At 70.5% G+C, this 53583-nt stretch carries 58 protein-coding genes and 2 pseudogenes (1 of these 60 cut by a window edge); 32 read left to right on the top strand and 28 right to left on the bottom strand.

Translation table 11 applies throughout. The annotated features are described in order from the left end of the window. Positions 1–633, bottom strand: the 5' portion of a protein-coding gene (locus ACZ4NT_RS07125) for an acyl-CoA carboxylase subunit beta (protein ID WP_467724177.1). It extends 921 nt beyond the left edge of the window; 633 of the gene's 1554 nt are visible here — the first part of the coding sequence; it begins with the start codon at positions 631–633; the stop codon falls past the left edge of the window. A 282-nt stretch (positions 634–915) separates the two neighbouring features. Continuing rightward, on the bottom strand, positions 916–1128 hold the full coding sequence (locus tag ACZ4NT_RS07120) for an acyl-CoA carboxylase subunit epsilon (RefSeq protein WP_121407929.1): 213 nt from the start codon (positions 1126–1128) through the stop codon (positions 916–918). A gap of 273 nt (positions 1129–1401) precedes the next feature. On the opposite strand from ACZ4NT_RS07120, the gene ACZ4NT_RS07115 reads away from it, so the two are divergent. Further along, on the top strand, positions 1402–2025 hold the full coding sequence (locus ACZ4NT_RS07115) for a DUF3885 domain-containing protein (RefSeq protein ID WP_467724016.1): 624 nt from the start codon (positions 1402–1404) through the stop codon (positions 2023–2025). A 284-nt stretch (positions 2026–2309) separates the two neighbouring features. Here the strand turns inward: ACZ4NT_RS07115 and ACZ4NT_RS07110 are convergent, their stop codons facing one another. Both ACZ4NT_RS07110 and ACZ4NT_RS07105 read right to left on the bottom strand, forming a co-directional pair. Beyond that, entirely contained in the window at positions 2310–2927 is a 618-nt protein-coding gene (locus ACZ4NT_RS07110; RefSeq protein WP_467724014.1) for a TOPRIM nucleotidyl transferase/hydrolase domain-containing protein, read from the bottom strand. Between the two features lie 185 nt (positions 2928–3112). Then, positions 3113–3661: a GNAT family N-acetyltransferase gene (locus tag ACZ4NT_RS07105; RefSeq protein WP_121407932.1), complete on the bottom strand. Its 549-nt coding sequence runs from the start codon at positions 3659–3661 to the stop codon at positions 3113–3115. Positions 3662–3869: 208 nt separating this feature from the next. Here ACZ4NT_RS07105 and ACZ4NT_RS07100 point away from each other — a divergent pair, with 208 nt between their 5' ends. Beyond that, positions 3870–4319, top strand: coding sequence for a DoxX family protein (locus tag ACZ4NT_RS07100; protein ID WP_121407933.1), 450 nt, complete (start codon positions 3870–3872; stop codon positions 4317–4319). A gap of 651 nt (positions 4320–4970) precedes the next feature. On the opposite strand, the gene ACZ4NT_RS07095 is transcribed toward ACZ4NT_RS07100, so the two are convergent. Further along, the gene (locus ACZ4NT_RS07095; protein WP_467724012.1) at positions 4971–5852 is read right to left on the bottom strand and encodes an NmrA family NAD(P)-binding protein; all 882 of its coding nucleotides are present in this window, start codon (positions 5850–5852) and stop codon (positions 4971–4973) included. 212 nt (positions 5853–6064) lie between these two features. Then, positions 6065–6991, bottom strand: coding sequence for a S41 family peptidase (locus ACZ4NT_RS07090; protein ID WP_121408642.1), 927 nt, complete (start codon positions 6989–6991; stop codon positions 6065–6067). Positions 6992–7354: 363 nt separating this feature from the next. On the opposite strand from ACZ4NT_RS07090, the gene ACZ4NT_RS07085 reads away from it, so the two are divergent. Continuing rightward, on the top strand, positions 7355–7786 hold the full coding sequence (locus ACZ4NT_RS07085; protein WP_467724175.1) for an NUDIX domain-containing protein: 432 nt from the start codon (positions 7355–7357) through the stop codon (positions 7784–7786). A gap of 69 nt (positions 7787–7855) precedes the next feature. On the opposite strand, the pseudogene ACZ4NT_RS07080 reads toward ACZ4NT_RS07085, so the two are convergent. Beyond that, positions 7856–8338, bottom strand: a pseudogene (locus tag ACZ4NT_RS07080) (DJ-1/PfpI family protein); the annotation flags it as partial. Positions 8339–8672: 334 nt separating this feature from the next. Here ACZ4NT_RS07080 and ACZ4NT_RS07075 point away from each other — a divergent pair. The 3 genes from ACZ4NT_RS07075 to ACZ4NT_RS07065 all read left to right on the top strand — a co-directional run bounded on the left by ACZ4NT_RS07075 (position 8673) and on the right by ACZ4NT_RS07065 (position 10486). Further along, positions 8673–8936, top strand: coding sequence for a hypothetical protein (locus ACZ4NT_RS07075; protein ID WP_121407936.1), 264 nt, complete (start codon positions 8673–8675; stop codon positions 8934–8936). A gap of 117 nt (positions 8937–9053) precedes the next feature. Beyond that, positions 9054–9653, top strand: a complete 600-nt coding sequence (locus tag ACZ4NT_RS07070) for a DUF2243 domain-containing protein (RefSeq protein WP_467724009.1) — start codon at positions 9054–9056, stop codon at positions 9651–9653. Further along, positions 9653–10486: a cytochrome c oxidase assembly protein gene (locus tag ACZ4NT_RS07065; RefSeq protein ID WP_467724007.1), complete on the top strand. Its 834-nt coding sequence runs from the start codon at positions 9653–9655 to the stop codon at positions 10484–10486. The genes ACZ4NT_RS07070 and ACZ4NT_RS07065 overlap by 1 nt, the downstream gene beginning before the upstream one ends. 184 nt (positions 10487–10670) lie before the next feature. Here the strand turns inward: ACZ4NT_RS07065 and ACZ4NT_RS07060 are convergent, their stop codons facing one another. The 3 genes from ACZ4NT_RS07060 to ACZ4NT_RS07050 form a co-directional block, all read right to left on the bottom strand. Beyond that, positions 10671–11273 carry a GNAT family N-acetyltransferase gene (locus ACZ4NT_RS07060; protein WP_121407938.1) on the bottom strand — a complete coding sequence of 201 codons (603 nt, stop codon included), beginning with the start codon at positions 11271–11273 and terminating at the stop codon, positions 10671–10673. Continuing rightward, positions 11270–12301, bottom strand: coding sequence for a ThiF family adenylyltransferase (locus ACZ4NT_RS07055; protein ID WP_467724005.1), 1032 nt, complete (start codon positions 12299–12301; stop codon positions 11270–11272). The genes ACZ4NT_RS07060 and ACZ4NT_RS07055 overlap by 4 nt, the downstream gene beginning before the upstream one ends. A 496-nt stretch (positions 12302–12797) precedes the next feature. Continuing rightward, positions 12798–13202 carry a type II toxin-antitoxin system PemK/MazF family toxin gene (locus ACZ4NT_RS07050; RefSeq protein WP_467724003.1) on the bottom strand — a complete coding sequence of 135 codons (405 nt, stop codon included), beginning with the start codon at positions 13200–13202 and terminating at the stop codon, positions 12798–12800. A 162-nt stretch (positions 13203–13364) separates the two neighbouring features. Here ACZ4NT_RS07050 and ACZ4NT_RS07045 point away from each other — a divergent pair. Beyond that, positions 13365–13520, top strand: a pseudogene (locus tag ACZ4NT_RS07045) (IS701 family transposase); the annotation flags it as partial. Between the two features lie 147 nt (positions 13521–13667). Here ACZ4NT_RS07045 and ACZ4NT_RS07040 read toward each other — a convergent pair. Both ACZ4NT_RS07040 and ACZ4NT_RS07035 read right to left on the bottom strand, forming a co-directional pair. Then, complete coding sequence (locus ACZ4NT_RS07040; protein ID WP_467724001.1) at positions 13668–14060, bottom strand: hypothetical protein; 393 nt, start codon at positions 14058–14060, stop codon at positions 13668–13670. Between the two features lie 286 nt (positions 14061–14346). Next, positions 14347–14925 carry a TetR/AcrR family transcriptional regulator gene (locus ACZ4NT_RS07035; RefSeq protein WP_467723999.1) on the bottom strand — a complete coding sequence of 193 codons (579 nt, stop codon included), beginning with the start codon at positions 14923–14925 and terminating at the stop codon, positions 14347–14349. A 118-nt stretch (positions 14926–15043) separates the two neighbouring features. Between ACZ4NT_RS07035 and ACZ4NT_RS07030 the strand changes: the two genes are divergently transcribed. The 4 genes from ACZ4NT_RS07030 to ACZ4NT_RS07015 all read left to right on the top strand — a co-directional run bounded on the left by ACZ4NT_RS07030 (position 15044) and on the right by ACZ4NT_RS07015 (position 19026). Beyond that, on the top strand, positions 15044–16612 hold the full coding sequence (locus ACZ4NT_RS07030; protein WP_467723997.1) for an FAD-dependent monooxygenase: 1569 nt from the start codon (positions 15044–15046) through the stop codon (positions 16610–16612). Between the two features lie 19 nt (positions 16613–16631). Then, positions 16632–17291, top strand: a complete 660-nt coding sequence (locus tag ACZ4NT_RS07025) for a CatB-related O-acetyltransferase (protein ID WP_467723995.1) — start codon at positions 16632–16634, stop codon at positions 17289–17291. 62 nt (positions 17292–17353) lie between these two features. Next, the gene (locus ACZ4NT_RS07020; protein ID WP_467723993.1) at positions 17354–18616 is read left to right on the top strand and encodes an erythromycin esterase family protein; all 1263 of its coding nucleotides are present in this window, start codon (positions 17354–17356) and stop codon (positions 18614–18616) included. Continuing rightward, positions 18613–19026 (top strand): VOC family protein, encoded by a 414-nt coding sequence (locus tag ACZ4NT_RS07015; RefSeq protein ID WP_467723991.1) that lies wholly within the window; start codon positions 18613–18615, stop codon positions 19024–19026. The genes ACZ4NT_RS07020 and ACZ4NT_RS07015 overlap by 4 nt, the downstream gene beginning before the upstream one ends. A 593-nt stretch (positions 19027–19619) precedes the next feature. Here the strand turns inward: ACZ4NT_RS07015 and ACZ4NT_RS07010 are convergent. Beyond that, positions 19620–20180, bottom strand: a complete 561-nt coding sequence (locus ACZ4NT_RS07010; RefSeq protein WP_467723990.1) for an SUKH-4 family immunity protein — start codon at positions 20178–20180, stop codon at positions 19620–19622. An 85-nt stretch (positions 20181–20265) separates the two neighbouring features. Beyond that, positions 20266–21222 (bottom strand): LLM class flavin-dependent oxidoreductase, encoded by a 957-nt coding sequence (locus ACZ4NT_RS07005; protein ID WP_467723988.1) that lies wholly within the window; start codon positions 21220–21222, stop codon positions 20266–20268. Positions 21223–21309: 87 nt separating this feature from the next. Between ACZ4NT_RS07005 and ACZ4NT_RS07000 the strand changes: the two genes are divergently transcribed. Both ACZ4NT_RS07000 and ACZ4NT_RS06995 read left to right on the top strand, forming a co-directional pair. Then, on the top strand, positions 21310–22089 hold the full coding sequence (locus ACZ4NT_RS07000; RefSeq protein WP_467723987.1) for an MmyB family transcriptional regulator: 780 nt from the start codon (positions 21310–21312) through the stop codon (positions 22087–22089). A 175-nt stretch (positions 22090–22264) separates the two neighbouring features. Further along, a complete protein-coding gene (locus ACZ4NT_RS06995; protein WP_467723985.1) occupies positions 22265–23776 on the top strand; it encodes a hypothetical protein in 1512 nt (503 codons plus the stop codon). A gap of 88 nt (positions 23777–23864) precedes the next feature. On the opposite strand, the gene ACZ4NT_RS06990 is transcribed toward ACZ4NT_RS06995, so the two are convergent. Continuing rightward, positions 23865–24773 carry an SMP-30/gluconolactonase/LRE family protein gene (locus ACZ4NT_RS06990; RefSeq protein WP_121407944.1) on the bottom strand — a complete coding sequence of 303 codons (909 nt, stop codon included), beginning with the start codon at positions 24771–24773 and terminating at the stop codon, positions 23865–23867. An 84-nt stretch (positions 24774–24857) separates the two neighbouring features. Here ACZ4NT_RS06990 and ACZ4NT_RS06985 point away from each other — a divergent pair, with 84 nt between their 5' ends. From ACZ4NT_RS06985 to ACZ4NT_RS06975, 3 genes are all read left to right on the top strand, one after another. Continuing rightward, entirely contained in the window at positions 24858–25295 is a 438-nt protein-coding gene (locus ACZ4NT_RS06985; RefSeq protein ID WP_121407945.1) for an Lrp/AsnC family transcriptional regulator, read from the top strand. A gap of 128 nt (positions 25296–25423) precedes the next feature. Continuing rightward, positions 25424–26614 (top strand): MFS transporter, encoded by a 1191-nt coding sequence (locus ACZ4NT_RS06980; RefSeq protein WP_467723983.1) that lies wholly within the window; start codon positions 25424–25426, stop codon positions 26612–26614. A 319-nt stretch (positions 26615–26933) separates the two neighbouring features. After that, entirely contained in the window at positions 26934–27716 is a 783-nt protein-coding gene (locus ACZ4NT_RS06975; protein ID WP_467723981.1) for a tetratricopeptide repeat protein, read from the top strand. 344 nt (positions 27717–28060) lie between these two features. Here ACZ4NT_RS06975 and ACZ4NT_RS06970 read toward each other — a convergent pair whose 3' ends face one another. Continuing rightward, positions 28061–28339, bottom strand: coding sequence for a GlsB/YeaQ/YmgE family stress response membrane protein (locus tag ACZ4NT_RS06970; protein WP_121407947.1), 279 nt, complete (start codon positions 28337–28339; stop codon positions 28061–28063). Positions 28340–28953: 614 nt separating this feature from the next. On the opposite strand from ACZ4NT_RS06970, the gene ACZ4NT_RS06965 reads away from it, so the two are divergent. The 3 genes from ACZ4NT_RS06965 to ACZ4NT_RS06955 all read left to right on the top strand — a co-directional run bounded on the left by ACZ4NT_RS06965 (position 28954) and on the right by ACZ4NT_RS06955 (position 31789). Further along, positions 28954–29526, top strand: coding sequence for an ATP-binding protein (locus ACZ4NT_RS06965; RefSeq protein ID WP_467723979.1), 573 nt, complete (start codon positions 28954–28956; stop codon positions 29524–29526). 291 nt (positions 29527–29817) lie between these two features. Next, the gene (locus tag ACZ4NT_RS06960; protein ID WP_467723977.1) at positions 29818–30261 is read left to right on the top strand and encodes a VOC family protein; all 444 of its coding nucleotides are present in this window, start codon (positions 29818–29820) and stop codon (positions 30259–30261) included. A gap of 52 nt (positions 30262–30313) precedes the next feature. Next, positions 30314–31789: a dihydrolipoyl dehydrogenase family protein gene (locus tag ACZ4NT_RS06955; RefSeq protein ID WP_467723975.1), complete on the top strand. Its 1476-nt coding sequence runs from the start codon at positions 30314–30316 to the stop codon at positions 31787–31789. Between the two features lie 109 nt (positions 31790–31898). Here ACZ4NT_RS06955 and ACZ4NT_RS06950 read toward each other — a convergent pair whose 3' ends face one another. After that, positions 31899–32324 (bottom strand): Ohr family peroxiredoxin, encoded by a 426-nt coding sequence (locus ACZ4NT_RS06950; protein ID WP_467723973.1) that lies wholly within the window; start codon positions 32322–32324, stop codon positions 31899–31901. A gap of 261 nt (positions 32325–32585) precedes the next feature. Here ACZ4NT_RS06950 and ACZ4NT_RS06945 point away from each other — a divergent pair, with 261 nt between their 5' ends. Together ACZ4NT_RS06945 and ACZ4NT_RS06940 are read left to right on the top strand one after the other, a co-directional pair. Next, positions 32586–32780: a hypothetical protein gene (locus ACZ4NT_RS06945; RefSeq protein ID WP_121407952.1), complete on the top strand. Its 195-nt coding sequence runs from the start codon at positions 32586–32588 to the stop codon at positions 32778–32780. A gap of 200 nt (positions 32781–32980) precedes the next feature. Continuing rightward, complete coding sequence (locus ACZ4NT_RS06940; protein WP_467723971.1) at positions 32981–33544, top strand: CGNR zinc finger domain-containing protein; 564 nt, start codon at positions 32981–32983, stop codon at positions 33542–33544. A 51-nt stretch (positions 33545–33595) separates the two neighbouring features. Here ACZ4NT_RS06940 and ACZ4NT_RS06935 read toward each other — a convergent pair whose 3' ends face one another. The 3 genes from ACZ4NT_RS06935 to ACZ4NT_RS06925 form a co-directional block, all read right to left on the bottom strand. Next, positions 33596–33967 (bottom strand): SgcJ/EcaC family oxidoreductase, encoded by a 372-nt coding sequence (locus tag ACZ4NT_RS06935; RefSeq protein ID WP_121407954.1) that lies wholly within the window; start codon positions 33965–33967, stop codon positions 33596–33598. A 316-nt stretch (positions 33968–34283) separates the two neighbouring features. After that, entirely contained in the window at positions 34284–35348 is a 1065-nt protein-coding gene (locus ACZ4NT_RS06930) for an LLM class flavin-dependent oxidoreductase (RefSeq protein WP_121407955.1), read from the bottom strand. Positions 35349–35572: 224 nt separating this feature from the next. Further along, positions 35573–36133, bottom strand: a complete 561-nt coding sequence (locus ACZ4NT_RS06925) for an NADPH-dependent FMN reductase (protein WP_467723968.1) — start codon at positions 36131–36133, stop codon at positions 35573–35575. Positions 36134–36301: 168 nt separating this feature from the next. On the opposite strand from ACZ4NT_RS06925, the gene ACZ4NT_RS06920 reads away from it, so the two are divergent. Next, positions 36302–36766 carry a MarR family winged helix-turn-helix transcriptional regulator gene (locus ACZ4NT_RS06920; protein WP_467723966.1) on the top strand — a complete coding sequence of 155 codons (465 nt, stop codon included), beginning with the start codon at positions 36302–36304 and terminating at the stop codon, positions 36764–36766. Positions 36767–36935: 169 nt separating this feature from the next. Here ACZ4NT_RS06920 and ACZ4NT_RS06915 read toward each other — a convergent pair whose 3' ends face one another. Continuing rightward, entirely contained in the window at positions 36936–37193 is a 258-nt protein-coding gene (locus ACZ4NT_RS06915) for a DUF5133 domain-containing protein (RefSeq protein WP_467724173.1), read from the bottom strand. A 392-nt stretch (positions 37194–37585) separates the two neighbouring features. Between ACZ4NT_RS06915 and ACZ4NT_RS06910 the strand changes: the two genes are divergently transcribed. Then, entirely contained in the window at positions 37586–38155 is a 570-nt protein-coding gene (locus ACZ4NT_RS06910) for a GNAT family N-acetyltransferase (protein ID WP_121407958.1), read from the top strand. A 28-nt stretch (positions 38156–38183) separates the two neighbouring features. On the opposite strand, the gene ACZ4NT_RS06905 is transcribed toward ACZ4NT_RS06910, so the two are convergent. Continuing rightward, complete coding sequence (locus tag ACZ4NT_RS06905) at positions 38184–39746, bottom strand: sodium/solute symporter (RefSeq protein ID WP_467724171.1); 1563 nt, start codon at positions 39744–39746, stop codon at positions 38184–38186. A gap of 523 nt (positions 39747–40269) precedes the next feature. Between ACZ4NT_RS06905 and ACZ4NT_RS06900 the strand changes: the two genes are divergently transcribed. Both ACZ4NT_RS06900 and ACZ4NT_RS06895 read left to right on the top strand, forming a co-directional pair. Beyond that, positions 40270–40599 carry an antibiotic biosynthesis monooxygenase family protein gene (locus tag ACZ4NT_RS06900; protein WP_121407959.1) on the top strand — a complete coding sequence of 110 codons (330 nt, stop codon included), beginning with the start codon at positions 40270–40272 and terminating at the stop codon, positions 40597–40599. A 120-nt stretch (positions 40600–40719) separates the two neighbouring features. Then, complete coding sequence (locus ACZ4NT_RS06895; protein ID WP_121407960.1) at positions 40720–41193, top strand: carboxymuconolactone decarboxylase family protein; 474 nt, start codon at positions 40720–40722, stop codon at positions 41191–41193. An 89-nt stretch (positions 41194–41282) separates the two neighbouring features. On the opposite strand, the gene ACZ4NT_RS06890 is transcribed toward ACZ4NT_RS06895, so the two are convergent. Continuing rightward, the gene (locus ACZ4NT_RS06890) at positions 41283–41684 is read right to left on the bottom strand and encodes a hypothetical protein (RefSeq protein ID WP_121407961.1); all 402 of its coding nucleotides are present in this window, start codon (positions 41682–41684) and stop codon (positions 41283–41285) included. Positions 41685–41870: 186 nt separating this feature from the next. Then, positions 41871–42434, bottom strand: a complete 564-nt coding sequence (locus ACZ4NT_RS06885; protein WP_121407962.1) for an AMIN-like domain-containing (lipo)protein — start codon at positions 42432–42434, stop codon at positions 41871–41873. Positions 42435–42819: 385 nt separating this feature from the next. Here ACZ4NT_RS06885 and ACZ4NT_RS06880 point away from each other — a divergent pair, with 385 nt between their 5' ends. From ACZ4NT_RS06880 to ACZ4NT_RS06860, 5 genes are all read left to right on the top strand, one after another. Continuing rightward, positions 42820–43242, top strand: a complete 423-nt coding sequence (locus ACZ4NT_RS06880; RefSeq protein ID WP_121407963.1) for a DUF6003 family protein — start codon at positions 42820–42822, stop codon at positions 43240–43242. Positions 43243–43340: 98 nt separating this feature from the next. Then, positions 43341–43928 (top strand): DinB family protein, encoded by a 588-nt coding sequence (locus tag ACZ4NT_RS06875; RefSeq protein WP_121407964.1) that lies wholly within the window; start codon positions 43341–43343, stop codon positions 43926–43928. Positions 43929–44065: 137 nt separating this feature from the next. Continuing rightward, a complete protein-coding gene (locus tag ACZ4NT_RS06870; protein WP_121407965.1) occupies positions 44066–45187 on the top strand; it encodes a peptidoglycan bridge formation glycyltransferase FemA/FemB family protein in 1122 nt (373 codons plus the stop codon). Positions 45188–45504: 317 nt separating this feature from the next. Further along, entirely contained in the window at positions 45505–45837 is a 333-nt protein-coding gene (locus ACZ4NT_RS06865) for a putative quinol monooxygenase (protein ID WP_121407966.1), read from the top strand. Between the two features lie 108 nt (positions 45838–45945). Continuing rightward, the gene (locus ACZ4NT_RS06860) at positions 45946–46089 is read left to right on the top strand and encodes a hypothetical protein (protein ID WP_183117154.1); all 144 of its coding nucleotides are present in this window, start codon (positions 45946–45948) and stop codon (positions 46087–46089) included. A 32-nt stretch (positions 46090–46121) separates the two neighbouring features. Here the strand turns inward: ACZ4NT_RS06860 and ACZ4NT_RS06855 are convergent, their stop codons facing one another. The 3 genes from ACZ4NT_RS06855 to ACZ4NT_RS06845 all read right to left on the bottom strand — a co-directional run bounded on the left by ACZ4NT_RS06855 (position 46122) and on the right by ACZ4NT_RS06845 (position 50255). Beyond that, a complete protein-coding gene (locus ACZ4NT_RS06855; protein WP_467723961.1) occupies positions 46122–47486 on the bottom strand; it encodes a vWA domain-containing protein in 1365 nt (454 codons plus the stop codon). Next, positions 47483–48340: an AAA family ATPase gene (locus ACZ4NT_RS06850; RefSeq protein WP_121408648.1), complete on the bottom strand. Its 858-nt coding sequence runs from the start codon at positions 48338–48340 to the stop codon at positions 47483–47485. Before ACZ4NT_RS06850 ends, ACZ4NT_RS06855 begins: the two co-directional genes overlap by 4 nt. 220 nt (positions 48341–48560) lie before the next feature. Next, entirely contained in the window at positions 48561–50255 is a 1695-nt protein-coding gene (locus ACZ4NT_RS06845; protein WP_467723959.1) for an NAD-dependent malic enzyme, read from the bottom strand. 166 nt (positions 50256–50421) lie between these two features. Between ACZ4NT_RS06845 and ACZ4NT_RS06840 the strand changes: the two genes are divergently transcribed. Next, a complete protein-coding gene (locus ACZ4NT_RS06840; RefSeq protein ID WP_467723957.1) occupies positions 50422–50595 on the top strand; it encodes a hypothetical protein in 174 nt (57 codons plus the stop codon). A 573-nt stretch (positions 50596–51168) separates the two neighbouring features. Here the strand turns inward: ACZ4NT_RS06840 and ACZ4NT_RS06835 are convergent. Beyond that, positions 51169–52197, bottom strand: a complete 1029-nt coding sequence (locus ACZ4NT_RS06835) for a helix-turn-helix domain-containing protein (protein WP_121407969.1) — start codon at positions 52195–52197, stop codon at positions 51169–51171. Between the two features lie 503 nt (positions 52198–52700). Here ACZ4NT_RS06835 and ACZ4NT_RS06830 point away from each other — a divergent pair. After that, positions 52701–53354 (top strand): hypothetical protein, encoded by a 654-nt coding sequence (locus tag ACZ4NT_RS06830; RefSeq protein WP_467723955.1) that lies wholly within the window; start codon positions 52701–52703, stop codon positions 53352–53354. Positions 53355–53583: the final 229 nt, after the last annotated feature.

Here is a 53583-nt window from a genome sequence, read left to right as displayed (position 1 = left end):
CTGCGTGATCTCCTCGCCGGTGACCGCCTTCACCACGTCCGGACCGGTGATGAACATCTGGGACGTCTCCCGCACCATGAACACGAAGTCCGTCAACGCGGGGCTGTAGGCCGCACCCCCGGCGCACGGGCCCAGCATCACCGAGATCTGCGGGATCACCCCGGAGGCCGCCGCGTTGCGCCGGAAGATTCCTCCGTAACCGGCGAGCGCACTGACACCTTCCTGGATACGGGCGCCCGCACCGTCGTTCAGGGAGACCAGCGGTGCCCCTGCCGCCAGGGCCATGTCCATGATCTTGTGGATCTTCGCGGCGTGGGCCTCTCCGAGTGCCCCACCGAAGATACGGAAGTCGTGGGCATACACGAACACCGGGCGTCCCTCGACGGTCCCCCAGCCGGTCACGACACCGTCCGTGTGCGGCCGCTTGGCCTCCAGACCGAAGCCGGTGGCCCGGTGCCGCCGCAGCAGCCCCACCTCCTCGAACGACCCCGGATCCAGCAACAGGTCCAGCCGCTCCCGAACCGTCAGCTTTCCCTTCGCGTGCTGCGCCGCCGACGCCCGCTCCCCCGGGCCGGCCAAAGCCCGCCCCCGCAACGCCCGGAACTCCTCCAGAGCGCCTGCGCCGTCCCTCATGGCACCCGGACCGACACCCGCCTCCGAGCCCTCTGCCGCGTCGGCAACTGCGCTGTCGTTCACCACGGTCACGATGTTCTTCCCTCCCTCGAACGGTGCAGCCCGACGGGTGTCCCGCCCCAACACGAGCCGTACGCGGCGATGTTGGAACACGAATCCCGGCACACACCCGAACCAGCCAACGAACGGATCACGTACCAGACAACGAACCGGTCACCTACTGCGGCCGCGCACGACAGACGCTCATCGGCGGCCGCGCCCAGCCCAGGGGCCCTCGGCGGGCTACTGCCAGCAGTGCGGAGCCCGGTAGGCGCTCCGCCCGCCCGCCGGGCGCCACCGTGCCGCGCGGTGCTCCGCCTCGCCCGAGTCGGCGTCCGCGTCACCGCGCCCCGACAACAGCGCGGTCAACACCACGGCGACGACGGCCAGTTCCTCCTCGCACGGCGCACCCCGCACCACCCGCAACGCGGGTCCGACAACGTCCACCTCAGCCACGAAGACCTCCCCGCGTCACCACACGCCACGACAGGACCTCACCCTCCGGCACCCCCCTCAAAAGGCGGTCTCATCCCGCTCGAGAACCCCTCGACGACCGGGACGCGGCGAACGCGGCATTCGGACGGTGACGGGTGGGGCCGGGTCGCGCGGGTGGTGTCGGCGGGCACGGGATCGCCGGTGGCGTCGGCCCAGGGCCGCGGGGTCGTGGCCGCACCGAGCCGGGGTCGGGGCCGGCGTCGGGGCCGTGGTGAAATTCGTTTCTCCTGGCGGATGGGCGCCCGACATGATGACCGCCGGAAATGCGCGAGAGGACGGCTGCGGCGGGTGTCTGGAGGCGGACAGGTGGATCTGACGGATCTGTGGCAGCGGCGTTGGCCCGGCTGCCCTCCGTTGGGGTACCAGCTTCGGGGCCCCCACCGGAATGTCTGGGTGCGCTTTCACAGCCTGCCGGAGTCGAAGCGGTACGCCGAGGACGAGAGCGAGTACACCGTCGTCCTGGAGCGCTACAACACCATCCTTGACGAGCTGTTCGCTGGTACGGACGTGTACGTGATCACCTCGGTCTGGACAGGCGAAGCCCGGGTTCCGTCACTCCAGCCCGACTCAGGCTATTGGCAGAGTCTGCTCGTCGAGGACGACCCTGACCCTGAATTCCGCACGTACTGCCACCTCTTCGCCGCCCGCCGGCCCTGGCGGCGAGGCTGCATCGACGAGTTGCTCCGAGACGTCGCCGACGACAACACGGCGGGCGTCCTCGTCACCGACGTCCGAATGCAGCGTGTCCACCATCCCTACGACGGTGGCGCCGACGTCTTCCTGGCCACGTCGGAGGAACGGGACCGGATGCGCGACCGGCACGCCGACTGGCTCTCCAGCCAGCCGTCAGGCCTCTGACCATTCCGGATCACGATGCGTCGGGTGGTCAGGCGCCGTAACCCGAGGAACGCTGCCGCAATGCCCGCGACGGTGAGGACGGGTGCTCGGCCTTGCGCTCGCGGGGGCGGTGGAGCCGACGGCAGCCGGCCCATCAGAACACCGTCCTCCCCGCCACCGGCTTTTGTCCGCGTGCCGTTTCGCCGGATCCGTCATGCACCGCTCACGGAACGATGACGCCATGGGAAGCGGTGATCAAGGGCGCCCCCGGGGCGATCCGAGCACGTGAGAACGTCCGGAAGCCGTCAGAGGATCGCGAGCAGCTCGCCCAGCGGGGCGGGGACGCGGTCGACGTCGAGGGCCTCGACGAGGACCCGGCCGTAATGGATCTTGCGTCCTTTCTTGGTGCCGAAGAAGCGCCGGAACTGCTGCTGTGCGGTGCGGCCCTGCTGGGCGGGCTGGCGCAGGAAGGTCTGCAGTGCGCGGAGATCGCCCTCCTCGCGTACGAGTTCCTCCACTCGTGCCACACCCAGCGCGCGGATGAGCTCGTCCTCCAGGTCCGCGGAGCAGACGAAGAACTGCGGCTGCACCCCGCCGGCCGGCTCCAGGGCGCGCGCGTAGTAGCGGCGCTCACCCTCGTCGCACAGTCCGGTGAGTCGCAGTCCCAGTCCGGTCGGGCCGAGGAAGCGGGCGAAGCGGCCTACGTTCATGGCACCGCCGATCGTCAGGACGCCGACCCCTTCGTCCGACAGGTTGCGGCCGCGGTGTCCGGCGAGGGCGTTGACCGCTGCGACGTCGCTGGGTCCTTCGAGGAGGACGGCGGTTCGGACGGGCAGCCGCTCGGCCAGCTCGCGTACCGGGTCGCCGGAACCACCGGCCGCCCATGCGGTGACCGCTTCCTGGAACGACTCCATGTCAGCCATGGCATGAGTCTCCGCCCTGCCGGGCGATCACGGAAAAGGTTTTCTCCCGCCGCAGCGGCCGACTCCGGAACTGGGACTGGGCTGGCTCTGTCCGGATCGGCCGACGGATCGTAGGCACCGGGTCGGAGCGGGGCCGGGTGCGTGATCTGCCTCGCGCGGGCTCGCGGGACCCTTCGCGGCAGTGCCTAGACCTCGGGGAGGGACGGGTCGGGCGTCCAGGGAGACGGTGCGGTGATGGACCAGCGTTCGTGGTCGCGCCAGGCTCCGTCGATGTAGAGATAGGCGGGTGACAGGCCCTCGTAGCGAAAACCCAGTCGCTGGACCAGCGCCAGGGACGCCTTGTTCGCCGGCTGGATGTTCGCCTCCAGCCGGTGGAGCCGCAGCTCCTCGAAAGCGTGCCGCAGGGTGATGGTGAGCCCTTCGGCCATGTAACCCCGCCCGGCAGACGGGGCGAAGGCCGCATATCCGAGGGACGCGCCCTGATAGCGGCCCCGGATGATCGAGTTGATGTTGACCGTGCCGGCGGCCGCACCGGTCTCCCGAACGCGGATCAGGTAGCCCCGGTTCATGCCGTCGCTGAAGCGACTCATCCACGCCTGGAAGTCCGGTGCGGTCGCGGGCAGTTGCATCCACGGCTCATGGAGCTCGGCGCTGGCCCTCACGAGCGAGCAGAACTCGTCCTGGTCGGCGACAGTGAGCGGGCACAGTTCGACCCGTGGCGGCGTAGGGGGCATGACCCCATGCTAGGGCCCCGGGAACGGCGCCGCGGCGGGCGGCCCGCACCCACCTGCCGCCCTCGCTGCAGAAATAGCCGAGACCGGTTGAACGCTGCATGCTGCGCGTACGTAGAGAGGCCGGGAGACTCTCTCCTCCAGGGCTCAGGCTCAACGAACCGCCGAACCCGCGCCACGCCGAGACCCAGTGACACCACCAGGAGTACCGATGACCTCTTCACGCCTCGGCCAGTGGCTGACGACGCGCCAGCCACTCGTGCTGGGCCTGTTCCGTATGGTTCTGGGCCTGCTGTTCGCCAGCGAGGGTGCGGCCACGCTCTTCGGTGTGCTGGACCGGAAGGCCAGCCCGGTGGGCGACTGGCCGTTCTGGTACGCGGGTGTCATCGAGCTCGTGTGCGGCGTCCTCGTTCTTCTCGGGATCGCGACACGCGGCGCGGCCTTCCTCAGCTCGGGCGCCATGGCGTTCGCCTACTTCACCGAGCACCAGCAGGACGGCGTCTTCCCCCTGCAGAACGGCGGACTTGCCCCGGTGCTCTTCTGCTGGGGGTTCCTGCTCCTGGTCTTCTTCGGCCCGGGTGCCCTGTCCCTGGCCGGCCTCTTCGGCCGCGAGAACAGGGCACAGCCCACCGCTCGTCCGGTGACCGACCCGACGCCGTGACCTCGGCCCGGCTCAGCCTGCCGGCCGCCGCGCCCGATACCGCGTCCGCCTCAGCAGGAGCTACCGCACGACGAACTGCTCCCGCAGGACGAGGAGCTGCTCCCGCAGGACGACGAACTGCTGCCGCACGAGGACGAACTGCTGCCGCACGAGGATGAACCACTGCTGCCGGACGACGAGTTGCCGTCACAGGACGACGAGCCGCTACCGCAGGAGGAAACGCTTCCCGAACCGTCGTACGCAGCACCCATGACGTACCAGGACGCGGACGAGTCGCCGACGGAACCACCGGCGGCAGTCGTCCTCCATCCCCCGTGCGCCGATCGGCCGACCCGCCCCGCGGCAGCCGACGGACCGTACACCGAACCGCGCCGGGACGCCTGCCTGTTGAGGTCGTCCCACGCCCGCCGCGAGGCACGGCGCGCCATCCACGTGCAGAACGCGACGAGCCCCGCGACGACCACACCCACCAGTACGAACAACATCAGCATGCTCTCCCCCGATCGCCGCGCCTGTGCATCGACTGACCCCAGCCTGCCCCGCACGACATCCCCACCAAGCCACCTTTGAGCAAGCCCAGAGGTTTCGCCGGGGTCCACGAACGGATGCTGAGCGGGGCAACCTCGGAGGACGCCCCCACGCACCACCCGCTCACCCCACCTCGGCGATCCGGTGCCGGAGGTGTTCGTACGCCCAGGCGGACAGGGTCGTCGGGGTGGTGGTCCGGAGGCTGCGGGGCTGTTCGGGTACGAAGTTCTCGCGGAGGCCGGTCGACATGCCGAGTACCGCCTCGACCAGTTTGTCTGTCATTCCGGCCCGCTTGAGCTGAGCGCGCATCGCGTCGTCGCTGATCCGCTCGACGTCGATCCGGCGACCGGTGGCGCCGGAGAGGATCGCGCCGACCTCTCGCCAGCTGAGGTCGGCGGGCCCGTGCACCGCCTGCACGCACCGCCCCGACCAGGTCGGCGACAGCAGGCGGGCGACGGCGACCTCGGCGATGTCGCGCGGTGCCACCCAGGGCATGGGCTGGTCGAGCGGGAGGACGACCTGGAGGGTTCCGCCCCGCAGGGCGTCCAGTTGGAGTTCGAGGTTGGTGAAGAAGTACCCGCAGCGGAGGTGGGTGACGTCGACGCCGAGAGCGTCCAGCGCGGTCTCGGTGCGGGCCAGCCCGTCGATCTCCCCCGCGCCCCGACGCTTCTCGGCGCCCACGCTGCTCTGGAACACGACACGGCCGATGCCGTTCTCGGTGACGGTGCGGATCAGACTGCTGGTGGCGCGGGCGTAGTCACCCAGCGGGTCCTCGCTGCCGGTGGTGGGGTCGACCCAGAACAGCGCGTCCACACCACCGCAGGCGGCCGCGACCGTACCGGGATCGAACTGGTCCACCTGGACGGCCTCCACCTCCCGTCGCACGTCGGACGCCAGCCGTCCGGGGTCGCGCAGCAGAACGCGAGGCCGGACGCCGGCGCGGATGAGCATGGCGACGACGTGGCGGCCGACGTTGCCCCTGGGAGTGGTGACGGCGATCTGCACGGCTGCTTCCTCTCATCGGTGGCACTCATCAGCAGAGTAGGAAGTGGGGCGGTCTGAATCCGTCCTATATCGCCCTCGCTGTCACCGCAGCTTCCGCGCCCGGGGCTGCCTGGCGCACGGCGGGTGGCATGGGCTCCCACCTACCCCACGTCAACACCCCCGGTCCGCCGACACCGTGCTCACGCGCGCTGGGTCCACGCACGCGGCGACCTTCACCCCCGTCGGCAGGCAGCCCGCTTGCGCAGCCACTTCTGCGCTGCCTGGAGGACCTCGTCCCGGTCGCGGGCGACAGGCCTCGGGTCCTTGACGATCTCCTCGTCCGGCGGAATCGGCGCGTCGTATGTCTGGCCCGTCCGGTCCGCGTCCCTCACCTCGGTGACGATCAGCATGGCTCCGTCGGACAGGCGGTGGGCCTTGTTCCCCGTGGGGACACCCGCGGTCCGCTCGCCGAAGGACCGGGTGTCCTGGCGTCCTCGGAAAGCCACCGCCACCGCTTCACCGGCGCTGGCCGTCCGCCGGCCGGTCAACACCGCGACCGGCGGCGCACTCGCGGCCACCGCACTACCTCCGCTCCAGCCCATCGACCTGCCGTCCACATAGGGACTGCCACGCCGGATCGACCAGAGGGCCCGCTCGCCGTCCGCGCCCACGAACATGCCGGCCTTGCCCTCGCCCAGGACCGGGCCCACGACGGCGAGCATCGGCCACATGTTCCCCCCTCTGTCCGAGCGCAGATCGACGACCCAGCCACAGGCACGCCCGCGATCCGCCTTCGCGACGGCAGCGCGTCCCTTCCGCACGTAGGCGTCGTACGTCGCCTGAGAGCCCTGCACCGCCGGGAGCGAGACGTAGCCGAGGCCGCCTTCCAGCGAGCGGCCCCGCACATCTTCGAGCGCGTCCGAACGGGACCCGAGCTGCTCCTTCGCCTCGGCCGGTTCCCAGAAGACGCTGTGTCCATCGCCGAGGGAGCGGACGGCCACCCTTATCGCCCCGTAGGTGTCCGCAGGCTCCTGCGCCCCGCCGGCCTGCGAGAACGCGGTGCTGCGCACCTTCCCCCAGTCGACCCGGTCACGCAGGAGGGAGTGCTCCTCCATGATCCCCAGCGCCTTCGACAGGTAGGTCCGCGCCCTGGGTGACATGTCGGCGCCCTGCGCATCCTGAGATCGGTTCGTGCAGCCCGCCGCAGCGACCAGGACCCCGGCCAGTGCCACGCATGCCCCCAGGCGCAGTGAACGTCCCCGCCCCATCCATCCCCCTGCCCTCGGTGTCCGACGACCATAGACCTCCGGGCGCCCCCGGTCGCACGGGTGGTCGCAGAGCCGGAACGAACGCCCCTCGGTTCCCGTCGGCTCGGGTGACAGGCCCTCCGTCCGCCGACGGCGGTCCGGCTGTCAGTGGGGCGTCGTACGCTCCGGCGAGTGACCCGATCTCCGACACGGCCTCGTACCGTCGAGGCCGCCAGGCACGATGCCCGCCACGCCCTCCTCGATCCCGACAGCGCGCTGGATTGGCTGTCTCGCCCGGAAACGTCTCTGACGAGCCCGCTGGGGGCCGACGTCTGGGTGTTCGACGGCACTCTGACCCGCATCCTGCTGGTGAAGCACCGCTGGCGCGGGTGGGTGCCACCCGGCGGCGCGGTGGACCCCGGAGAGACGCCACGGGAGGCGGCGCGCAGGGAGTTGTACGAGGAGACGGGCGTCCGCGCCGAACTTCACGAGCGGCCCGCCGCCGTCGCCGTTCGGGCCTACCACCCGCAATGGGCGGCCACGCTGGGCGTCTCGTTCATGGCTGTCGCCGATCGGCAGACGGCGCTGACGCCGGAGCAGGGACAGCCCGCAGCCTGGCTGCCGCTCGACGAGCCGTGGCAGGGCTGGTTCCCCGAGGACCGCCTACGGATGGAGCAGTGCGCCGCATGGCTCCGTGGACCGGGTTAGAGCGGGGTGCCCACGGCGGTCGCCACCCGGCACCCGGTGCCCGGCACCCTCTTCGGCGCGGTCACCGAACTATTGGAGAACCGACCGGCGGTTGGCGCGGAAGCGCTCGACGAGCACGGCGGGAGCCTTCTGCGGCGATCCCGCGTAGTACGGCGGCTGCGGATCGTACTCGGTTGCCAGCTGGACGGCCTGCGCGTGCTCGTCCCCGGCGATCCTGCCGACCAGGGTGAGCCCCATGTCGATCCCGGAGGACACCCCGGCCGCCGTGATGAACTTGCCGTCCGTGACAACGCGTTCGCCGGTAGGGCGGGCGCCCCATGCGGCGAGGCGGTCGAGGGCCAGCCAGTGCGACGTGGCACGCCGGCCTTCGAGGAGCCCGGCCGCCGCGAGCAGGAGCGATCCCGTGCACACGGAGGTCGTCCATGTGCTGGCCGCGTCGGCGGTGCGCAGCCAGTCGAGCAGGGCGCTGTTGTCCATCTGCGCCGCCTGCCCGGGACCACCGGGCACCACGACGATGTCAGGGGCAGGCACGTCGGCGAACCCCCTGTCCGCGACGTCGAACACGGTCGGGTCGTGGTCTCGCTCGCGGCATTCTTCCGAGGTTGCGGTCACAAGCGGCCAAGCCGTCGTCACCTACGGACGAGGGATGGAGTCCGACGCTCCCGGGCGGTGCACGCCCGGGCCGCCGACACCGAACGGCGATCCTCGGCCAGTCAGCCCCGGACGGTCTGCCCGCCGAGCCCAGGGACCGTCCACCGCCGTCCACGGTCCAGTGAGGGCGCCCCTCCCCCGGACTCACCAACTCGGCCCAGCGGTCGGCCCCCTTTGTCACCTGAACTCGCCCACCCGACGTGCACAGCACCGCAACCCGACGGAGGGTGAACCCATGGAGATCATCGCGGTCCAGGAACCCGACACCCAGAGCCCCACGTCCACGCAGCCGGACGGCACTCCCGTGGCCCCGACCGTCCACGCCGCGCCCGCCGATCCTCCGGGCTCGGGGCAACCCGGCACCACCACGTTCTGCGGTACGCCCACGTCGGCCATGACGCGGCTCGCGTACCAGCCCGTCGGGCCGGACGCCTGGTGCCCACCGGATCAGGAGGACTCGATGTGCGTCAACTGCAACTCCGCCCTCAAGGCCACCTGACGGCTCCTTTTCGGTCGGTGCGTCGCCGGTACCACCGAATGAGGGATTGAGGTCGATCCAGAAGGCAACCGTGTCCGGAGGACGTGCGCGCACTGTCGACGGAACGGAGAACAGGTGATGGCGACCACGACAGACCCGGGGCGAGCGGCCGAGGCGGCGCCGAACAGCCTGCAGCTGCCCGGCATCGTTCTCGGCGTGGGGCTCGGCGGGTTCGTCGACGGCATTCTGCTGCACCAGCTCCTGCAGTGGCACCACATGCTTACCAGCACCAACCACGACCGCATCGGGGTGAAGTACTACAGCCCCGACACGGTGTCCGGCCTGGAGATGAACACGGTGTGGGACGGCATCTTCCACACCGTGTGCTGGGTCGCCGTCATCACGGGTCTGGGGATCCTGTACGCGCGGGTCACCCACAACCGCCGGGCGGTCTGGGCCTCCCGCGTGCTGTGGGGATGGATCCTGGCCGGCTGGGGACTGTTCAACCTGGTCGAAGGTGTGCTGGACCACCAGATCCTCGGCATCCACCACGTGCACGGCGGACCGCACCAGGCGTGGTGGGATGCCGGGTTCCTCATCCTGGGTGCGCTGCTGGTGGTCGGCGGATTCCTGCTTCAGCGCAGCGGACGCCCCATCGCCCCGGGAGCTCCCGACGGCGGACGCCCCTTCGCCCCCGGGGCTCCCGGCAGCGGAGGGCCGACGGGGGGCCGCTCCTGATGGCGGGCATGGAGCACCTGCATCACGACACCACCGGCACGATCCCGCTGGTAGCCGTGCTCTGCGGGACGGTCGTCGGCGCGGCCGCCGCGGGTTACCTGTACGCGGTGAGGCGGGCCCGTCGTCGCAACCCCGCTCTGGGCTGGAGCGGATGGCGGACGGCGTCCTTCCTCGCCGGGGCGGCCCTCCTCGGCGTAGCGCTTCTGCCGCCGCTCGGATCGGCGGCGCACACCGACTTCCGCGCACACATGGCGCAGCACATGCTCGTCGGCATGTACGCCCCGCTGGCCCTGGTTCTGGCCGCACCCCTCACGTTGCTGCTGCGCACCCTGCCCCCTGGTCGGGCCCGCCTGGTCTCCGCAGCGCTGCACACCCCGCCGGCGCGTTTCCTGGTGCATCCCCTGGTGGCTCTGACGCTCAGCGCCGGAACGCTGGGCCTGCTGTACTTCACGCCGTTGTACAACGCCGCGATGGGCAGCCCCGCGGGACACTGGCTCATGCTCGCGCACTTCCTGGCGTCGGGCTGGCTGTTCGCCCATGTCATCGCCGGACCCGACCCCGCGCCCGGTCGGCCGGGCGTACGGGCCCGGCTCGTCTGCCTGGGTGTCGCCGTCGCCGCGCACGCCCTGATCGCGCAGGCCATGTACGGTGGCTTCTTCGTCGACATCCACGCCCCCGTCGCCCAGGTCCAGCAGGGCGCGGAGATCATGTATTACGGCGGGGACATCGCCGAACTCCTTCTGGCGGCGGCGCTGGTGGCCACGTGGCGTCCGCAACGCCGCACCGCGTCGTCGGCCTCCGGCCGGCGGTGGGCGCCCCGGGCCACCGGCTGACCGGCTCCGGTGGCCGTGCCCGGGCGGGCGAGCGGCACGGGCATGCGGGGAGCCGGGGAGCTGTACCGTCCGCAACGGGTGTGGCCGGCCGCCGGGAGGGATCCGGGGGGCGTGAGGGATCCGGTCGGGGAACCGCCGTGGCGGCCGGCCGACTCAGGTGCCGGCCGCTCGCCCTGCTGGGCGATCAGGCGGGAAGCAGTGCGTCCCCGTCGAGGATGAGCCGTTCGGCCGCGCTGGCCTGCGGAATCCACTCGGGTGCCACCGCGGCGTACGTGGCGACGTCGTGCCAGACGCCCTGGGTGTTGAACAGTTGGCGCAGTGTGGCCTCGGGGTGCAGGCCCGCCGCGAGCATCACGTCACGCATCCGGGCGTGGTCCGCACGATGCCCCGCCCAGATGCGGTGCAGGCCCAGCCGACCGAACCCGTACGCCATCAATAGGCGGCCCGCCTCGTGGCCGTGGCCGCTGACCGGGGCCCCCGGCAGCAGCACCAGGCTGGTCAGCATGCCGTTGCGGCCGTACTCCTCGACGAGCAGTCCCATGGTGCCGACCATGGTGTCCTCGCCCGGAGCGCACACCGCCATGGTGTGCTTGCGGCGCGGCTGTACGTAGGGCTGCGCGAGGCACTGCGCGAAGGCGCGCTGGGCCTGCCGCGTGTCCATGCGGTCGATGCCGAGGAAGCGGGTCAGCAGGCGGTGGGTGTGGATGCGCTCGAAGGGGGCCAGGTCGGTGGCGCGCATCTCCCGCAGCCAGAGGTGGGCGCCGTGGAGTTCGGGAAGGTGGGTCACGAGTGGGCCCCCACGCCGACTAGGGGTGCGGTACCGATCAGCTCTTCGAGGTCGACGTAGTAGCGGCCGGACGCCACCGGGTGCTCCAGCAGGATGCGCCGTGCGGTGTCGGTGACCAGGGCGCCGCCGAGCATCACGCCACTGGCCAGTTGCGGCCAGCTGCACAGAGTGCGCCCGATCCGGCCGAGGGCATCGGTCATCGCCGGGCTCAGGCGGCTCTCGTCGCAGATCTGCAGCAGGTACGCCATGGCGCCGGCCGGGTCGAGGGCGCGCACGTCCCGCGCGGTCAGCTCACCGCCGCGGCCGTGGAAGAGGGGTCGGTCCGGTTCCTCGTCGAATCGCTCGACGTCGAGCAGACCGCGGTCGTTGGCGTCCATCAGGACGGGGACGCGGCGGGCTCGGGCGTGCTCGCGCGCGGCCACCTTGACCCAGGGGGTGTCGCACTCCTCGATCAGCAGGTCCAGCGGATGATCGGCATCACCGAAGAAATCCTCGATCGTCTCCTCGGTGATTCCCTCGCTCCACAGCTCGATGTCGAGGTAGGGGTCGATCTCGTACAACTGGCGGGCGCACAGGACGGTTTTGGGGATTCCGAGGTCGTGGACGCCGGACCGCAGCCGGTTCAGATTGCTCAGCCCGAGCGTGTCGAAGTCGGCGAGGCGGAACGATCCGCCGACGCCTTCCATGGCGCAGGTGAGCGCCGCGCTGTTGCCCACGGACAGGCCGATCACACCGATGCGTCGGCCGAGGAGCCGCCGTTGCTCGACGGCGGTGATCTTGTCGCAGTTGCGGTCGGTGCGCACGCGCCGGAACTCCGGCTCCGGCAGCAGGTGCACCAGTCGGCCCGACCAGGGATACCAGACCCAGGTTCCGTAGTGGCGCCGGTCGACCCCGCCGCACAACTCGTCGATACGGGCGTCGAGTTGCCCATCGGCGAGGGTGTCCCCGGGCGCCAGGCAGCGGGCCAGCTCCCGCAGCTGTTCGTCGATGAGGTCGTGGGTCGCGCGTACGTCACCGGACGCGAGCAACGCTGCGAGGCGTTCGCGGTCGGCGCTGTCGCTCGGACTGAAAAGAACAGGCCGGAAGGTGGCCTGGGTGGTTTGCAGCGCTGAATTCGGCTGCGTAGGAACGGGAACGGAAAGATCAAAATTGAGCACGAGCACGGAAGGTAGCAGTTCGCGATCTTGGAAAGCCTCTACTTCGCGGGCACGCCAGGTCGAATTCATGCGCGACCGTTCACCGCCACCGCGCCCCAGTTCGATAAAGGCGGCTCCGGTCGACGGCGCGGTGCGGGGCCTGGCGGTACGGCGGCAATCGGCCGACGTGCCCCGTCGAGTCCGGAGTTCGGTCGAGTCCCGAGCGACCGGAACTCGCACACCCGTTCCCGGGGTCCGCACGGTGAGCCAGCACTCCAGCCGTAGAACGTGATCTCGATGGTGAAGGGCGTCGAAGCGGCAGGTGTCCAGCGTGGATCATCCCGCCCGAGATCGCCCATGCCGTCGCGGGCGTCGGCTCCTTCTCCGTCTACCCGAGTTCACCGCGACGGAGGGCGTCCCTTGTCTCGCCGAGCTTCGCGGTCGTCGCCGGGGTCCGCTCCTGTGCTCGTTCAGCGAGTCGGAGGGCATCGTCGATCTCGCTGAGCTTCCTGGAGGACAGGACGGCCGCCCGCTCTATCAGGTCGTCCCGGGACACGGTGGTCAGCCACGTGCACGGGGTGAAGCCCGGACGCCGGAACGCGAGCCGCAGTACGCCTTCGAGCGGCAGCCCTTCACCGGCGCCGACCGTCACTTCGATGCCCAGACCGCTGATGTCGAGGCCCGCCGGAGCGACGACCTGCATCACCTGGAACCCGGACGCGTCGTCTCCTGACAGCAGGACGACCAACCTCCGCTCGTCGAACTGGACCCACCAGACTTCGCCACGTTGCACAAGCCCTCCGATACCCAGGACGGCAGGCGGACGCTGCGCCACCTGACGCGGTGTGGAGACGGGTACGGCCACCGTTGATCATCGGCGCGTGAAGACGAACGATCTTGCGGTGGCCGCAAGTCACAGCGTAGACCCTGCTGGCAGGAGGCGTTCGAGGGCCTGATGAGCCGGATGGCGGGACGCTTTACACGGGTCGAATCCCGACGCCGGGCCCGGACGTTGGTACTCGGCCCGTTGTCGGACCTGCCGCGCAAGAACTGCTGGACCATCGCCGAGCGGGCCGGGGCCAGGACCCCGGACGGCATGCGGCACCTGCTCGCTCACCTGGGGCGTTCCAGGGTGGGCAGACCAGCGAGGTCCAGGTGGCTGCCGACCGCGGATGCCGCCCGCCGGCATGCGTACCGACCACAGGGCAGGCTGCGGACAGCCCGCGCCTCGTCCCCGTGCTGAAGGATTCGATACGCCCTAGCCGTACGGGTTGAGCGCCCAGAAGCGGACGGTGTCGCTGCGACGGTCAAACCACAGGTTGGTGGAGGAGCGGCTACCGTCGCGGTCGAGCTCGTGCGACCGGATCCACTGGGGGTTCTCCGGCCCCTCGCCTTCGAGCGGCTTCTCGAACCACGAGGAGAAGTCATCGGCCGGCCCCTCGGAGACGAAGGCGTGGGCCGCCGTCAGCTCGGCGAGTTTCCCCGGTGTCAGCCGGGCGAAGCCCGAGATCACCAGCTCCGGCGACGGTAGGCACCGATCGTTGTCCCGGCTGCTCACCCACTTGGCGTCGGTGAGCGGGCCCAGCAGCGGGAACGCCTGCTCCAGCGGTGTGGTGTCGGTGTGCCAGTCCCCCTGAGACCCGTTCGCCACCTGACGCAAGGTCCACCAGGCGGGTAGGACCGCCAGCCCCGCCCCGATCCCGATCAGCTTCCGTCGCTCCAACGAGACCCCCGTGCCTGGCTTTTGGGTTCTGGCACAGATCTTAGGGAGCGGTCGCGGAGTGTCACTGGGACAACAGCAATGAGTTGGGTCAGCCCGTAGGGCGGTTTGCCGGGACAGTTGCCGGTAAGCCCGGATATCAGATGTTGCGGAATGGCAGGGGGAGGCGCCAAGGGGGCCAGCGAGTGGTGAATCAGCGCTGGCGAACTGGCTCATTTCACTGTCGTGGACCCATCCCGGCGAAGAGAGCGTCAAGAATGCGGTCGACGTAATCGTGAGTCAGCGGCTCCTGTGTGATCAACAGGCGGAAGTACAGCGGGCCGGACAGGACCGCCATCGCCAAGTCCAGGTCGAAGTCGGGCGACAGCTGGCCCTTCTCTCGTGCTGCCTTCAGGCGCGCAACGGTCTTGTTCGCCTGTGGAGCGATGAACCGCTCGTTGAGCGCACTGGCTACGCCGGGATCGTGCTGGGCCTCGCCAACCAAAGCCTGAAAGAGGGGGCTGAACGGCGCCCCGGCCAGGAGGTCGACGGCCTCGTAGATCTGCTTGCGCAGGTCTGCAATGACATCACCCGTGTCGGCGTAGTCCAGGACTGTCTCACCGAGCGAGAGCAGCGAGTCGAGCAGCAGGGCGCCCTTGGAGGGCCATCGGCGGTAGATGGTGTGTTTGCCGACGCCGGCCCGGGTGGCGATCGCTTCGATGCTGAGTTTGGTGTAACCGAGTTCCCGCCCCAGTTCCAGCGTGGTTCGCATGATGGCTTCGGTCAGGTCGGGGCCGCTGCGCCGGGCGTTGGTCATGCCTCCACAGTAGCGGCACGGCACGTGCCGTTCTTGACAGGGCTCCACGATCCCGGCACGCTGCTCCGCAACGGCACGGCACGGCACGTGCCGTGCCGTTGCGGGAAGGGGTGGGTGCGTGGACGCTGACGTGATCATTGTGGGCGCGGGGCCGACGGGCCTGATGCTGGCCAACGAACTGCGCACCGCCGGTGTGTGTTCCTTGCTGCTGGAGCGGCAGGAACGGCTGCGTGAGACTCCGCGGGCGAACGGCCTGGGCGGACAGATCCTGAAACTGCTGCGCTACCGGGGCATGCTGGCCGATCTTCGTGCGGCCAGTACCGACCCTCACCCTGCGCCTCGGTTCCCGTTCGGGAACGTGCACCTGGACTTCAGGTATCTGGCAGATCCGCCGATGCATTCGGTCCAGATACCGCAGCCGCGTCTGGAGCGTCTGCTGGAAGTACGCGCCGGAGGACTCGGGGCGCGAGTCCTCCGCGGTCACGAGGTGGTCGGAATCAGCCAGGATCGGAACGGCGTGTCCGCGGAAGTCCGGTGTGCGGACGGCCCGTACCAGGTGAGCGCCCGGTATCTGGTGGGGTGCGACGGCTCGCGCAGCGGTGTGCGGGACATGGCGGGCATCCCGTTTCCGGGAATTACCCATCCCGAGGTCAACCGGCTGGGTCACGTCACACTGGCCGAGGGAGTCGAACGGTGCGACAACGGCGACCTCCACGTGCCGGGTGTGGGCCGACTGCGTGCAGGGTTCACGCGGAGCGACCGCGGGGTATTCGGATTCGGTTGGCTCACCTCCGAGGTGCTGCTGATTTCCACCACCGAGGACGAGGACTGCGCGTACAAAGCCGACATGCCGATGCCCCTGGCCGAGTTCCAGGACAGCATTCGCCGCATTCTCGGCGTGGGTCTGCCTCTGGGGAAACCGCTCCGCCTGTCGCGCTACCAGTTCCAGGATCGGCAGGCCGATCGCTACCGCGAGGGACGCGTCCTGGTGGCAGGTGACGCGGCCCACCAGTTCCCTGCCACCGGGGTCGCGCTCAACGCCGGCATGCTCGACGCAGTCAACCTCGGGTGGAAGCTGGCCGCCCACATTCACCGCTGGGCGCCGCCCGGCCTGTTGGACACCTACCACAGCGAACGCCACGCTGCTGCGGCGCGAACGCTGCTGCACACCCGCGCCCAGGCAGCATTGCGGCGCGGGAACGACCCTGCCGCAGAAGCGCTCCGCGAGGTCCTTCAGGAACTGCTCGGCGACGAAGCGCCGCTGCGCCGCATCGGAGCCCTCGTCGCCGGATCCGACATCCGCTACCCGATGCCCGGTGGCAACGGGCATGCTCTGACCGGTGCCTTCGCACCCAACCTCACCCTGGACGCCGACCAGGGCACAACCAGCATCGCGGAACTCATGCACCCTGCGCGCCCGGTGTTCCTCGACCTCGCGGACCGTCCGGAACTCCGCGAACTCGCCGAAGGCTGGGCACACCGCGTCGACGTCCGTAGGGCAGCCACCAACGACCGTCCGGCCGACGCCCTCTTGGTCCGCCCGGACGCCCACGTGGCCTGGGCCGCGCCCGTCGGCGAATCCTCCGACGCCCTCCTACCCGCGCTGCGTCAGGCCCTCTCCTCCTGGTTCGGGGACCGCGAGCCGACGAGGGCCCGTACCACCAGCCCACCACCGACCGCGTACTGACCACCCGCACACGATGAGGATGTCCGACATGCCCGTACCCGCCGACCCCACAGTCCTGCACCCGATGCCCGACCAGCCACGGGTGGTGCTGCTCAAACCGCTGGTCACATCCCCACTGATCGAAGTCGGGGAGTACTCCTACTACGACGACCCTGACGACGCGACCGCCTTCGAGAGCCGCAATGTGCTGTACCACTACGGGCCGGAACGGCTCGTCATCGGCAAGTTCTGCGCGCTGGGCACGGGAGTGCGGTTCCTCATGAACGGCGCCAACCACCGCATGGACGGCCCCTCCACCTTCCCCTTCCCCACCATGGGCGGCTCCTGGGCCGACCACTTCGACCTGCTCACCGGCCTGCCCAACCGGGGGGACACCACCGTCGGCAACGACGTCTGGTTCGGCCACGGCACGACCGTCATGCCCGGCGTCCGCATCGGACACGGCGCGATCATCGCCAGCGGCTCCGTGGTCACCAAGGACGTCCCCGACTACGGCGTCGTCGGCGGCAACCCGGCCCATCTCCTGCGCACCCGCTACAGCGACGCGGACATTACCCGGCTGCTCGCACTGGCCTGGTGGGACTGGCCCGCAGAGCACATCAGCAAGCACGTACGGACCCTCATGTCCGGCAGTGTCGACCAGCTGCAGGATGTGGTACCCCCCGTCCCGCGCCCCTGATCCACCCGCGCCCACACGCTCGCCTTCAGCTCTCGGAAGGAAGCAGCCATATGCCCGCCGCCATGGACCGAACGCCCTTCGCCGACTGGCTCCACAGCCATGCCACCGCGCTCAGCCACCTCGATCCCGCGGCATCCCTGGACGACCTGGAACCGCTGCGCGACATCCTCGACGGTGCTCGTGTGGTCGCGCTGGGCGAGCACTCCCACTTCATCGGCGAGTTCGCCGCGATGCGCCGGCGCATCCTGCAGTTCCTCGTCGAACGCTGCGGCTTCACCGTCCTGGCCTTCGAGTACGGCTTCTGTGAAGCCATCCCTCTCGACGCCTGGGCCCACGGCCAGGGAGCGGACGACGAACTCTCCGCACTCCTGGCAACCGCGGTCCCCACCGGTATCCATGAGCCGGCGCGCTTCATTCGACGGCACAACCGCACCGCTGCGGAACCGGTCCGCGTCGTGGGAATCGACATCCCTGCGGCCGGCGGATCATTGCTCCCCGCTCTGGCCCAAGTCACCGACTATCTCAGTGACATCGACCCGGAAGCCCTGCCGACGGTCCACAGCGCGACCGCGATCGCCGCGGCCTTCGCAGGTGACTCCGCGGCCGTGGCCGCACCCGCGTGGGCGCGGCTGCCCAACGCTGACCAAGACGCACTCACCGCGGCCCTGGCGCGGCTGCTCATCCGATTCCGCTCCCTGAAACCGCTGTACCTCTCCCGCGGAGACAACCACAGCTACGACATCTCACTGCGCTGCCTGGAGGCCGCCTGCCACGGCGACCACACCTTCCGCGCCATGGCCGCCCTCTTCACCGGTAACGGTCTCACCGCCGACACCTCCGCCCGCGACTACTTCATGGCCCAATCACTTCTGTGGCATCTGGACCGGCTCAAACCCACAGCCCGCGTCCTACTGATGGCGCACAACGCCCACATCCAGAAGTCACCGATCGTCTTCGACGGCCACCTCGCAGGGTTCCCCATGGGCCAGTACCTGCATCACGCCCTCGGCGACACGTACTTCGCCCTCGGCCTGACCAGCATCACCGGCCACACCGCCGAAATGCATCGCGACGAGGCGGCCCCCTTTGGATTCACCGTTCATGACACCCCACTCGGGCCCCCCGTGCGGGGAAGCGTCGAAGCGGCCTACGCCGACAGCGGTCTCGGACTCGCCGTCGCCGATCTACGGCGGGCGCGGGCAGCCGGCCTCGTCGGGCCCGACCGCATCCGAATGCAGAGCATCTACCAGCGCACCCCGGTCGTCGACGCCTTCGACGGCATTCTCAGCAGCCCCACCTCCACCACCGACTGGAAGAAACCATGACCAGCAGATTCACTGAATTGGTTATCGACTGCCACAACCCCGAGCACCTCGCCGCCTTCTGGTGCGCAGTCCTGGACTTCACGGTCCTCGACCGCGGGGAAGGCATCATCGAGATCGGCTCTTGGGAGCCGACCGTCGAGGCCATTCGGGCCTGCCAGATGCCGCCGACGATCGTGTTCGTCCGGGTACCCGAGGGGAAGTCCGTGAAGAACCGGCTCCACCTCGACGTGAGTCCCATCGACGCCGACACCCAGACCGAGGCCGCCAGGCTGATCGGCCTCGGCGCCACCAAGGTCGACGTAGGCCAAGGACCTGACCGCAACTGGGTGGTCATGGCCGACCCGGAAGGCAACGAATTTGATGTCGTCCGCACTCTGGCACCCACCACCCACGTCATGCCCACCGCATAGCCGGGATCGAGAGATGCTCGGCCCGGCGCCGGCCATGACGAGACCGACAGCGGACCGTGCAAACACAGGGCCGCTTCAGTTGTTACAGCTGAAGCGGCGTCCGACGGCGAAACACCGGGTGCATTCGTGGCACTACTCCCGCCGTGCGCGTGCTGCATCGAGTACACGCTGGGGCTCGACAAGGCGGCGTGGAGGGCGCAACTGCAGATCGCGGCCTGTGCCTTGGTCTCGCATCCCGGTGTAGGGCCGCGCTTCTGACCGGCGGGGTCAGAAGGCGTTTCTGGCGAATCATCTGGGGTCGCGATCATCTTGCGGAGTAGTTCGAATCCGGCTCGGCCGTAGAGCTGCCGTTTGATCTTCTTGATGCGGTTGACGGCGCCCTCGATGCCGCCGGAGCTCCAGTCGAGAGTGAGCCCGGCTTTCACGGCGTCGAGGTCGCGGAGCAGGTGGAGTGCGAAGTCGGTGAGACCGGGTAGCTGGCGGGCGTCGACTGCGTCGATCCGGGTGGGGAGCCCACATGAAGATCATCCCAGTCGTGGGCCTGGCATCCCTGCACGGTCCAGACCTCCGGGCCCTGGATCTGTCGGCCGAGGTCAGTAGAGCCAACGGTCCAGGAGCCCTGGCCAGAGAAACCCCTCGTAGCCGTTGAAGGCCGCCGGGTCGATCTCCTTCAGCTCCTCGGCCAGCCGGCTCAGCTCGGCGAAGGCCCGCTCTTCCTCTTCTTCAGAGAGGTACTCCTCGGGGCCGTCCGGCTCGTTGAGGAGCTCGGAGGCTTTGACACGACTGCCATAACAGTGAAGGGCGTCGAGCCACACACCGACACCCGAGTTGGCGAAGCCTGCCTCCCCGTCCGGCATGACGAAGTAGACCGCTCCGGATTCCGGCTCGACGCCGAACGATGACCGCTCGGCCTGATCATCGGGGTCCGCCTGCTCGGTGAGACGGTAGAGCGGGCCCCGGGCGGTGAGGAGGGCTGGCTCAGCCTCGCTCTGCATCACGACTCGTTCGATGAGGCGCGGAGCGACCGGGATGCCCACCTCGACAAGCTGTGCCTTCATAAGGTCCGGGATCCGCCAGCCGGCCACAACGTCCCGTCCGGCTCGCACGACATGCCCCAGGCGGGCCCACTCGGTCAGCTGGTCGAACGTCGCCATCGAACGATCCTCTTCCGTCAGCTGTAGCACCTGACCCTATCGAGCGGCCTCAGGTCACGGCACAGCCGCACTTGCGGGACAGCCCTTAGCCCCCTGTCGCCAACGCCCTCACGGTCGGGAGCAGCTCCGCAAGCCGTTCGAGCTGGTCGTGATGGGCCCGCAGACCCAGAGCGCCGAGGCGGACGACGAGGTGCCGAGCTCCGGCGGTGACGTACCGACCCAGCCCTTCGACGACCTGGTCGGCGGTCCCGGTGACGACCGCCTGGACTGTCTCCAGCTCCTCCAGTGGCATGCCGTACGTGGCCCTCGCGTAGTCCTGCAGTGCACGGCGGCCACTGTCGACGTCCTGATCGATCCTCACCGACACGAACAGCGCGGCCGCCACGTCCTCGGCTGAACGCCCGGCACCCGTCGCCGCCCGGCGCACGTCGAGCAGGCCGGACGCGTAGTCTGCAGGATCGGGTGGATAGGGCAGCCAGCCGTCGTACAGCCGGCCGGCGCGTTCCAGCGCCGCCGGCGTGGCACCGCCGAGCCACATGGGCGGGCCGCCTGCGGCATATGGCCTGGTCGTGGGTGGCAGCGCGTCGAACCGCAGGATCTCGCCGTGGAAGGACCCGGCGCCGTCCCAGAGTGCCCGCCACAGGCCCACGGTCTCGTCGAGGCGGGCGAAACGCCGCTCCCATGGCAGCTCCGACAGCTCGTACAGGGGCTTACCGAAGCGGCCGGGGAAGCCCGCGCCCACCGCTACGGTCAGCCTGCCTCCGGACAGCAGGTCGATCGACGCCAGCGACTGCGCGGCCTGGACCGGGCGGCGCAGGAACGGCATCAGGGCGGCCGTGCCCAGCGTCACGGACTCGGTGGCAGGGGCGAGCGCGGCCAGCATGGTGAGGGCTTCGATACGGGGGCTGATCAGGGAGTCGTTGGCGAACAGCGAGGAGAAGCCCAGTCGTTCGGCGTGACGGCCGAGGCCGACCAGGTCACGAGGGTCGTCATACGCGCCCCATTGGGCGGTTCCGGTCGGAAGCAGTACACCGATGTCCATGACGGCGATGCTCGCGACGGCATGCGGAGGGTGGCAATTCCCTGCGGGGAATGGCCCGGAGGCACTTTCCGCGGTTAGAACTGGCCCGTGGACTTTCCTCGGGCACTGCGCGACCGCCGTACCCGTCGTCATCTCAGCCAGCTCGACCTGGCCCTGCGGGCCGGCACCACCCAACGTCACGTCAGTTTCATCGAGTCCGGCAGGTCCGTCCCCGGTCGGCACATGGTCGTACGCCTGGCCGAGTCGCTGGAACTGCCTCTGCGAGAGCGCAACGAACTCCTGCTGGCCGCCGGTTACGCCCCCGCCTACCCCGAGACTTCCCTCGGCGACCTGGAACTGGCCCCCGTACGGACGGCGATCGACAACATCCTGCGCGGCCACCTCCCCTACCCCGCGGTCGTGGTCGACCGGCGCGGCGATCTGATCGCGGTGAACACCGCGTTCGGCGTCATCACCGAGGGTGCCGCCCCCGAGCTGATGCGTCCGGGCGCGAACGCCTACCGCCTGGCGCTGCACCCGGACGGGCTGGCACCCCGCATTAGGAACCTCGCCGAATGGGGACGCCACGTCCTCGCCCGTCTCGGGCACCTCCCGGAGTTGCGTGCGGAACTCGCCGGCTACGTCCCCGAGCCGGAACCGTCGACCGGCCTGCTCGGCTTCGCGGTGCCGCTGCAACTGCGCTCCGCATGGGGCGAGTTGCGCCTGATCACCACCGTGACGACCTTCGCCACCGCTGTCGACGTGACCCTGGCCGAGCTGAAGCTGGAGGCGTTCCTGCCGGCCGACCCCGCGACCGCCGAGGCCCTTTCAGCGGCTGCCCCGGCGGGAAGCCGCGCCGTCGCGGACCAGGCGTCCTCGAACATGTAGCCCACCCCGATCCCCCGGTGAGGGGTGAGCACGTGCGGGGTCAGTGGCTGCCGATCGGGATGCGACGGCGAGTACTTCCCTGCCGGGCGGCCTGCGCCGAAAGGGCCGACACCGGGAGCGGCCCCGGCCTCGATATCGGCGTGAACTCCCCCACCGGATTCGGCAGGATGGCCGCATGAACCCCGTCCTGTGCGGCTTGGCCGAGAATCCCGCCCTGCCGTGCGACCTGCTCGACCGACTGATCGAGGTCGCGGACGCGGAGATCGCCGGGAGCCTTGCCCGTCGCGAGGATCTCGGCCGTGCTCGGGCCGTCGAACTCGCCGAACGCGTGGCAGAGAGCGCGGTGGAACTCGCCTATGAGGGCCACCTGACCGCCGCCGACATCGAACCCTCGACCCAGCCTCTCGCCGCTCTCGCCCTGCTCGACCAGGGCCGTGGCAGCCCCGCATGGGCGCGAGGGTTCGCGACGGCTGAGGCGGTCGAGCACCGGGAGAGACTTGCCGGTTGCCCTGCGCTCCCCACCGACGTGGTGAAGCTGCTGGCCGCGGATCCGGACGTACGCGTAGTCGCCGAACTTGCCCTGTGGACCACCCCGGAAGTCGCCGCCGGACTCGCTCGACACCCCCACGCCGCGGTGCGCCGCGCCGTGGCGCTCAACGAAGCCACGCCACCCGCCGTGCTCGCGGCGCTGCTCACCGGCGAAGGCCTGCCTCCTGCGCGGCACTGCCTGGTCTGCGACAGCAAGGAGACGCCGTTCGTCCACGACCGGCACTGCCCGGAGCCCGACTGCGATCTGCCACCAGGAGCCGCGTGCGACGGCACGCACGAGTCCACGGTCCACGACATGCAACAGGCCGCGCTCGCGAACCCGGCGACACCCCTCGCAGCCGTCCTGGGCTTCGCCGAGCACCCGTCCATGCTGCTGCGTCGGACACTCGCCTCCCGGCCCGACCTGCCCCCGCGGATCGGCGCACGGCTCGCCCTGGACCCCCTGCCCGGCGTCCGTGCCGACCTCGCCGAGAATCCCGCGATGGACGACGCCGTGATCCGCACACTGGCCCGCGACCGAGGGCACGACGTGCAACGCCGACTTGCGCACAACCCGAACGTGCCCTTCGACGTACTCGTCGAGTTGGCGAGAGCGACGAAGATCGGCGCCACGCTGCTACCCCGCATCGCCGCCGCATCCCCCGCCGAACTCGCGGAGCTCGCCCGGTCGCGGAACCCGGCGGCACGCATGCTCCTGGCGCAACGACGCGATCTGCCCACCGAGATCCGCGACGCACTCGCCGACGACTCCGACGCGAAGGTGGCCAAGTCCGTCGCTCCGCATCCAGGACTCAGCGAAGTGCAGTTGCGCGCCATGGTGGACCGGCACGGCGTCCAGGTCCTGGCCAGGATCGCGACCAACCCGGACGCCACTCCCGCCCTGTTGGCGGATGTGGCCCGGCACGAACCCCCGGCACGCAAGGCACTCCGCGAAGTCGCCCGCCATCCCCGCTCGCCGGCCTCGGCGCTCCTGCACTGCCTCACGGACGACCGGGCGAGACCCGTCACCGCCCGCCACGCGTCCCTCCCTCCCCACGTCGTCGCGGACCTCTTGGCCGACCCCGACCGGCAGGTGGCACAAGCCGCGGCGGCCAACCCGTCGTTGCCGGTTGCCGTGATGCGGGAACTGCTGCCGTAGGCGTGGCGGGCGACAGCGACGCCAACTCCCCTGCCTCGTGCGGGATTCACGCGTGAGCCCCAGAAGGGGACGTGCGCGGGGAGAGCGGTCAGATGCGTGGCGCTCCCGTGACCGACATCACCAGTGAGTACACCGAGGTACTGGCGGTGATGAACAGGCGGTTGTTCTTGGGGCCGCCGAACGCGATGTTGGAGACCGTCTCGGGTATGCGCAGGCGGCCGATCAGGGTGCCGTCGGGGTCGTAGCAGTGGACGCCGTCGTCGAGGGCGGCGGCCCAGAGGCGTCCCTCGTCGTCGAAGCGAATGTTGTCGAAGCGGACGGCACCCGGGCCCTCGGCGAAGACCTTGCCGTCGGAGAGCGTGGCGTCCGTACGGATCTCGAAGACGCGTATCTGCGCTGTCCGCGAATCCGAGACGTACAGGCGCTGCTGGTCGGGCGACAGGACGACGCCGTTGGGGCCCTCGAACCCGTCCGCGGCGAGGTGGACTCGGCCGGAACCCGGGTCGACCCGGTACACGTTGCACGCACCGATCTCGGACTCCGCGCGATGCCCCTCGTAGTCACTGGTGATCCCGAAGTCCGGGTCGGAGAACCAGATCGTGCCGTCGGAGCGGACGACCGAGTCGTTCGGGCTGTTGAGCCGCTTGCCGTCGTAGCGGTCGGCGATGACGGTCATCGTCCCGTCGGGTTCCGTGCGCGTGACGCGGCGGTTGCCCTGTTCACAGGTGACGAGACGGCCCTGGCGGTCGAGGGTGTTGCCGTTGCTGTGACCGGCCGGGGCTCGGAAGACACCGACGGTGCCCGTCGCCTCGTCCCAGCGCAGCATGCGGTCGTTCGGGATGTCGCTCCAGATGAGCTGGCGCCAGGCCGGGAGGTACAGGGGGCCCTCTGCCCAACGGCAGCCGTCGTGGAGGGTCTCGAGCCGGCTGTCGCCGTTGGCGCAGCGCCCGGTGCGGAAGCGGTCGTCCAGGATCTCGTACGGGCCGTCGACGGACATGGCGTCCCCTCATAGGAGTTGACCAGATGTGATTCAACGTAACACGCGCGTGACAGAACCAGATATGGTCTTTCCATGAAGCAAGTGGATGACATTGACCGCACGTTGATCGGGCTGCTGCAACGGGACGCCACCGAGTCGTACGCCGCATTGGGCAGGGCCGTCGGCCTGTCGGCCGGTGCCGCGCACGAGCGCGTACGCAAGCTGCGCGAACAGGGCGTCATCCGGGCCACGACCGTCGACGTCGCCCCCGCGGCAGTGGACCGCGGAGTGCTCGCCTTCGTCCTGGTCGACTCCACGGCCTGGATGGGCGACCGCGCCGAGGACTTCGCCGCCGTGCCGGAGATCCAGGAAGCACATGTCATCGCGGGCAGCGCGGCCGTTCTGGTCAAGGTGCGCACCTCGACGACCGAGCGCCTCCAGGACGTACTGCGCCGCCTGTACGCCATCGAAGGAGTCAGCGGCACACAGGCGACGGTCGTCCTGGAGACCTTCTTCGAGCGGCCGCTCGACGCCGGCTAGGCCATCACCCTTGACTCCTGCACGCCGCCGCGCCGCACCGCCGGCGCCCCCACCGGGCAGCCGCCCGCGGACGTCCTGGCGGCATGCCGCTCCCTGTCCGGGAGGCGAGCGGGGTTACGGTCGGCGGCGTGGACAGTGATCGCCGGGGCTGGCTCCCGTGTCTGCTCAGCGGGGCGGTGTTCGCCGTATGCATGGCCGGCACCACGCTGCCGACCCCCCTGTACGGCCTCTACCAGGAGAAGTTCGGCTTCTCCGAGTTGACCGTCACCGTCGTGTACGCCGTCTACGCGTTCGGCGTCATTGCCGTACTGCTGCTGGCGGGCAACGCCTCCGACGCGGTGGGCAGGCGGCCCGTCCTCCTGTGGGGTCTGGGGTTCGCGGCAGCCAGCGCCGTCAGCTTCCTGTGCGCCACAGGACTGGGCTGGCTCTACCTGGGCCGGCTGCTCTCAGGCCTGTCCGCCGGCCTCTTCACCGGAGCCGCGACCGCGTATGTGATGGATCTGGCGCCGCGGGGCGCGGCCTCCCGAGCCACCTTCGTGGCCACGGCGGCCAACATGGGCGGGCTGGGCTGCGGCCCGCTGCTCGCGGGAGTACTCGCCCAGTACGCCGACTGGCCTCTCTACCTGCCCTTCGCCGTGCACCTCGCTCTGGTCGCCTGCTCGGCGGCCGTCGTGCTGCGGCTGCCGGAGACCGTGCGCGAGCGGCGGCCACTCAACACCGTGCGGCCGCAACGACCCGGCCTTCCCAGCCAGGTGCGGACGGTGTTCGGGCCGGCGGCCACCGCGTCGTTCGTGGGGTTCGCCCTATTCGGCGTCTTCACCTCGGTCAGTCCCGCGTTCCTCGCGCAGTCCCTGGACGTGCACAACCACGCCGTCAGCGGACTGGTGGTCGCGCTGGCCTTCTTCGCCTCGACCGGCGGGCAGTCGGCCGTCGGCCGGGTGGGTGTGGGACGGTCGCTGCCGCTGGGCTGCGCAGGTCTTTTCGCGGGGTTGGCGCTGCTCGCCGGTGCATTGCGGTGGGATCTGCTCGCCCTGGTGGTGCTGAGCGCGATCGTCGGCGGGGCCGGACAGGGGCTGGCGTTCCGTGGAGCGCTGTCCGCGGTGGCTGCGGCGTCTCCTCCCGAGCAACGCGCCGCGGTCATCTCGACGTTGTTCGTCGTCGCCTACGCGGGCATCTCCGTGCCGGTCATCGGCGTGGGCCTGCTCTCCAGCCCGATGGGGCTCGAAGGGGCGGGGCTCGTCTTCATCGCCTGCATGGCCGTGCTGGTCACGACCGCCGCCGTCTATCTGCTGCGGCGGCCGGTACCGGCGAAGACGTGAGCACGAGCAGTTGCCGCCGTCTCCCTCACGATCACGGCGTCTCGCGCACCACCCGGTAGCGGCGCCTCGCGTACCGCCCCCGCCGACGACCGGTTGATGCGCCTGTGTCTCGGGCCGCGCCGCCGCCTCCTGGGCGGCGCGAAGAGGCGGCACGGAGCCTCGCCGGGCACGGCGGCACCCGAGTCGGCGGTTTGCCGCCCCGAGATCACCTTGTCGGTCCCTGCCTGTACCGTCGCCGCTCGTGAAGTTCATACGTGTGGAACGTGGTCGCCTGCGGTTCGGGCGGGACATCCGAAGGCTTTCCCGGGCTCAATCGGCGGTGTTCAAGGACCTTCTGGCCCTCATGGCGGCGGACGAGTACGAGGAGGCCGCCGCCCGAGCCGAGGCCATGCTGCCTCCCGCACGGCGCACCGTCGAGCCCCCCTCCGCGGACGTATGGCTGGCGAGGACCTTCGCCACCTCCGCCGCCGTACTGCACGGGCGCAGGGACGGCGTGCTTCCCGAACTCGACTCGTACATCGCGGAGTTGACTCAGACGGACGGTGTCGACCGAACTGTGCTGCTGGTCTTGCGCATCAACCGCGCCACCGTCCTCACCGACCAGGAGAGGTTTGCGGAGGCCGAGGCGGAGGCGCTGGGCATCCTGCGCGAGGTGACCCGTCTGGCCCATCTCACCCAGGTCGGGGACATCGAGCTCTCGGCCGTGGCCTGCCTGGCGGACTCCCTGTGCGGGCAGGCCAGGCACGAGGAGGCGGAGGCCGTCGCGCGCGGGAACCTGCCCCGCGCGACGGGCAACCGGGCCGCCTCGCTGCGACGCCTGCTGGTCCGGAGTCTGAACGGTCAGGGCCGGTACGAGGAGGCGCTGAACGAAGCAGGTCGGCCCACCCCCGCGGCGTCCCGCGCCGGGGCGGGGCAACTCGGGATGGCCACGGCACGGGCACTCCAGGGGCTGGGCCGCGGCGGTGAGGCCGAGGCCGCCGCTCGCCAGGCACGGGACGATTGCGAGCGTTCCCTGCACCCCACGCATCCCCGGATCGCCCAAGCCCGCCGACTGCTCGCCGAGATCACCGACGAAGAGCCCCCGGCGGAGGACTCAGCCTGACCCGGCGACCGGCACAGCCCGGCCCCGCCGGTCCGGCGTGCCGCACAGCTCGACAGGACCGACTCGGCGGCCTGCGCAGCCCGCAGGGCGGCATGGGCGTGCCGGGTCTCGCACGCCTCCGTCACGGCAGGGTCCCGGCCGGGGTGCCGGGTCTGCCATGCCTCCGCCACGGCAGGGTCCCGGCCGGCCAGGCCCTGACAGCACGATGCGGGCTGCGGACACATGGTCCGCAGCCCGCATCGGTACACCGGTCACGCCGCTTCGGGATGACCCAGCGCTCGAACCGAAAGCCCCGGCTGTTCTCGTCTCAGCCGGCTGCGCTGCGCCGGCTGGGACGGAGTACGTCAGGCGTGTCGGTGGGAGCGTCGGTTGCCCGTGACGAGTCGGTAGAGCACGAGCAGGATGAGCGAACCGACGATTGCGGCCACCCAGGTCGACAGCTCGAAGAAGCCGTCGACCGAGTCGACGTCGAAGAGCACCTTCCCCAGCCAGCCTCCCAGGAGGCCGCCCGCGATACCGATCAGCATGGTGACGATGATTCCGCCCGGGTCCTTACCGGGCAGCAGCAGCTTGGCGATGGCACCGGCCAGAAGGCCGATCAGAATCCAGGCGATAATGCCCACGACTCCTCCTCAGACAATCGGAACTTCGTTCTCCCTCCGACTGCACCCGAAAGGCGAAGATAAACATTCCATAAGCTGACTGCTTCCCGGGAATCTCCGCCGCCCGCGACCCACAGCACGCACCGGCACCCCGAAAGCATCACGCCCACCGGCGCCGACAGCCCCGAGAGTCCGGGGGCGTCGTCCACGGGGGCGACTCGGAAACCGCCCGGTCCCGACGCCCCGCCCACCCGGCGGGACCGGAACGGGCGGCGCCCTTCGTCGCGTGGGCACCTCTCCTGCCGGAACTCTGCGTCTCGACGACATGCTGCGTCACATGGGCGACGATCATCCACACCGCTTTCGCCGCGCCCCGGAGCGGACTCCGCTCCCCGCCGCGCTCGGCACGGGAGCGCCCCCGCGGTGGAGCCGCGAGCCGCCCCCGCCTTCCCGGCGGCCGCCGGGGACGGCGCTTGCGCGCTGGGGCCTGGCCTCCTCGGCGGGTCCTCGGACGTCCCAGAAGTCCGTCGCGTTCTTGTCCGAGCCTTTAAATTCGATGACGTGGGGTATGTGGGCTGTCGTGCCGACGAGCACGACAGTGACAAGACAGCACAGATCGACAGGGCGTGTTACCCATGGTCATCCCGCTTAGGAAGCAGGCGTCGGATGAGCCAGGGCCGAACTGGGACGCAGCGCTGAACTGGGACATCTCCTGGACCGGTGGTGCGATGACAAGTGCGCGAGCTCGACATGCGGCGAGCGCATTCCTTGAGCGGGCCCGGCAATCCGGCAAGATTTCTCCCACCCCACGCGATATTGAGAACGTGCAACTCGTGATCAGTGAACTGGTCACCAATGTATTGCGTCACACTGCCGGTACCGGCAGCCTGCGTATCGACCTCGCGCCGACGGGCGACAGCGCCCGGATCAGCATCGAGGATTCGTCCCCCCACTCCCCCCGGGTGCTGGAGAAGGACCCGGCCCGCCTCGGCGGACACGGCCTGGAGATCGTCAAGGCGGTCGGCCGGAGCCTCACCGTGGAACCCCTGCCGGACGGCTCGGGCAAGGTGATCGTCGTCGAGGTCGCCCTCTCGCACGTGGAGCCGGCCAACTGGTCGTCGAAGCAGCAGCGGGTCACCGGCGCCGGACGGCAGGCGCGACGGCCCTCCCGGGAAGGCCTCAAGGAAGACGGTCTGCGGGAGGTCTGAGGCCGGGACCGTGGTGTCGGCGAGTGCCGGCCGGACCGTCCGGGGCGCCCGCCGGCCCGGTTCACCCCCCGTCCGGTGTGCGCTGCTCAGCCCCTACTGAGCCTGTCCTGTGCCGCGTTGGGAAAAGTGGCGCGGTTGCGGTCAAGCGATATCGTGGAGTGGTCTTCGCGCTGTTGCGCGCATCTGCACCACTCCTCACCTGATGTCTCCCGGGCCCCTCTGCGCGCAGGAGCGCGGCGCCCCCGGCGACCGGTGAGCGCACAACTGCCAGTCGGGCAGGAGGACTCCACCGTGGACATGAGACTCGAAGTCGTGGTGATCCCGGTCGCCGACGTCGACCGGTCGCGGGATTTCTACAAGACACTGGGGTGGCGGCTGGACGCCGACTTCGCCACCGACGACGGCTTCCGCGTAGTGCAGCTGACCCCGCCGGGCTCGGCCTGCTCCGTGATCTTCGGCGACGGGGTCAGCTCGGCCCCGCCCGGATCCGCCGAAGGGCTGCATCTCGTGGTCTCGGACATCGAGGCGGCACGGGCGGAACTGGCCGCCAGCGGGATCGACGTGAGCGAGGTCTTCCACGACGCGGGCGGAGTGTTCCACCGCGCCGGCACCGAGGGCCGCGTGGCGGGTCCGGATCCCGAGCGGCGCAGCTACTCCTCCTTCGCCTCCTTCACCGACCCCGACGGCAACGGCTGGACGCTGCAGGAGATCACGGAGCGACTTCCGGGCCGGTGACGGCCGCCCACCCGTCCCGTACGTGCGCACCGAGCAGCGAGGGGAGAGACACATGACCGCGACTGTCGGTCCGGACCGCTCGGAGTGGGATGTGATCGTCCTGGGCGGGGCCGCCGCCGGCGAGAACGCCGCGCAGTACGCCTCCCAGTTCTCCGGCCTGTCATCGGTGCTCGTGGAGGACGAGCTGCTCGGCGGCGAGTGCTCGTACTGGGCCTGCATGCCCAGCAAGGCGCTGCTACGGCCCGTCGAGGTGGTGGACGCGGCCACGCATCTGCCCGGGACGTCGGCCACCCTGGACGCCTCCGAGGTCCTGGCCCGGCGTGACCGTGTCATCAATCAGCTGGACGACGGCTCACAGGTCTCCTGGGCTCTTTCCACCGGCATCGACGTCGTACGCGGATACGGGCGACTGGCGGGCGAGCGCACGCTGGTGGTGAGCCGCGCGGACGGTTCCACCAGGACGCTGACCGCTCGCCACGCCGTGGTCGTCGACACCGGCTCACGCCCGACCGTGCCGGACATCCCCGGGCTGCGCGCCGCTCTCCCGTGGACCTCGCGCGACGTGACCACCATGCGTGAGGTGCCCCGTCGGGTGGTCGTGCTGGGCGGCGGTGTGGTCGCCTGCGAGGCGGCCACCTGGTTGCGCGGACTGGGAGCGAGCGAGGTGTCGGTCGTCCACCGCGGCGACCGGCTGCTGACACGACAGGAGCCCTTCGCCGGCACACTCGTCGCGGAGGCCCTGCGGGACGGCGGCGTACGGCTGTACGCGGGACGCAGCCTGTCCCTGGTCGAGCGGACCGGCCCCCGCGACACCGGCCACGGCAGCCTCCACGGCGGGGACGTCACCGTCACGCTCGACGACGGAACGACCCTCGTCGCCGATGAGATCGTCGTGGCCACGGGGCGCACCCCCAACACCGAGGACATCGGGCTGGAAACGGTCGGCCTCACCCCCGGCGGATATCTTCAGGTCGACGACCACCAGTGCGTACGGGAGGCCGACGGCACCTGGTTGTACGCCATCGGAGACGTATGCGGGCGGGCGCTGCTGACGCACATGGGCAAGTACCAGGCCCGTATCGCCGGAGAGGTGATCGCGGCACGCGCACAGGGCTCCGCCGAACTGCCCTCGTCGGCCGCCGGACACGTCGGGCTGCCCCAAGTGGTGTTCACCAGCCCCGAGGTCGGCAGCGCCGGGATGACCGAGCAGCAGGCCCGGGACGCCGGAGTGGACGTCGAGGTCGTCGAGTACGACTTGGCCGCTCTCGCCGGAACCTACGTCATGCGCGCGGACTACCGGGGCACCGCCAAACTCGTCGTCGACCGAGCCGAGGACGTGCTGGTGGGGGCGACCTTCGTCGGCGCGGGCATCGCCGAACTGGTGCACTCGGCCACGACGGCGGTCGTGGCGCGTGTTCCCCTCTCCACCCTGTGGCACGTCGTCCCCAGCTACCCGACGGCGAGCGAGATCTGGCTCCGCCTCCTGGAGACCCTGCGCACCGAGCGGCGTACACGCGACGCCAGCTGAGGTCTCCCGGCACGGGCAACGAGGCGGGCAAGTACCGCCCCGCTCCGCCCGGTTGACCCGGGTGGAGCGGGGCGGGTACCCGGTTCCGGGAGACGGTGGTGCGGCGGCCTCAGACGGCGGTGGCGTTGACGGTGACCGGGATGGTGCCGCGCGTGGCCTTGGAGTAGGGACAGATCCGGTGGGCCGCCGCGGCCAGTTCGGTGGCGGTCTGCTGGTCCACGCCACCGAGTTCGAGGCCGAGGACGGCGGCCAGGCCGAACTCGCCGTCGTCGCCGTGATGGAGGGTGATCTCGGCGGTGATGTCGGTGCCGGTCAGCCGTATGCCGCGCTCGGAGGCGGCTCGGCGTACGGCACCGAGGAAGCAGGCGCCCCAGCCGGCGGCGAACAGCTGCTCGGGGTTGGTCGCGCCGCCGGCGCCGCCGAGTTCCTTCGGGATGGCCAGCGTCGTTGTCAGGAGCCCGTCGCCGGACTCGACACGACCCCCGTTGCGGCCTTCCCCGTTCACGTTGACGACGGCGGTGTAGCTGACAGCCATGACGTTCCCCATCTCCTGCGTCGGAAGCCGTGACCGGCTGGCTTGGATGCGTCACCGGTTCAAGCGGTGACTGAATAGTGAACTGCTCCCCGTCACCAGTCAAGCCAGTGATGGTATGCACCGAAAGAGCGCATGCCGTCGCAATACGGGCGGGAAATCGGGAGTGTCGTCACCATCTTGACCGGTGACGCTTCGCGTGGAATTCTGGCACCCGCAGAGCCAGGGAGGCCCTGCTCGCCACCGATCCAGCGGAGGGTGACCATGGAGACCCAGAGCACCGTCGACAGCGCCGCGGCAGCGCGGCACGCGCGATTCGGCAAGCTGCCCGAGCGCATCCGATACGAGGACACCGTCGAGGAGAAGGCGGCCACGCCCCACGACGCGGCCAGGACCGCCTACAACCCCGAAGGCTCCTGGACGTCCTTCTCCTGCCTGGCCGCCGACCTGGGGCTGTGAAACGGGGCCTGTGCTCGCCAGGCGACCTTCTCGGCCTGCCGCCCACAGGCGCCCCCGAGCAGACAGGCCACAGCGCCCGAGCCCGCCGCCGGAGGCGCGGCACCGACGCCTCCGGCGAGGTTTCCCCGCCGGGTACGGATGCCGCGGGACCGGCCGGCGGCTCCTTGGCCGACGCCGCAGTCACCTGTCAGACTAGTGATGTGAACCCAGACCACGTCTTCGTGTGCGGGCATCCGGCCCTCGACTTCGCCGCGACGCTCCGGGCGCGGCGCTCCACACGCTTCGAGATGTTCGCGTCGCCGGACAGACTGGACGCCTGGTACGTGGAGTCGGGGATCGTCGACGCGGTCTCCCCCGGCCAGGAAGCCGACGTCGCACAGGCGACGGACGTCCGCGAGGCCGTCTACCGGTTGGTCACGGCCCGCCGGCTCGGCGAGGAGTACCCCAGGGGAGCCCTCGCCGAGCTGAACAGCGCCGCACGCAGAACACCGGCCGTGCCCCAGTTGACGCCGTCCGGACGCTGGACGGCGGCAACCCCGCAGGAGTCGCTCTCGACGGTGGCACGCCTCGCCATCGAACTCCTCAACGGGCCGGACGTGCCGCTGCTCAAGGAGTGCGGCAACCCCGAATGCACCCGCGTCTACATCGACCGCTCCCGAGGCATGCGCCGACAGTGGTGCGGCATGGAGTCCTGTGGCAACAAGGTCAAGGCAGCCGCGTATCGCGCCCGGAAGAAGACCGCCCAGGCGGCAGCCAGCCACTGACCTTCCGGCACCCCTGAGCCGATCAAGACCCCGGCATGTCCGGCGACACCCCTAGCTCAGGCGTGAGACCTGGTAGTGGGCGATGCGCCAGCCCTCGTCCGTCCGCCGCACCAGCAGGCTCAGGCTGACGGAGATGGAGGGGCGGTCGGTGAACGAGAAGTCCACACCCAGATAGCCGAGGACGAGGTCGTCGGCGAGACGCCGGTTTTCGAGAATGCGGTAGTCGGCCGTGAGCCCCAGGGGCTGCGAATCGTAGTAGTCCGCGACAGCCTGACGCCCCACTCCGTAGGGGTGCAGCCCCTGGAAGATCGCGTCATCGGTGAACAGGGACGCGACCTGGTCCGGCGCGTGCCGGTCGACGGCGGCTTTCCACTGGTCGACGACATCGCGGAGGACCTCTTCGGTGTCCGTCGTACTGCGCATCGGGGTTCTCCTGTCGATAGGGCCGTCACTGAGGGCGTCCCGCCGCCAGTCGACCGGACGAAAGTCCGCTCGCTCATTAGGCGACCGGTCTACTAATTCAAGGTAATCGGGCGCAGGGGCAGAGTCAAAGGCCCACGGCACGGCGGCAGGAGCGCGTTCGTGCCAGATCCGTCGGGTCCCTTCCCATGAGGTGCATGCCTTTCGACGTGATGTCGTGGGGTCTCCGGATGGCCGATCCGGTCGGTCGACGGGCACAGGGCGATCCGGCGCGCCCGTGGTCGGAACGGCGGCCGCGCGAGTCCTGCTCGCCATCCGCTCAGGTGGCGGTCATGTCGCGTACCAGTGGGGCGACTTGGGTGCCGAAGAGTTCGATGTTCGTCATCAGCGACGCGTGCGGCATCCCGTGCATGCCGTACTTGAGGTCGAACCGGGTCGCACCCAGCGTTCGAAGGGTCGCGGCGATCTTCCGGGCCACGGTTGCCGGAGCCCCCACGTACAGGGAGCCCTCGGGGCCGACGTCGCGCATGAACTGCTCGAAGGACGGTGCGCGGAATCCCCGCTGCCGGGCCATCGTGCGGATCGCGCTCTCGTAGTACGGCCAGAACTCCCGCACGGCCTGCTCGTCCGTCTCCGCCACATGCCCCGGAGAGTGCACACCCACCGGCCGCTCCGGTTGCCCGAACTTGTCCAGCGCCTGCCGGAAGAGTTCGGAGAAGGGAGCGAAGCGGGCCGTCGGTCCGCCGATGATCGCGAGCATCAGCGAGAATCCGTGGCGTGCCGTGCGTACGACGGACTCGGGGCTGCCGCCCACGCCGATCCACGTCGGGATCGGCCCGGACTCGGTGCGCGGAACCACGGACACGCCGTCCAGGCCCGGCCTCGTGCTGCCGGACCAGGTGACGGGCTTCTCCTCCAGGAGCCGGGCGAAAAGGTCGGCCTTCTCCTCGAACAGCCGGTCGTAGTCGCCGAGGTCGTAGCCGAACAGGGGGAACGACTCGGTGCTGGAGCCCCGGCCGAGAATGACCTCCGCCCTCCCGTGGGAGACCGCGTCGAGGGTGGCGTAGCGCTGGTAGACGCGTACGGGGTCGTCCGAGCTGATGACGGTGACGCCCGAGCCGAGGCGGATGCGGGAGGTCCGTGCGGCGATCGCGGCGAGGACGACATCGGCCGCCGAGAGCGGCATCCGGTCGGTGTGGTGCTCCCCGATGGCGAAGTGGTCCAGCCCCACCTCGTCGGCGCGGACCCCTTCGTCGACGAGATTGCGGATGGTCTGGCCGTGGGACAGCGGGCGGCCCCGGGAATCGTTGGTCACATCGCCGAAGGTGTCCAGGCCGAGGGTGATCCGGTGCGTGTCCGACGGGAGTGCGGAGCGGTTCGTCATGACAGGGTTCCTTGCTTCGAACAGGGCCGCCGCGGATGTGCGCGGGCCGGCCGCGCGCGTAGGCCGCCGCGGATGCGCGCGGGGCGACCGTGGGCGAGCAGGGCCGCGCCTTGATGTGCGCGCGTCCGGCGGCGCGCAGGCGTACGGGGCGACCGTGGGCGACCGGGGCTGCCGCCCGAGCGCCGTCTCGGCGCCCGGCCGGCGGCCGCGGTTCCGGGGCGCGGTCAGTTGGCGCGCAGGGGGGCGAGCGCGTTGCTCCAGGCCACGACCTCGTTCAGGGTCGTGGCGAGGGTGTCTCGCTGGGTGCCGGCCGGCTTGAAGGCGCTGAAGTTCTCGAAGTCGGTGAACAGCGAGAGCGCTACCTGGGAGCGGACGTCCGCCAGGTGCAGCTCCCCAGCTATCAGGCGCAGGTGCTCGACCGCTCGCGTACCGCCGGTTGAGCCGTAACTGACGAACCCGACAGCCTTGTGGTTCCACTCGGCGTACAGGAAGTCGATGGCGTTCTTGAGTGCGCCGGGGACCGAGTGGTTGTACTCGGCGGTGACGATGACGAATCCGTCGAAGGAGGCGATCTTCTCCGCCCACACACCGGTGTGTGGCTGGGTGTACTGACCCATCGCGGGCGGGTACGCCTCGTCGAGGAGTGGCAGCTTGTAGTCCGCGAGGTCCACGAGCTCGAACTCGGCGTCGGTACGCAGGCGCGCGTGCTCCCAGACCCATTGCGCGACGGCTTCGCCGTTCCGGCCCGGGCGGGTGCTGCCGAGGATGATGCCGATCTTGGTCATGAGTTTCCTTATGTACTGATCACCCGAAGGGGACGACCCGCCTCCGAAGGGGCGGACCCGGCCCTGAAGCGGGCGACCCGCTCACTTACTTGCCTCGTCAAGGAAATGCTTGACGAGGCAAGTAGAAGCAGCGGTTCCTTGACTTGTCAAGGAGCTAGAGTGGGAGGCATGCCGTCACAGCCGTCACAGAAGCGCCGCCTGCAACCCCTCGACGCGAGCGAGGAGACACTCATGCGCGCGCTGGGGCGGGTGATGCTCGCCCTGCCCCGGCTGATCGACGCGGACATGGTCGGTGAGGGACAGCTCCCCCTGTCGGAGTACGCCCCGCTGATGCACCTGTCCGAAGCACCCGAGCGGCGGATGCGCATGAGCGAACTCGCCGCGGCCTGCAATCTCTCGCTCAGCGGGATGACCCGTGTGGTGACGCGCCTGGAGAAGCGGGGGCTGGTCCGGCGCGCCCAGTGCGACGAGGACGCGCGCGGTTGGAACGCGGTGCTGACCGACGCGGGGCTCACCCGCCTGGAGGAGGCCTGGCCCGCGCACCTGGCCAGTGTGCGACGGCACGTCTTCGACCACCTGGAGGGCCACGACCTGGCAGGGCTGAGCGCCGCACTTCAGAAGATCGCGAACTGATCGCTGCTCCGGCTCGGCGGAGGCTCCCGGAAGCACGCCACCGGCCGCAAAGGGGCTCTCGCGCCTCGCAGTTGGCGTCAGCCACCATCCGGGCGGCGTATCAGGCGTTCGGGCGGAGCGGAGGCAGCACGGGATGCCCTCGCCGGTCCCTCAGGAGGCCGTACGGAGGTCAGGCAGCCAGAGCCGGGCCGCGTCCCGCTGCCGGTCCTGCCGCTCGATGAGAGCGCTGCGCCCGGACGTGCCGAGCCAGGATCTCGTCGGCGGCAGGAATCGCGTCGGCGATCGAACGGGCCCCGGTCAGAACGCACAGGGCCTTCGTCACGTCGTCCAGCTCCTGCTGCCACGCCCGCGTGTTCTTCTCCGCGAGGGCGATGCGCGCGCTCGCGTACCGGGCGAGCAGCGTCCTCACTAGGCGCGGATCCGGCATCGACACGGTGACACCCCTTCGGTGATCGGCCTGGGCCATTGTTCTCCGAGTGCCCCGAACGATCCGCCTCATGCCACCGTTTCCGCACCTTCGGCCCCGGCATGCCCGGGCGCCGATGTCCGCGCCGCCTTCCCCTGCCGGTCCGGACAGGGACGCGGAGTGCCCACGGCGAGAGGCGGGAGCGGACGACGTGAACGGGTCGCGCCCCGAGCGGATGGTGGGCGGGACCCGTTCACCGCCCCATTGTCGAAGCCCGACCCGCCTCACGGACAGGGAGTGCGACCCGGCGGACCGGCAGGACGATGAGCGCCCGTGTGAGGGGCAGTACTCCCGTGTGAGCCCGAGATGGCCCACCCGGCGCGGGCGGCCCCTCCGGTGCCTAAGCTTCCGCCGTGAACGACTCCACGCGCGACATACGCATCAGGCCGGGCGGCCCCGCCGACGCACCGGCCATCCTGGACATGCTCGACTCGGCGGTGGCCTGGATGAATGCCCGGGGCAACACCGAGCAATGGGGCACGATTCCGTACTCACAGACATCCGGCGGGGTGGCACGGGTCGAGCGGTACACATCCGAGAACTCGCCCTACGTAGCGGAGCTGGACGGCGCGCCGGTCGGAGCCCTGGTGCTGGACACCGGGCCCAGCCCGCAGATGCCGATCCCGCCGGCCGAGGAACCCGAGCGCTACGTCCGGCTGTTGGTCTCGGACCGGCAGCACGCCGGCCTGGGCATCGGGGCCGCACTGCTGGCCCACGCCGCCGACGTGACCCGGCGGGCCGGCGTGCGCCTGCTGCGGGTCGACTGCTGGGCGGGCGGCGGAGGTGAACTGGTGGCGTTCTACGAGCGCAACGGCTTCACTCCCACCGAACGATTCCAGGTCAAGGCCTGGCCGGGCCAACTGCTCGCCATGCGGCTGGACTCGGCACCGCCCGCGACCGACGGCCGGCACGGCCACTCCTGACTCGGCGAAGGCGGCGCCGGGCCCTGCCCTACTTCGTGAAGGCTCCTCCGGTCCGCAGGGACACGGTCCGCGCGTCGCCCCGGGGTTGCCGTCCAGGGGTGCGGCCCCGGCCGACGAGGCCGAACAGGAATCCCGCGGGGATGGTGATCAGCCCCGGGGTCTGCAGCGGCAGCCAATGGAAGTCACGGTCGGGGAAGATCGCGATGGGCGTACCCGATACCGCGGGAGACCCCGCGAGCAGCACCACCACCAGCGGCAGCGTCCCGTAGACCGTCCACCGCACTCCGGTGGCGGTGTGCCCGGGCAGGAAGAGCGCGTAGAGCAGGACGGGGGCCAGCACCGAGGCCGCGACGGTGAACGACAGCGAGATCAGGGTCAGCCTGCCGCGGTCCTGGAGCAGCACCGCCAGCATCACGGCGAGCGCACCGACCACGACGATGGCCACGCGGGCCCTGCGGATCTCTCCGCCGGCCGAGCGGCTCGCCGCCCTGCCGCCCGACCGCGCCCCGAAGTCGCGGGCCAGACTGGACGCGGCGGCCAGGGTGATGCCCGCGACGGCCGCCAGGGTCGTGATGAAGACGGCGCAGGCGACGATCGCGAAGAGCATGCTGTGCCGGGCCCCGCCGGCGACCGGATCGAGAGCGCCGGTCACCATCAGCAGCGCCGTCGCTCCCCCGGGATCGGCAGCCCGGATCAGGTCCCGGCCGAGCAGGGCGCAGGCGCCGAGCCCCGCCACCACGACGCCGGCGCACACCACTGCGACGGGGCCCACGGCCCACCCGACGGCGCGGCGCGCGGTACGGGCGTCGCGCAGCGGATGCAGCCGCATGGTGAGGTGCGGCAGGCAGGCCGCGCCGACCAGGAGGGTGGTCTCGAAGCTGATCAGGTCGAGCCGTCCGGCGAGGGAGTGCCCGAAGTGCAGGCCGGGGGCCGCGTAGTCGCCGCCCGCCTCCGAGCGGTCCTGCGCCGCCTCGAAGAGAGCCGGCGGCGACCATCCGTACCGGGCCAGGACGAGTCCGGCGAGGAGCAGCACGGCGGTCAGCGTCACACCGACCTTGAGGATCTGTACGTAGCCGACGCCGCGCATCCCGCCGAAGGCGGCGTAGCAGACCATCAGGGTGCCGCCGGCCACGGTGCAGCCGGTGAGCGCGCCGTCGGGGAGCCCGAACATGGCCGCCATGATGTGTCCTGCCGTGGTCAGCTGCACCAGGAGCAGCGGGGCGAGAACGACGAGGGTCGCGATGCCGAGGGCACGCCGCACGGAGAGATCGCCGAGGCGGTCGGAGAGGAAGTCCCCCAGGGTGAACACCCCCCGGCGGCGCAGGGGTTCGCCCAGGATCCGCATGACCAGGAAGAGCGAGGCGACGGTGGCGCAGGCGAACAGGATGCCGTCGGTGCCGTCGAGGGCGACCGAACCCGTGGTACTGAGCAGGGTGGCCGCGGAGATGTAGTCACCGGCGATGGCGAGCCCGCTGCCGACCGGGCCGAAGGCTGCGCTGCCCCCCGCGTAGAAGTGCTCCGGGTCGTCGAGGTCGGCCGCCGCAAGGCCGCAGAGCAACAGGGACACCGCGACGAAGGCGAGGAAGACCATGGCGGCGAGCGACTGGCCGTCACCGGTACTCACGGGCGGCGCTCCGGCGTCGCGGGTGCGTCCACGTCTGTCGTCGCGGCCCGAACTCCCGGCGTTCGCAGAGGACTTGCTGCGTCCAGGCGTGTTGCGGCGTCCACGTCTGTTGGTGCGCCCGGGCCCGGCACCGAAGGGGAAACAGAAGGCATGCCGGTCATGGCACCAGGGGCCCCGGGCGGCGTACAGGGCACGGGGCGGGTGGGAGGCGGGTGCACAGCGGGGCCGGGGACGCGTTGTGCGGGAGCACAGGGGCGGCCGGTCGGTAGGTGGTGCGGGAGGCTGCACGGGACCGGTGGGCTTCCGGGGAGGAACTCCGCCGGACGGTCGCGTGGGCGCCCGGTGGACCCGTCCCGGCTGCACCGAGTGCCTTGGCGCGGTCCGTTCGGCGTTCCGGTCCGGCGACGGCGCGGTCGGTGGCCGCGGATGGACGGACGTACCCGGCCGAGCCGATGCCCGTGCGACCTGTGCGGTGCGGCAGGATGGAGCCATGAGCGTAGTCAAGATCAACGTACTGACCGTTCCCGCCGAGCAGCGGGAGACGCTGGAGAAGCGCTTCGCCTCTCGCGCCCACTCCGTCGAGAACTCCGACGGGTTCGAGTGGTTCGAACTCCTCCGGCCCGTCGAGGGCACCGACAGCTACCTGGTCTACACGCGGTGGCGCGACGAGGAGGCCTTCCAAGCCTGGATGGAGGGCCCGATGAAGGCCGCCCACCAGGGCGGTGACGCGGGCAGCGGCGAGCGCCCCAAGCCGGCGGCGAGCGGGTCCACGCTGTGGTCCTTCGAGGTCGTGCAGCAGGCTGCTCCCAAGGGGGAGTGACCGCGGCCCCTCCGACTGCCGGAGGGGCCACCCGAGACACACGTCACATCCGGGCCTGTCACATCGTGCCGAGCCGAGCCGTCAATGAGGTGTAACCCAACGACGGCACAGGAGTTCACGATGGACGCTCGCTTGAACCTTTTCGGCAGCCCGGTCGCGGGGAAGTTCCTGCGGCACGTCAACGCGGCCGGCAAGGTGCTCTCGGATTCGACACTGCCCGCGGAGACACAGGAGCTGGTGAAGATCCGCGCCAGCCAGATCAACGGCTGCGGCTTCTGCACCGACATGCACACCAAGGACGCCGCGCACGCCGGTGAGACGTCGACGCGTCTCAATCTGGTCGCTGCCTGGCGGGAGGCCAAGGTCTTCACCGACGCGGAGCGCGCCGCCCTGGAGCTGACGGAGCAGGGCACCCGTATCGCCGACGCGGCCGGTGGCGTCACCGACGAAGCCTGGGCGAACGCCACCAAGCACTACGACGAGGAGCAACTCGCCGCTCTGGTGTCCCTGATCGCCCTCATCAACGCCTACAACCGCGTGAACGTCATCGTCCAGCAGCCCGCAGGCGACTACCAGCCCGGCCAGTTCGGGTGACGACCGGTGCCGGCCGTCGGCACGAGGGGGCCGACCGCTCCCGCCGGCGGCCGGCACACTCGGATCCGTGGTGATCCAACCGGCAGCCCCTAGGAACGGCGGACGACCGACGTGTCCTGGCGTGCCGACGGCTGCTGCTGACGGAACTCGTGCACGAGCTCGATCTCACCCACGATGTGGGCATTGAACTCATCGAGTTCCTCGGCGGGGACCCACAGTTCGAGGATCGTCCGCCCGCCGGCCTGCCGGACGGGATACCGGGCGACGAACTCGGTGTCCACTTCGAAACGCGTGACGAAACCTGCGCCGTCGTGCTTCACGTTCCACTCCCGCGCGATCCGGACGGCGTAGTCCTCGTTCAGGACCGGGTAGAAGATCGGCTGTTCGGGCAGGCGCGGCGGCCAGGCACGCCAGTTCGACTCCCGGACCAGGTCCAGTTCCTTGGGACCCGTCGGGCGCCACAGAGTCGTCGTCGCTTGCCAACCGGCCATACGCGTCACTTTCCGAACCTCGGAGACCGCCGTGTTCGCCGGTCAGGGCTCCGGACGATACCGGCAGCACCCGGCCGTCGGCGACGGCGTTTCCGCAGCCCGGCCACGCCCGCTCCACCGTGTGAACCCGCTGACACGGCGGAGACGGAGCGTGGTCGGGCCGGTCGGGTCGCTACCCGAGCCGCGTCACCAGGTGTGCGCGACGTCCACCACGAGCCGGTCCTCCAGCTGCAGCACGCGGAACGGCAGTCGGGCCCGCACGCCGAGTCCGATCTGGGTCTCGCCCTCGAAGCTGCCGGCGAACCGGGTGTCCTTGAACGTCTTGTACCCGGTGAGGTCGACCCCGGGCAGCGGCTGCCCCGCCCGCCCCGGGTAGGTGGCCTCGCCCGTCTCCAGGTCGTAGCTCGGCGCTCCGGCACGCACCTCGATCACCGCACCGCCACCGACCGCGATGTACTTGCCCGAGCCGTCCTGGTACAGCCGGTCCACGTACTGGACGTGGTAGCCGAGGCCGCTGCTGCCGCCGCCGGGGATGTCCAGCACCATCCGGTCGTAGCAGTCGTGCCGTCCCGTCCGGACATCGGCCAGCGATGCCACGGCGGTCGAGGCGCCGCTCTTCGGCAAGCTGCCCCAGCCCGTCGCACAGGCTGTCGCCTGCGTCACCCCGGCGGCCGCGGCCGGAACGGCCGTCACCCCGAGTCCCCCGGCGGCCAGCGCGAGCGCCGCCAATGCCACTCCACTCCTGCGCATGACATCCCCCCTTGCTTGGTTCAGTGCTGCCCCGTCCCGTGGGGGCTGCTGCTGAATGAGACAGTCCGGCGGCCCCGATGGTTGTGCTCCGCGCCTGTTCGGCCGGGGGACTTCGCGAAGGCTTGCACACGGACACCGGCAGCCGAACGGATTTACGAGGGCGCAACGGGCTCCGCCCGGGCATGCGCACTCCGGCACGCCGGTAATCTTCCCTGTTCACCGTGGCTTTCCGTGCCCGTCATCCCGTGGCCGCGGCCGACGTCTTCGGAAGGCTCGCCGCTCGCCGGGGACTTCGGCGCAGACGGTCTCCTCCGGCCGTCATGCGACGGCCGGGACGGGGTACAGAGCGGCCATCAGCACTACCACCCCCCATAAGGAACCGAGAATGACTGACGACGCCTACCTCGTCCTGCTGGACGGCACCGCCGTAACGCTGGGTGTCCCGCCGACCGCCGTCGGAGAACTGGCGTGCATGGAGACTCCCGCCGTCCAGGCGTGGCTCGGCGCCCAGGGCATCACGGCAACGTCCCCGCAGTTGCGTCTGCTCCCGCCGGAGGAGACGTCGGCCGTCCCCGAGGACGCCGAACGCCTGCCCGTTCCCCTCAGCGACGAAGAGCTGATCCGCGTACGCAACCAGACCGCGCCGGAGAACATCGCTCGGCTGGAGCAGGAACTGCTGGCCTACCGCTCCTGCACCGACGGTCGCGACGTCCTGCTCACACGCGCGTTCGCCGCCGGTGTCCCGGCACACCGCATCGCCGAACTCACCGGCGAGGAGTTGACGTCCGTGAAGGCCGCCGCGCACTGAGCGGTTCGAGCACGGCCGGCCGGGTCGGTGGACCAGGCATCGTGACCGCCGGGGGCGAATGCGGTGGACAGGGATCACGCGACGGGGAGACTTGCCGCATGACTCCCTCGGATCCCAAGGACGACCTCCACTTCTACCTGCAGTCGGCCCGCGATGCCCTGATGTGGAAGCTCGAAGGACTTTCGGAGTACGACGTCCGCCGCCCGCTGACGCCGACCGGTACCAACCTGCTGGGACTGGTGAAACACCTCGCCTCCGTGGAACTGGGCTACCTGGGCGACACCTTCGGACGGCCTTCCGGGGAGCCGCTTCCCTGGCTCGACGAAGGTGCGGAACCCAACGCCGACATGTGGGTCCCGGCCGACGAGTCGCGCGAGCAGATCGTGCGGCTCTACCACCGGGCCTGGGCCCACTCGGACGCGACGATCGACGCCCTGGCCCTGGACACCGTCGGCACGGTCCCCTGGTGGCCGAGCGGCAAGGCCGAAGTGACCCTGCACCACGCCGTGGTACGGGTGATCGCGGACACGCACCGCCACGCGGGGCACGCCGACATCGTCAGGGAACTCATGGACGGCGCCGTCGGGATGAACAAGGACAACACCAGCATGGTCCAGGGCGACGCGGCATGGTGGGAGGACTACCGGAACCGGGTGGAACGGGCCGCCAGGGGACCGTTTCGGTAGTCCCGCGCAACCGGACGCGGCCGGGTCCCGTCCCGGTGCCGCCCACGCGGGCGACCCTTTCGCTCCCGGCTCGTGTGAAGCGCGGAAACGGACACCGCGGCTCGTACGCTGACGCTTCGAGCAAAGGAGCGCTGCGCATGCACTACCAGCTGAAGGCGATCACCCGCGAGGAACACCTGGCCTTCGTCAGCTCTCGTCCCTCGGTGAGTCACATGCAGGTTCCGTCGTGGGGCGACGTGAAGCCGGACTGGCGAGCACAGAGCCTGGGCTGGTTCGACCAGCACGACAGGCTCGTCGGCGCCGGCCTCGTCCTGCTCAGACCCTTGCCCAGGACGAAGCGGTACCTCGCCTACCTTCCCGAGGGGCCGGTCATCGACTGGAGTGCGGACGGCCTCGGCGCGTGGCTGGAGCCGATGCTGGCGCACCTCAAGAGGGAGGGCGCCTTCACCGTGAAGATGGGACCGCCCGTGGTGAGCCGGCGCTGGAGCGCCGACGCGGTCAAGGCCGCGATCGCCGACCCGCAGGCGAGGCGGCTGGGGGACGTCGAGGCGACCTCGCACGAACCGGGAGCCCTCGACACCGCCGAGCAGCTGCGGCGGATGGGCTGGCGCCGGTCCGCGCCCTCCGGCGAGGACGGCTTCGCCGCCGGCCAGCCGCGCCACGTGTTCCAGGTCCCGTACGCCGGACGGTCGCTCGAAGACATCCAGCAGGGCTTCAACCAGCAGTGGCGTCGCAACATCAAGAAGGCGGAGAAGGCCGGCGTCAAAGTCGTGCAGGGCGCCTACGAAGACCTGCCGGTCTTCTACGACCTGTACACCGAGACCGCGGAGCGGGACCGGTTCATCCCCCGGCCGCTCCCCTACTTCCAGCGGATGTGGACCGCGCTGAGGGCCGAACACCCGGACCGGATGCGCCTCTACCTCGCCCACCACGACGGGGACGTGCTGGCGGCGGCCACGATGATCACCGTCGGCGAGCACGTCTGGTACTCCTACGGTGCCTCCACCAGCCACAAGCGTGAGGTGCAGCCGAACAACGCGATCCAGTGGCGCATGATGTCCGACGCCCACGAACTCGGTGCTGCCGTCTACGACTTCCGCGGCATCACCGACACCCTGGACGAGGGCGACCACCTGCTGGGGCTGCTCCGGTTCAAGGCCGGTTCCGGCGGCCAGGCGGTCGAGTACCTGGGCGAATGGGACTACCCCCTCAACAAGGTCCTCCACAGGGCTCTGAACCTCTACATGTCCCGGCGCTGAGGCCGCCATCACCCGTGCCCCGGCGGGGAGTCGGACGCCCTGCCCCACCGGTGACCGGCGAGCGGAACGGGCCCGGACACGATGAAGGCCGCGCCGCCGGTGATGGGGGGACAGGACCGATGCGGCGCGGCCGTACCTTCCGCGTGCCCGGGGTCGCCGGTCCTACACCCGCGAACGCCCGACGAATTTCGCACACACCGCCGCGGGCGGCTGTCGGGCCTCCCCGTCCGCCCCGTCCGTCAGGCGTACGCTCTCCGGGCGTCCGCCCGGGACGCCGGCCGTGCGGCACGGCTCGACTCGTAGGCCAGGGAGCCCTCATGATCTTCATCACCGCCAAGTTCAGTGTCCGGCCCGAGTACGCGGACCAGTGGCCGCAGATCTCCGCCGACTTCACCGCCGCGACCCGCGCCGAGCCCGGCTGCCTGTTCTTCGACTGGTCCAGGAGCATCGACGACCCCACCGAGTACGTCCTGGTCGAAGGGTTCCGCGACGACGACGCGGGCGCGGCCCACGTCCAGTCCGACCACTTCAAGGCCGCCCGGCAGACCCTGCCCCGCCACCTGCAGGCGACGCCCCGCATCGTCAACATGAAGGTGCCGCAGGACGACTGGTCGTTGCTCGGCGAGATGGCCGTCGACCAGCAGTCCTAGCCCGCCCCCGGCGAGCACCGGCCGCGCCATACTCCCCCGTCATGTCCGGGCGCCGGCACCCGCTGCGTTCGCCTCCCCGGGGCCGGTGCCCTGCCCGCCGCCACCTGGGTGTCCGTCACGGGCACCTGGCACCGCCAAGGGACCCCGGGGACGAAGTCCGCCGCCGTCGCGCCGGACGCCGGTACGGCCGAGAAGGTCGCCAAGCCGCTGAACGCGTGCAAGGACGCCCTGCCGCTCACGCTCTCCCGCTGACCCGGGCCCGTCCGGAACCCGTTCGTGGCGGATCAGACCGGCAGCAGCCCGGTGATCAGGTCGCTGAGCTGACCGGCGTTGCGGCATTCGTGCATGGGCACGATCTCGGCGTAGGCGGGCGCGGCGGAGTCGCCCGTGCCCCACAGGGATCGCTGCTCCGGATTCAGCCAGTGGACGCGGCGGGCCCGGCCCGCCAGCCGGCGTACGGCGGGAAGGTTCGGGTCGCCCATGTTCGTGCGGGCGTCGCCGAGGACGAGGACCGTCGTGCGCGGGCCCACCACGTCGCCGTACAGCTCGGTGAACTCGGCGAACGCCGCACCGTAGTCACTGCTTTCGTGCCAGCCGGTCAGGGTCGCCTCCGACCGGATGCGGGCGCCCAGTCCCTCCGGGTCGGCGGCGCCCTGCACGAGGAGTCCGGTCACCTCGTCGACGCGGTTGACGAAGGCGAACACGCGTACCTTGCTGAACTGGTCGTGCAGCGCCTGGGTCAGCAGCATGGTGAAGTCGGAGAAACCGGCCACGGAGCCCGACACATCGCACAGCAGCACCAGTTCGGGGCGGGCGGGCCGGCGTCGGCGCAGGACCGGCCGCATCGGCACCCCGCCGGTCGACAGGGATCCGCGCAGTGTCCGCCGCAGATCGATGCTGCCCCGCGAGGAACGGCGGCGTCGGGCCGCGAGACGGGTGGCCAGCTTGCGTGCCAACGGCTGAACGACCCTGCGCAGTTCGGCCAGTTGGTCCCGGCCGGCGAAGAGGAAGTCGACCCGGTCGGAGGTGGTGGCCACGGCCCGGCGCGCGATCCGGTCCCGGCCGCGCCGCTCCGCCACCCGGCGCCGTGCCTCCGTGGCCACCTGCGCCCGGAAGTCCTGGATCCGCCGGCGGACCTCGTCCTCCAGCAACCGGTCGGCGAAGCCTGCCGCCCCGCCCTGGCTCCGGACACGGTCACGCACGCGCGCCAGCAGCGTCTGCGGGCGGAGCCGGTCCAGGGTCTGGTACGACGACCAGCCGTCCGAGCCCGGTGCCGAACCGTAGCCGCCGAAGCCGTCGACCGCCTCCACGGCCAGCTGCGCCAGCATCGCCCGGTCGTCGGCGGCGAGCGCGTCCACTAGTCGGTCCCGCAAATCGTCGCGGTCGGCGGGCGTTTCCGGCGCGGCCCCCACGCCGACGCGACGCGGGAAGTACACGTCGAAGACGGGATCGAACACCTTCCGCTGCCCCGTGCTGTGGAGGAGCGTGGCGGCCAGCCCCTCGCGCAGCAGTTCCCGGTCGGTCAGGCCGAGGGCCTCCAACGCCTGTGCGGCGTCGACGGTTTCGCCGGTTCCGATCCGGATGCCGTGCGAGCGCAGTGCCGCAACGAGACCCGTCAGCCGCTCCGCCACACCGGCCGGGGCGGTCACACGGCGTCCAGGTCGAGCTTCGCGGACGCCTTCAGGACGTCGTCCTGATGCTTGAGTATGACGCCGAGGCTGTCGCGCACGACGGTCTCGTCGAGAGTGTCGGCGCCGAGCGCGAGAAGCGTGCGCGCCCAGTCGATGGTCTCGGCGACCGAGGGGACCTTCCTCAGGTCCATCTCGCGCAGCGCGCCCACCACACGCACCACGGACTCGGTGAGCGCCCGGTCGAGGTCCGGCACCTTCAGTCGCACGATGCGCCGCTCCAACTCCTCTTCGGGGAAGCCGATGTGGAGGAAGAGGCAGCGGCGGCGCAGTGCCTCGGACAGCTCGCGGCTCGCGTTCGAGGTCAGCACCACGAACGGCCGGCTCGTGGCGGTGATCGTGCCCAGTTCGGGAACGGTGACCTGGAAATCGCTGAGCACTTCGAGGAGCAGGCCCTCCACCTCGATGTCGGCCTTGTCGGTCTCGTCGATCAGCAGGACCTTCGGCTCGTCGCCGCGAATGGCGGTCAACAGGGGCCGGGCCAGCAGGAATTCCTCACTGAAGATGTCCGTGCGCGCCTCGTCCCAGCTCTCGTCGCGGCCCGCGCTGATCCGCAGCAACTGCTTGGCGTGGTTCCACTCGTACAGCGCCCGGGACTCGTCGACGCCCTCGTAGCACTGCAGTCGGACCAGCTGGGCCCCCGCGACCTGGGCGACCGCCTTGGCGAGTTCCGTCTTGCCGACTCCGGCCGGGCCCTCGACGAGCAACGGTTTGCCGAGCCGGTCGGCCAGGAAGACAGTGGTGGCGACCGCGGGGGACGCCAGATATCCGGCCTCCGCCAGGCGCGCGGAGACGTCGTCGACAGAAGTGAACAGCAACGGGGGCCTCCAGCGCGGCGCGGGCCGATCGGGATCGAGGTCGGAGGTGAAGTGGGCGTGGGGGTGGGAGTGAAGTCGGGTGGGTCGGGTCACTATCTAAGCGCTTGTTCACCCCCGCTGTCACGTGGGCCGGCTCCCTCGGACGATCGCGCGTTCACCGCGTCCGCACGGATGACGACAGTGGCGGTGACTGCTGCTCACGTCGCCGCCCGATGGATCACAGAGGCCGGGGCGGGGCCACGCCCTCCTGTTCGTACCGTGGCGTCCAGCGGGTCGCCTCGATCGCCTCGCGCAGCTCCTCTTCGCTCACGCGCGGAGCCACCCCTTCCTCGATCGCGGCAAGCGCGGCGGCCATCGCGATCTCACGTGCCGCCTCCCGCATCCCGCTCAGCGGGGGGAGCAGGGGCGCCGGCCCCGCACAGCCGTCGGCGGCCCGTGCCGCGCAGGAGCCGACGGCCCGGGCCGCGGCGACCAGCATCCGGTCGGTGACGCGCGTGGCCCGGCTCGCGGTGACCGCGAGCCCGATGGCAGGAAAGACGTAGACGTTGTTCGCCTGGGCCACGGGCACGTCGTGACCGTCCACCCGGAGCGCCGGGAACGGCGAGCCGGTGGCGATCAGGGCCCGGCCCTCGGTCCAGCGGGCCACGTCCGCCGGGTCGGCCTCGGCGTGCGAGGTGGGGTTGGACAGCGGAAAGACGACGGGGCGTTCGCAGGCGGAGGCCATCTGCCGCACGATCTCCTCGGTGAACGCGCCGTGTGCCGTCGACAGCCCGATGAGCGCCGTCGGCGCGACCCGGCGCACCACCTCGGCGAGTCCGGAGCCGTCCCAGTCGGCCGACTCGGCGTCCTCGCGTGCGTACACCCGCTGCTCGTCCGTCAGGTCCGTGCGCGAGCGCACCAGCAGTCCGCCGATGTCGACGAACCAGAAGCGGGAGGCCGCTTCGCTTTCGGGCAGCCCTTCCTCGATCATGGCGGCCCGGATCATGTCCGCGACACCGATGGCAGCGGACCCCGCGCCGAGCACCACGAGCCGCTGCTCGGGCAGCGGGGTCTCCGCGACGGTGGCCGCCGTGGTGAGCGCCGCCAGCGCCACGGCGGCGGTGCCCTGGATGTCGTCGTTGAAGGTGAGGAGCCGGTCCCGGTAGCGGGTGAGGATGGGCCGCGCGTGCGCGGTGGCGAAATCCTCCCACTGCAGCAGGGTGCCGGGAAGTTCCGCCTCGACCGCCGCTACGAACGCCTCCACCAGTTCGTCGTACTCGGCTCCGGTCAGACGCCGCTCGCGTCGGCCGAGGTAGTGGGGGTCCGCGAGCAGCTCCTCGTTGTCGGTGCCCACGTCGAGGAGGATCGGCAGGGTGCGTCCCGGGTGGATGCCGCCGATCGCCGTGTAGAGGCTGAGCTTGCCGATCGGGATGCCCATGCCGCCCACGCCCTGGTCACCGAGGCCCAGGATGCGCTGGCCGTCCGTGACGACCACGACGTCCACCTCTTCGTGCGGGCGGTTGCGCAGGATGTCGGGAAACCGGTGCCGGTCCTCCCAGGACAGGAACAGCCCTCGTGGCCGTCGGTAGATCGCACTGAAACGGCGGCAGGCCTCCCCCACCGTCGGGGTGTAGACGACGGGCAGCATCTCCTCGAGGTGCTCGGTGACGAGCCGGTAGAAGAGGACCTCGTTGGTGTCCTGGAGCTGTCGCAGGTAGATGTGCCGGTTGAGTGTCTTGTCGTAGCTGTGGAAGGCCGCGTAGGCGCGTGTCGTCTGCTCGACCAGGGTTTCCACGGCCGGTGGCAAGAGCCCGTCGAGGCCCAGTTCCGCGCGTTCGGCGCGGCTGAAGGCCGTGCCCTTGTTGACCAGCGGGTCGGCGAGGATCGCGGCGCCGCGGATGTCGGTGCGTTCGCTGCGGTTGCGGTGCGTCATCACGCGATCCTCCCTCCGCCGTCCGTGGGTGACGCCCTTGCCGTAGCGGACGCCCGCCCATTCACCTGTTCGCTGCACACGCGCGCACCCGGGCCGTCGTCCGGCAGCGGTTTCCTTCCCGGGGCGGCGGGCAGTCGGTTGAGTGAGTGCCTACGAAAGGACCGACATGAGTGCCGGAGAGAAGGCCAAGGCCAAAGCCGAGCAGGTCGTCGGTAAGGCCGTGCGGAAGGCGGCCCACGCGATGGGCAACGACACCACCGCCGCCAAGGGCGCCGCGCTGGAGGCCCGGGGCAAGGCCCGGGACACCAAGGAGAAGTCGAAGGACAGCTTCAAGCGCTGACCTTGTTCACGCAGGGATGCACGCCGTGGACGGTGCCGGTCCGAGGTCCGGTCGAGGCGGGTGTCCGACGGATGGCGGGCAGCCGGGTTCTCCGGCTGCGCGCCATCGGCGTTTCCGCTGCGCCGCTCCCCTTCCGGCACGCGCCCCTGAGAGAGGCGTCGGCCACCCGCGGCTGACGGCGGTACGCCATGCCCCCCCCGACCACGCCGGCATACCGCCGTCACCGGGGGCGCCGACCTCTTCGGTGGGGCGGCCGGGCAGGGCCGGCACCCGTTCCGGAACCGTCACCCGTCCGGCGCAGCATGCGCCCGACCGGCCGGGGCAGGCGCCCGGAGCCGGAGTCTCTCGTTCTCCCGTTCCGGCCGCGGAATGTGCCGCAGCCGATCCCCGAGTCGGCTGCGGCACGGACCCACCTGGCGTTGTCGCCGGTCGTCTCCCCGCCTTACCGCCGCATGCGGCGCCGGGTGTGCCGGAGCGGGGCCGGGACCCCCGTACCCGGCCCGCCCCGGGACGCTCGGGCGCCGGCCGCGGTGATCACCAGGATGCACAGGAGAACGCACCCCTGTCGTTGGCCTACGGTCCACAGTCCCTTGGCAGAGAGTCCACGGCCGCAGGGCCCTCCGCGCGTGCACCGTCCCGCTGGAGGGCCTGGTGGCGAAGGTCGCTCGGAGGGACGCCGTAGGCGGTTCGGAAGGCCCGGCTGAACTCTGCCGCGCGGGGGAAGCCCCAGCGGGCGGCGATGGCGTGGACGGGCTGCGCGCGCAGTGCCGGGTCCGTGAGGTCGCGCCGGGCGCTGCGCAAGCGCTGTTCGCGGACGTAGGAGGCCACGGTGATGCCCTCTGCCTGGAACAGCCGGTGGAGGTAGCTGCGCGAGATGTGGTGCGCGGCGGCGATCCGAGCGGGCGTCAGTTCCTCGTCTCCCAGGTGTGCGCGCACGAACGCCTTGATGCGCAGCGTCAGCGTCCGGCTGTGGGCCGCCGGCGGCAGGGGGACGTCGGACTCCGCCACGTGCGCCGCCACCGCCGTGACCAGGTCGGCGACGACCGTGCCCAGCCGGGGTGCGTCCGAGGGCTGGTACGAGGCGGTGTCCGAGGCCAGCTGAACGAGGAACTGCCCCAGAAGCGCGCCGAATCCCTCACGGCCCGAGATCCGGCGTCCGATCATCCCGTCGGTCTGGTGGGCGGGCAGGGCGACCAGGGTCCGGGGGATCTCGACCCCGATCATGGTGACCGGATCGGGGCCGGTGAAGATCTCGTACGACCGCGAGGAGCAGTTGACGTGGAAGTCGTGGGCCCCGTAGGCGACTTCGCGCCTGTCCCAGGTGGCCGCGCCCTCACCGCTCAGGAGGAGGGAGAGGTGGAGGACCTCGGGGTCGGAGCGGCGGACCAGTTTCGCCGTCCGGCGGAACACCAGCTGATCGAACGTCGCAGGCCACAGCGTCACGTCGCCGAGCTGGATCAGCCGCTGCTCGGCGCGGTAGTCGGCCGTGCGGTCACTGGCCAGCTGCATGGGTGCGTGGGTACGTCCGAGCCGCTCCGTCCAGGCCTCGAACCTGTCCCCCACCGGGAGGTCGACGGTTCGGAAGACCGACTCGCACAGCACGGCGACAGTCAATCACAGGGCAGGGGCGGGGAGTCGGGCAGCCCTGGCGGGTCCGCGACCAGGCATGGGACGAGCGGATCCGTGGTCAGGCAGGGTCGTCGGGCCGCCCGCCGGTTCCGTAGCCGGTAACCCGCAGTCCCGCGGCCCAGGCAGGGCCTTCCGGCCGCGCCGGGTGCACTGGCGGCGTCGCGTTTCGTTCAGGTGGACGAAAACTGGCCACATCCACGGCTCGCGACGGAGCCCGCCAAAGCGTGAGTTGTCTGGATCTTGTTCCACCCGTGGGACTCCACCGGTCGACGCCCCTCCGCACGACTGCGCGCGCTCGGACATGTGCGTGCTCACCGGTACCCGGCCCTCGCCTGCCACGGCCGTCTCGCGCATAATCAGCAGCCGATCACGCGCGAAATCCTCGCGCGGACGTGCAACTGCAGACGGCCGAAAGTCGTCCTTCCGGTCGAGTTGTTGAGGCACGAGGAATTTCTGGGACAACAGGGGGACGCACGATGAACGTGACGCCGATGAAGAGCCGCCGCAGACCCGGCGCCGTCCGAACGCTGGCAGTGGCCGCGTGTGCGGTGGGGGCGCTGGTCCTGACCGGCTGCAACGGTGACGACGGCGCGGCGGGCGTGGGCGCGACGAAGACCGGCGGTGCCGACAAGGGCGCGAGCGCCGGAACGGCCGGCAAGAAGCCCGGCGCGAAGGCTTCCTCGGGCACCGGGGGCGCCAGGAAGTCCCCCGGTGCCGTCCCGGCCGCGTCCAAGTCCCCGGTCCCCACGGCAACGAGCGGGGGCGGCGACGGCGACGACGGCTGCGATCACAAGATGCCCATCTCCCCCGATGAGATCGCGGTCTACCGCTACACCCCGGAAGGCGGAGCCCTCAGCCTGATCGTCAAGCACGGAAACTGGGGCTGCGGCTCGCCCGACTCGGACGGCGCACCGTTCGAGACGGTCGGCAAGGAGACCTTCATCCCGATGGATCAGGCCGCGTATGTCACCGTGACCAACCCCATCGTGGAGAGCACCGAGAACCAGCCCATCGGCGTGCAGGAGTTCCTCGACTGGCTGGAGGCGCACCCCAACTCGGGGCTGGTCTTCACCTACCACCTGGGCGACGACGGGGCCATCGACCGCCTCGAAGAGGTCTTCACTCCCTGAGGGCCGTCGTTCGGCTCACCGCGCAGGCGCCCTTCGGCGGCCCGTGCGTGACGAGCCGAACGGCCGCGGCCCCGTGGCACGTTCCCTGCGTCGGCGTACCAGGTCAGCGCAGCTGGGCGCGTAGTCGGGGGGGGATATGTGGGTGCGGGGTTGGAGAGAAACAGTTTTTTTGGGGAGGAGGGGGGTGGGAAAGACCCCCGCCACCTCTCCCGCGGGGAGGGGACGTGGG

It is taken from the genome of Streptomyces sp. NPDC026417, assembly GCF_055567695.1.
The sequence above is the reverse complement of the archived record's forward strand: the minus strand, read 5'-3'. Positions and strand labels throughout refer to the sequence as shown.

Excerpts from the sequence above, each read along its gene's own strand:
- ACZ4NT_RS06880 (WP_121407963.1), top strand. The coding sequence starts at position 42,820 with ATGACTGACGACGCCTACCTCGTCCTGCTGGACGGCACCGCCGTAACG.
- ACZ4NT_RS06995 (WP_467723985.1), top strand. The coding sequence starts at position 22,265 with ATGAACCCCGTCCTGTGCGGCTTGGCCGAGAATCCCGCCCTGCCGTGC.
- ACZ4NT_RS06915 (WP_467724173.1), bottom strand. The coding sequence starts at position 37,193 with ATGCCGGATCCGCGCCTAGTGAGGACGCTGCTCGCCCGGTACGCGAGC.
- ACZ4NT_RS06895 (WP_121407960.1), top strand. The coding sequence starts at position 40,720 with ATGGACGCTCGCTTGAACCTTTTCGGCAGCCCGGTCGCGGGGAAGTTC.
- ACZ4NT_RS07100 (WP_121407933.1), top strand. The coding sequence starts at position 3,870 with ATGACCTCTTCACGCCTCGGCCAGTGGCTGACGACGCGCCAGCCACTC.
- ACZ4NT_RS06945 (WP_121407952.1), top strand. The coding sequence starts at position 32,586 with ATGGAGACCCAGAGCACCGTCGACAGCGCCGCGGCAGCGCGGCACGCG.
- ACZ4NT_RS07090 (WP_121408642.1), bottom strand. The coding sequence starts at position 6,991 with ATGTCACCCAGGGCGCGGACCTACCTGTCGAAGGCGCTGGGGATCATG.
- ACZ4NT_RS07010 (WP_467723990.1), bottom strand. The coding sequence starts at position 20,180 with ATGGCGACGTTCGACCAGCTGACCGAGTGGGCCCGCCTGGGGCATGTC.
- ACZ4NT_RS06870 (WP_121407965.1), top strand. The coding sequence starts at position 44,066 with ATGCACTACCAGCTGAAGGCGATCACCCGCGAGGAACACCTGGCCTTC.
- ACZ4NT_RS07005 (WP_467723988.1), bottom strand. The coding sequence starts at position 21,222 with ATGGACATCGGTGTACTGCTTCCGACCGGAACCGCCCAATGGGGCGCG.
- ACZ4NT_RS06925 (WP_467723968.1), bottom strand. The coding sequence starts at position 36,133 with ATGACCAAGATCGGCATCATCCTCGGCAGCACCCGCCCGGGCCGGAAC.
- ACZ4NT_RS07115 (WP_467724016.1), top strand. The coding sequence starts at position 1,402 with ATGGGCGCCCGACATGATGACCGCCGGAAATGCGCGAGAGGACGGCTG.
- ACZ4NT_RS06920 (WP_467723966.1), top strand. The coding sequence starts at position 36,302 with ATGCCGTCACAGCCGTCACAGAAGCGCCGCCTGCAACCCCTCGACGCG.
- ACZ4NT_RS07025 (WP_467723995.1), top strand. The coding sequence starts at position 16,632 with ATGTCCGACATGCCCGTACCCGCCGACCCCACAGTCCTGCACCCGATG.
- ACZ4NT_RS06890 (WP_121407961.1), bottom strand. The coding sequence starts at position 41,684 with ATGGCCGGTTGGCAAGCGACGACGACTCTGTGGCGCCCGACGGGTCCC.
- ACZ4NT_RS07075 (WP_121407936.1), top strand. The coding sequence starts at position 8,673 with ATGGAGATCATCGCGGTCCAGGAACCCGACACCCAGAGCCCCACGTCC.
- ACZ4NT_RS06875 (WP_121407964.1), top strand. The coding sequence starts at position 43,341 with ATGACTCCCTCGGATCCCAAGGACGACCTCCACTTCTACCTGCAGTCG.
- ACZ4NT_RS07035 (WP_467723999.1), bottom strand. The coding sequence starts at position 14,925 with ATGACCAACGCCCGGCGCAGCGGCCCCGACCTGACCGAAGCCATCATG.
- ACZ4NT_RS07110 (WP_467724014.1), bottom strand. The coding sequence starts at position 2,927 with ATGGCTGACATGGAGTCGTTCCAGGAAGCGGTCACCGCATGGGCGGCC.
- ACZ4NT_RS07105 (WP_121407932.1), bottom strand. The coding sequence starts at position 3,661 with ATGCCCCCTACGCCGCCACGGGTCGAACTGTGCCCGCTCACTGTCGCC.
- ACZ4NT_RS06930 (WP_121407955.1), bottom strand. The coding sequence starts at position 35,348 with ATGACGAACCGCTCCGCACTCCCGTCGGACACGCACCGGATCACCCTC.
- ACZ4NT_RS06990 (WP_121407944.1), bottom strand. The coding sequence starts at position 24,773 with ATGTCCGTCGACGGCCCGTACGAGATCCTGGACGACCGCTTCCGCACC.
- ACZ4NT_RS07065 (WP_467724007.1), top strand. The coding sequence starts at position 9,653 with ATGGCGGGCATGGAGCACCTGCATCACGACACCACCGGCACGATCCCG.
- ACZ4NT_RS06830 (WP_467723955.1), top strand. The coding sequence starts at position 52,701 with ATGAACGTGACGCCGATGAAGAGCCGCCGCAGACCCGGCGCCGTCCGA.
- ACZ4NT_RS07015 (WP_467723991.1), top strand. The coding sequence starts at position 18,613 with ATGACCAGCAGATTCACTGAATTGGTTATCGACTGCCACAACCCCGAG.
- ACZ4NT_RS07070 (WP_467724009.1), top strand. The coding sequence starts at position 9,054 with ATGGCGACCACGACAGACCCGGGGCGAGCGGCCGAGGCGGCGCCGAAC.
- ACZ4NT_RS06865 (WP_121407966.1), top strand. The coding sequence starts at position 45,505 with ATGATCTTCATCACCGCCAAGTTCAGTGTCCGGCCCGAGTACGCGGAC.
- ACZ4NT_RS06950 (WP_467723973.1), bottom strand. The coding sequence starts at position 32,324 with ATGGCTGTCAGCTACACCGCCGTCGTCAACGTGAACGGGGAAGGCCGC.
- ACZ4NT_RS06885 (WP_121407962.1), bottom strand. The coding sequence starts at position 42,434 with ATGCGCAGGAGTGGAGTGGCATTGGCGGCGCTCGCGCTGGCCGCCGGG.
- ACZ4NT_RS06905 (WP_467724171.1), bottom strand. The coding sequence starts at position 39,746 with ATGGTCTTCCTCGCCTTCGTCGCGGTGTCCCTGTTGCTCTGCGGCCTT.
- ACZ4NT_RS06965 (WP_467723979.1), top strand. The coding sequence starts at position 28,954 with ATGGTCATCCCGCTTAGGAAGCAGGCGTCGGATGAGCCAGGGCCGAAC.
- ACZ4NT_RS06840 (WP_467723957.1), top strand. The coding sequence starts at position 50,422 with ATGAGTGCCGGAGAGAAGGCCAAGGCCAAAGCCGAGCAGGTCGTCGGT.
- ACZ4NT_RS06900 (WP_121407959.1), top strand. The coding sequence starts at position 40,270 with ATGAGCGTAGTCAAGATCAACGTACTGACCGTTCCCGCCGAGCAGCGG.
- ACZ4NT_RS06845 (WP_467723959.1), bottom strand. The coding sequence starts at position 50,255 with ATGACGCACCGCAACCGCAGCGAACGCACCGACATCCGCGGCGCCGCG.
- ACZ4NT_RS06955 (WP_467723975.1), top strand. The coding sequence starts at position 30,314 with ATGACCGCGACTGTCGGTCCGGACCGCTCGGAGTGGGATGTGATCGTC.
- ACZ4NT_RS06935 (WP_121407954.1), bottom strand. The coding sequence starts at position 33,967 with ATGCGCAGTACGACGGACACCGAAGAGGTCCTCCGCGATGTCGTCGAC.
- ACZ4NT_RS07020 (WP_467723993.1), top strand. The coding sequence starts at position 17,354 with ATGGACCGAACGCCCTTCGCCGACTGGCTCCACAGCCATGCCACCGCG.